The following is a 57,671-nucleotide window of genomic DNA, read 5'->3' on the forward strand; positions in this document are numbered from 1 at the left end:
GGCCCGCCGATGACGATCCGATCGCCATCGTGGCCATGAGCTGCCGGCTGCCGGGCGGGGTCCGCGGCCCCGAGGAGCTGTGGGAGCTGGTGGCGGACGGCCGCGATGTGATCTCGGCCTTCCCGGCCGACCGCGGCTGGAACGTCGAGGAGCTGTACGACCCCAACCCCGATACACCGGGCAGGAGTTACGCCAAGGAGGGCGGCTTCCTCTACGACGCCTACCACTTCGACCCCGAGTTCTTCGGGATCTCCCCACGCGAGGCGCTCGCCATGGACCCCCAGCAACGGCTGCTGCTGGAGACCTCCTGGGAGGCGCTGGAGCGCGCCGGGATCGACCCGCACACCACGCGGGGCAGCACCGCGGGTGTGTTCATCGGTTCCACCGGCCAGGACTACGCCTCGGGGCTCGGCGAGATCCCCGAGGACATGGAGGGGTATCTGCTGACCGGCAAGGCCGCCAGCGTGGTCTCCGGCCGTATCGCCTACTCCCTCGGCTGGGAGGGCCCGGCGCTCACCATCGACACCGCGTGCTCCTCCTCCCTGGTCGCCATCCACCAGGCGGCGCAGGCGCTGCGCCAGGGCGAATGCTCGATGGCACTTGCGGGTGGCACGACGATGATGTCCACGCCGAGCCTGTTCATCGAGTTCAGCCGGCAGCGCGGCCTGGCCCCTGACGGCAGGTCGAAGGCGTTCTCCTCCGACACCGACGGCACCAGCTGGGGCGAGGGCGTCAGCATGGTGCTCCTGGAGCGGCTGTCCGACGCGCGGGCCCACGGCCATGAGGTGCTGGCGCTGGTGCGCGGCTCGGCCGTCAACCAGGACGGCGCCAGCAACGGCCTCACCGCCCCCAACGGCCCGTCCCAGCAGCGGGTGATCCGGCAGGCGCTGGCGAACGCCGGGCTGTCGGCCGCCGAGGTGGACGCGGTCGAGGCCCACGGCACCGGCACCACGCTCGGTGACCCGATCGAGGCCCAGGCCATCCTCGCCACCTACGGCCAGGGCCGGGACGCCGAACGGTCGCTGTGGCTGGGCGCGCTGAAGTCCAACATCGGCCACACCCAGGGCGCGGCCGGTGGCGCCGGTGTCATCAAGATGGTCATGGCGATGCGCCACGGTCTGCTGCCCAGGACACTCCACGTCAAGGAGCCCACCCCGCATGTGGACTGGACGGCGGGAGCGGTCGAGCTGCTGACCGAGGCCAGGGATTGGCCGGCGGGCGAGCGGGTGCGCCGCGCCGGGGTGTCCGCCTTCGGCATCAGCGGCACCAACGCCCACCTCATCCTGGAGGAACCGCCCGCCGAGCCCGCCGCCGACCCGGAGCCGGAGCCGTCGGTGCGCACTGATGTGGTGCCGTGGCTGGTGTCCGGCCGTACCGAGGTGGCGTTGCGCGCCCAGGCGGATCGGCTGCGGTCGTACGTGGCGGCGCGGCCGGAGCTGGACCCGGTGGATGTGGGCTACTCGCTGGCCCTGGCCCGGTCTGCCTTCGGCCATCGGGCGGCGGTCGTCGGCCGCGGCCGGGAGGAGCTGCTGAGCGGACTGGACCAGCTCGCCACGGGCATCACCCCCGGCACGGTGGCCGGAGAGGAGGGCAGGACGGCGTTCCTGTTCACCGGGCAAGGTGCCCAGCGGTTGGGCATGGGGCGGGAACTGTACGGCGCGTTTCCGGTGTTCGCGGCGGCGTTCGACGCGGTGTGTGTGGAGTTGGGCCGTCATCTGGAGGGTTCGGTTCGGGAGGTGGTCTTCGGTGGGGACGGGGAGGCGCTGGACCGGACGGTGTTCACGCAGGCCGGGTTGTTCGCTGTGGAGGTGGCGCTTTTCCGGCTCGTCGAATCGTGGGGCCTCGCGCCGGATTTTGTGGTGGGGCATTCGGTGGGGGAGCTGGTGGCGGCGTATGTGGCGGGGGTGTTCTCGCTGGAGGACGCGTGTGTGTTGGTGGCCGCGCGCGGTCGGCTGATGCAGGCGCTGCCCGAGGGCGGGGCGATGGTGTCGTTGAAGGCCGCGGAGGCTGAGGTGTTGCCGTATCTGGCCGGTTATGAGGACCGGGTGAGTGTGGCCGCGGTCAACGGTCCGGCGGCGACTGTCATCTCCGGTGAGGAGTCGGCGGTGCTGGCGGTGGCGGAGGCGGTGGGGGTCAAGAGCAAGCGGTTGAGCGTCTCGCACGCCTTCCACTCGCCGCTGATGGAGGGGATGCTGGCCGAGTTCGCCGAGGTGGCGGCCGGGATCTCCTATGGCATGCCAGGCACCGCGATCGTCTCGAACGTCACGGGCGAGTTGGTGGGTGAGGAGGTGTGCTCGCCGGAGTACTGGGTGCGTCATGTGCGTCAGGCGGTGCGCTTCGGGGACGGCGTTGGGTTCCTCGAAGGGCAGGGTGTCACCCGGTATGTGGAGATCGGCCCGGCCGGTGTGCTCTCCGCTATGGGTCAGGAGTGCGTAACCGGCCCCGCCGCGTTCGTTCCCCTGTTGCGCAAGGACCGTGACGAGGTCGAGGCGCTGCTCGCCGGGGTCGCTCAGGTGCACGCTCACGGTGGCGAGGTGGACTGGGAGGGGGTGTTCGCCGGGCGCGGTGCGCACCGGGTGGAGCTGCCCACGTACGCCTTCCAGCGCCAGCGCTACTGGTTCGACCCCGCCACGCCTCGAACGCCGACCGCGGCCACCACGGACGCGTCCGCCGTGGAGGCACGCTTCTGGGAGGCGGTCGAGCGCGAGGACCTGGAGGCGCTGACCACCACCCTGGAGATCGACCAGCAGACGCGGCTCTGCGAACTGCTGCCCGCGCTCTCCTCCTGGCGCCGGGGCCAGAGCGACCGCGCCACCGTGGATTCCTGGCGCTACCGGATCACCTGGTCCCCGGTGTCCGTCGAGGAACGTACGGCGCCGCTGTCCGGCACCTGGCTGCTGGCCGTGCCCGAGGGGCGGGCCGACAGTGCGCGGGTCGCCGCCGTGGCGGCCGCCCTCGACCGGCGTGGCGCACACGTCGCTCGCCTCACCCTGTCCACGACCGGCCGTGGCACGCTCGCCGAGCGGCTGCGCCAGGCGGTGGCCACCGGGGGCACCCCGGCCGGTGTGCTCTCGCTGCTCGCCCTCGATGACGGCCCGCACCCCGAACACACCTCGCTCACCAGCGGTCTGGCCCTCAACGTCGGGCTGATCCAGGCGCTGGGCGACGCGGGGATCGCCGCACCGCTGTGGCTCGCCACCGCCGGGGCCGTGTCGGTGAACGGATCCGATCCGCTCGGCAGCCCCGCACAGGCCGCCACCTGGGGCCTCGGCCGGGTCGTGGCCCTGGAACACCCCCAGCGGTGGGGCGGTCTGGTCGATCTCCCCGCGGACCTCGACGAGCGGACGGCCGACCGGCTGTGCGCCGCGCTCTCCGGCATCGTCGGCGACAGCGGTCCGGAGGACCAGCTCGCCCTCCGCGACGCCGGGGTGTTCGTCCGGCGGCTCGTCCGGGCGCCGCTGCGCACACCGGGCCGCGAGAGCTGGAAGCCGCATGGCACCGTGCTGATCACCGGGGGCACCGGCGGGCTCGGCGCCCAGATCGCCCGCTGGCTGGCCCGCTCCGGCGCCGAACATCTCGTGCTCACCAGCCGCCGTGGCCTGACGGCACCCGGCGCCGCCGAACTGCGCGACGAGCTGACCGCCCTGGGCCAGGGCGGTGTGCGGGTGACGGTGGCGGCGTGCGATGTCCGCGACCGCGACGAGGTGGCGGCGCTGCTGCGCCGGACCACCGCCGGGGGCGACCCGGTGCACGCCGTCTTCCACGCCGCGGGCGTCGTGGAGTTCGCCCAGCTCGCCGACAGCACGGTGGCCGACTTCGCGGAGATGGCCGACGGCAAGGTCCTGGGCGCGGCCCATCTGGATGAGTTGCTGGACCAGGACCATCTCGAGGCGTTCGTGCTCTTCTCGTCGATCGCCGCCACCTGGGGCAGTGGCGGACAGAGCGCCTACGCCTCCGCCAACGCCTACTTGGACGCTCTCGCCGAGCACCGCGCGGCACGCGGCCTCCCCGCCACCTCCGTGGCCTGGGGCCCCTGGGCCGACCACGGCATGATCGAGCAGGGCGAGGTGGCGGAGCACCTCAGCCGCCGTGGACTGCCCGCGATGGCACCGCCGTTGGCGGTGGCCGCGCTCGGCGAGGCACTGCACACCGGCGAGACCTCCCTCGTCCTCGCCGATGTGCGCTGGGACCGCTTTGTCCCCGGCTTCACCGCGGCGCGACCCCGGCCGCTGATCGGCGAACTGCCGGAGGTGCGCGACGCCCGCGCCACCACGGCGCCCGCCCCCGGCGGCACCGGGCCGGACGGCGTGGCGGGCACCTTCCTGGAGAGCCTCGCGGGCCTGTCGGGCGAGGGCCTGGACCGGGCCCTGCGGGATCTGGTGCACGCCCAGGCGGCGGCCGTACTCGGCCACTCCTCGTCCGACGCGGTCGCCGGCGGCCGCCCGTTCAAGGAGCTGGGCTTCGACTCGCTCACCGCCGTCGAACTGCGCAACCGGCTGGCCACGGTCACCGGACTCGACCTGCCCGCCACTCTCGTCTTCGACTATCCGGCACCCGCGCCGCTGGCCGAGTACCTCCGCGGCGAGCTGCCGTCGGCCCGGCCGACCGACGCGCTCACCCTCCTCGACGACCTGGACCGGTGGGAGTCCGCACTGCCGGAACTGGTCGCCGACGACGGACTCCGGGAGCGGCTGACGGGGCGTCTCGGCGACCTCATGGCGAAGTTGGGCGGCACGCCCGTGGAGCACACCGGCAGCCCATCCCCCGACACCGAACTCCTTTCCGCTACCGCCGACGAGGTCTTCGACTTCATCGACAACGAATTCGGGGCTTCCTGATGGCGAACGAGAACGAAGAGAAACTCCTCACCTACCTCAAGCGGGTCTCCTCCGACCTCAAGCAGGCCCGCGCGCGGCTGGACCAGATCGAGGCCGACGAGCGGGAGCCGATCGCCATCGTCTCGATGGGCTGCCGCTTCCCCGGCGGTGTCCGCTCACCGGAGGACCTGTGGCGGCTGGTGGCCGAGGGCCGGGACGCGATCTCGGAATTCCCCGCCAATCGGGGCTGGGACATCGAGGGACTCTACGACCCGGATCCCGGCCGGTCGGGCACCTGCAACACCCGCGAAGGCGGATTCGTGCACGACGCCGACCAGTTCGACCCGGCGTTCTTCGGCATTTCGCCGCGTGAGGCACTGGCCATGGACCCGCAGCAGCGGCTGCTGCTCGAAGTGTCCTGGGAGGCGATCGAACGCGCGGGCATCGACCCGCTCTCGCTGAAGGGGAGCAGCGCCGGGGTCTATGTGGGACTCGCCTCGTTCCAGTACGGCGGAGACCCGCAGTACGCACCGCAGAGCGTCGAGGGCCACCTGCTGATCGGCAACGTCTCCAGCGTCGCCTCCGGCCGGATCTCCTACACCCTCGGCCTCGAAGGACCGGCCGTCACCCTGGACACCGCGTGCTCCTCATCGCTGGTGACCATGCATCTGGCGGCCCAGGCGCTGCGCCGCGGCGAATGCTCGCTGGCGCTGGCCGGAGGGGTGGCGGTCATGGCCACCCCCGGTGTCTTCGTCGAGTTCAGCCACCAGCGCGGACTGGCGGCCAACGGCCGCTGCAAGTCCTTCGCCGCGGGCGCCGACGGCACCGGCTGGGGCGAGGGCGCGGGCATGGTGCTGCTGGAGCGGCTGTCCGACGCCCGCCGCAACGGCCACCCGGTCCTCGCCGTCCTGCGCTCCAGCGCCATCAACCAGGACGGCGCCAGCAACGGCCTCGCCGCGCCCAACGGCCCGGCCCAGCGCCGGGTCATCGAGGCGGCGCTGACCGCCGCCGGGCTGACGGTGGACGACGTCGACGCCGTCGAGGCCCATGGCACGGGCACGGCGCTCGGCGACCCGATCGAGGCCGGCGCGCTGCTCGCCACCTACGGCAAGGGCCGCACCTCCGGCCATCCGCTGTGGCTCGGCTCGCTCAAGTCCAACATCGGCCACACCCAGGCGGCGGCCGGGGTCGGCGGGGTCATCAAGACGGTGATGGCGCTGCGCCACGGAACGCTGCCGAGGACACTCCACGTCGACCAGGCGTCCCCGGCCGTCAACTGGTCCTCCGGGGCGGTCGAGCTGCTGACCGAGGCCCAGGAGTGGCCGGAGCGTGGCCGTCCGCGCCGCGCCGGGGTGTCCGCGTTCGGCGTGAGCGGCACCAACGCCCACGTCATCCTCGAACAGGCCCCGGTCGCCGGGGAGGACGAAGAAGACGGCGCACCCGCACTCGACGGCACCGCGCTCGGCGGCTCCGCCGTCCCCTGGGTGCTCTCCGGCAGAAGCGAAGCGGCCCTGCGGGCGCAGGCGGAGCGGCTGTTGGCGCGGCTGAACGAGGGGCCCGGCCTGCCCCCGGCGGACGTCGGCCACGCGCTCGCCACCGGTCGGTCGGCCTTCGAATACCGCGCCGCGGTCGTGGGCACCGATCGCTCCCAACTACTGGGCCGTCTGGGGGAGTTGGCCTCCGGTGGGGTGTCCGCCGGGGTGGTGCGCGGCGAGGGTGCGGCGGTGGTGGAGGCCCGTCCGGTGTTCGTGTTTCCGGGGCAGGGGTCGCAGTGGGTGGGGATGGCGGTGGAGTCGCTGGATTCGTCGCCGGTGTTCGCGGGGCGGATCGCGGAGTGTGAGGTGGCGTTGTCGGGGTTCGTGGAGTGGTCGCTGGTCGAGGTGTTGCGGGGTGGGGGTCCGGGGTTGGGTCGGGTGGATGTGGTGCAGCCGGCGTTGTGGGCGGTGATGGTGTCGTTGGCGGAGGTGTGGCGGTCGTGTGGGGTGGTGCCTGCCGCGGTGGTGGGGCATTCCCAGGGTGAGATCGCGGCGGCGGTGGTGGCGGGTGGGTTGTCGTTGGAGGACGGGGCGCGGGTGGTGGCGTTGCGCTCGCAGGCCATCGCACGGGGCCTCGCCGGACACGGCGGCATGATGTCCGTTTCGCTTCCGGTCGAGGAGGTGCGGGAGCGCATCGCCGCGTGGGACGGCCGTATCTCCGTGGCGGCCGTCAATGGCCCCGGCGCGGTGGTGGTCTCGGGCGAACCGGAGGCGCTGCATGAGCTGCTGGCCCGCTGCGAGGCCGAGGACGTACGGGCGAAGCTGATCCCGGTGGACTACGCCTCGCACTCCGCCCAGGTGGAGCAGATCCACGGCGAGCTGCTGGACATCCTGGCCCCCATCCGTCCGCGCACCTCGCGGATCGTCTTCCACTCCACTGTCACCGGTGAACCCCTCGACACCGCCGGGCTCGACGCCGCCTACTGGGCCCGCAATCTGCGCGAGACCGTGCGGCTCGAAACGGCCACCCGGGCGCTGCTCATTAGCGGCCACCGGCTGTTCGTGGAGGTGAGCCCGCACCCTGTGCTGGCCGCCGCCATGGAGGCCACCGTCGAGGCCGCCGACGGAGGGGCCGCCGTCATCGGCACCCTGCGCCGCCAGGAGGGCGGCCCCGAGCGGATGCTTCTCTCGCTCGCCCAGGCCCATGTCCACGGCGCGGAGGTGGACTGGCGGGCGCTGTTCGCCGGCCGGGGAGCCGGCCGCGTCGACCTTCCCACGTACGCGTTCCAGCGCGCCCGTTACTGGGTCGAGCCCCAGACCGGGCCCGTAGCCGAGGCGGCCACCGGCCCGGCGGAGGCGGAGTTCTGGACCGCGGTCGAGAACGCCGACCTGGACACCCTGACGGCCACATTGGGCACCGGCGCCGACACGCCGCTCAGCGAGGTGCTTCCGCTGCTCTCCTCGTGGCGGTCCCGGCTGAGCGACCAGGCCGTGCTCGACTCATGGCGCTACCGCATCGGCTGGCAGCCGGTCGACGGACCGTCGACACCCGCGCTCACCGGCCGCTGGCTGGTGGTGGTGCCCGACAACACCGGGGCCACCAGCACCGAGGCCGCCGGAGCCGTCGACACGGATGCCATCACCGCCGGACTCACCGCGCTCGGCGCCGAGATCGTCCCCCTGCGGATCGGCACGGACGACACCGACCGCGCCCGGCTCGCCACCCGCATCACCGAGGCCCTCGGGGAAGCCGGGGCGCCCGGCGGTGTGGTGTCCCTGCTGGCCCTCGCCGAAGCACCGCACCCGGCACACCCCGACGTCCCCACCGGGTTCGCCACCACCCTCGCCCTGGTACGGGCACTGGGCGACGCGGGCCTCGACGCGCCCCTGTGGTGTGTCACCCGCGGCGCGGTCTCCGCGGGTGGCGCCGACCGTCTCGAAGCTCCCGCACAAGCCCTCGTCTGGGGCCTGGGCGGTGCGGTCGCCCTGGAACACCCCCAGCGCTGGGGTGGCCTGATCGATCTGCCCGCCAGGATCGACGAGGGCGCTCTCCGGGCACTCGCCCGCGCCCTGACCGGCCAGGACGGCGAGGACCAACTCGCCATCCGCTCCTCGGGCACCCTTGCCCGGCGGCTCAGGCGGGCCGGCGCCACCTCCTCCGCCGAGCGCTGGCAGCCCCACGGCACCGTCCTGATCACCGGTGGCACCGGCGGTGTCGGCGCCCAGATCGCCCGCGGACTGGTCCACGAGGGTGCCGAACACGTGGTGCTCGTCAGCCGCCGCGGGCCCCAGGCCCCGGGCGCGGCCGAGCTGAAGGCCGAACTGACCGAGCGCGGCGCCCAGGTGACCGTCGTCGCCTGCGATGTGGCCGACCGCGCGGCGCTGGCACACCTGCTGGACTCGGTCACCGGCGACGGCGCGGACCATTCGCTGACCGCCGTGGTGCACGCCGCGGGCGCGCTGGACGACGCCACCGTCGACGCGCTCACCCCCGAGCGGATCGAGGCCGTACTGCGCCCCAAGGCCGCGGGCGCGCGCCATCTGCACGAGCTCACCCGGGACCTGGACCTCGACGCGTTCGTCCTGCTCTCCTCGATCGCCGGCACCGTGGGCGCCGCCGGACAGGGCAACTACGCGGCGGCCAGCGCGTATCTCGACGCGCTCGCCCAACTGCGCCGCGCGGACGGCCTGCCCGCCACCTCGGTGGCCTGGAGCGCCTGGGCGGGCGGCGGAATGATCGACGGTGAGGTGGCGGACCAGCTGCGACGGCGCGGGGCGCCCCCCATCGACGGTGCGCGGGCCCTGGAACTGCTGCGGCAGACGGTCACGCACGGCGGCGGATTCCTCGTCGCCGCCGACATCGACTGGGGCCGTTTCGCACCCGCCCTGTCCACCACTCGGCCGCTGCCGCTGCTCGCCGACCTCCCCGAGGCGGGCGGCACCGGGCAGGACCCGGTTGGGGCGGAGCGGGAGGAGGCCGGTGGCGCCGCCGTGCTGCGCAAGCGGCTCGCGGAGCTGAGCGAGGCCGACCGCCACACCGCCCTGGTGGAGCTGGTCAGCGAGCAGGCGGCCGCGGCTCTCGGCTACGCCGACGCGGGCGCGGTCGAGACCGGACGGGCCTTCAAGGAGCTGGGCTTCGACTCGCTCACCGCGGTAGATCTGCGCAACCGGCTGAACGCCGCCACCGGGCTGCGGCTGCCGGTCACCCTTGTCTTCGACTACCCGACCGCCGACGACCTCGCCGGGCTGCTGCGGGAGGAACTCCTGCCGTCGGACGAGGAGTCCATGGACACCGCGTCGCTCGCGGAGCTAGACCGCGCCCAGTCCACCCTCGCCGCCCTGGAGCTGGACGACATCGAATCGGCCACGGACGACGAGATGTTCGAGCTGCTCGACGGGATGTTCGAGCTGCTGGGCCGGGATCTGACGGCCCGATGAACCCCCGTGCCACCGCCCCGGCCGCCACCGACGTTCCGGCCCTCTTGAGGAGCTGACGACCATGGACAACGAGAAGAAGCTGCGCGACTACCTCAAGCGGGCCACCGGCCACCTCCGCGCGGCACACGGCCGGATCCAGGAGCTGCAGACCCCCGAGCCCATCGCCATCGTGGCGATGAACTGCCGCTACGCGGGCGACATCCGGTCCCCCGAGGACCTGTGGCAGGCCGTCGCCGAAGGCCGCGACGGCATGGGCGACTTCCCGGCCGACCGGGGCTGGGACCTGCCGAACCTCTTCGACCCGGACCCCGACCGAGAGGGCCGTACCTATGCCCGCCAGGGCGGATTCCTCCATGACGTGGACCAGTTCGACCCGGCGTTCTTCGGCATCTCGCCGCGCGAGGCCCTCACCATGGACCCGCAGCAGCGGCTGCTGCTGGAAGTGGTCTGGGAGACCTTCGAACGGGCCGGAATCGACCCGGGCACCCTGCGCGGCAGCGACACCGGCATCTTCATGGGTGCCACCGACTTCGACTACGCCCGCGGTCTGACCGAGCTCCCCGAAGGGCTCGAAGGCCAGATGTCCATGGGCGCCTCGGGCGCCATCCTCTCCGGCCGCGTCGCCTACACCCTGGGCCTGGAGGGACCGGCCGTCACGGTCGACACCATGTGCTCGTCCTCGCTGGTGGCACTGCACATGGCCTGCCAGGCGCTGCGGCAGAGCGACTGCTCGATGGCACTCACCGGCGGCACCACCGTGATGTCCACGCCGAGCGGCTTCATCGAATTCAGCCGCCAGCGGGCGCTGTCCACCTCTTCCCGCTGCCAGGCGTTCTCCTCGACGGCGGATGGCACCGCCTGGGGCGAGGGTGTCGGAGTTCTGTTGCTGGAACGGCTCTCGGACGCCCGCCGCAACGGTCACACCGTGCTCGCGGTCGTCCGCGGCTCCGCCATCAACCAGGACGGTGCCAGCAACGGTCTCACCGCGCCCAACGGCCGTGCGCAGCAGCGGGTGATCCGCCAGGCGCTGGCCAACGCCACGCTGTCCGGGGCCGATGTCGACGTGGTCGAGGCGCACGGCACGGGGACGTCGCTGGGCGACCCCATCGAAGCCAACGCCCTGCTCGCCACGTACGGCAAGAAGCGCCCGGCCGACCGGCCGCTGTGGCTCGGCTCGCTGAAGTCCAACATCGGCCACACGGCTGCCGCCGCGGGGGTCGGCGGCGTGATCAAGATGGTGCAGGCCATCCGCCACGGTGTGCTGCCCAAGACCCTGCACGTCGAGGAGCCGTCGCCCAACGTGGACTGGTCCTCGGGCGCCGTCGAACTGCTCACCCAGGCCCGGCCGTGGCCGGAGACCGGGCGGATCCGCCGCGCCGGGGTGTCCGCCTTCGGCGCCAGCGGCACCAACGCTCACGCCATCATCGAGCAGGCCCCCGAGGAGGAGCCTTCGGGCACCTCGGCCGAGGGGGACGCCCCGGTGGGCGGGGGAGCGGTGCCCTGGGTGCTCTCGGCCAAGACCGAGCCGGGCCTGCGGGCGCAGGCGGAACGGCTGCTGGCACGCCTCTCGGAGGATCCGGAGCTGTCCCCGGCGGACGTGGGCCTCTCGCTGGCCACCACCCGCGCCCTCTTCGACCACCGCGCCGTGGTGGTCGGTGGCGGCGTCGAGGACTTCCGCAGTGGGCTGACGGCGCTCACCCGGGGCGAGCCCGGTGGCCTCGTGGCCCAGGGCGTGGCGGGCTCGGCCGGGAAGCCGGTGTTCGTGTTTCCGGGGCAGGGGTCGCAGTGGGTGGGGATGGCGGTGGAGTTGCTGGATTCGTCGCCGGTGTTCGCGGGGCGGATCGCGGAGTGTGAGGTGGCGTTGTCGGGGTTCGTGGAGTGGTCGCTGGTCGAGGTGTTGCGGGGTGGGGGTCCGGGGTTGGGTCGGGTGGATGTGGTGCAGCCGGCGTTGTGGGCGGTGATGGTGTCGTTGGCGGAGGTGTGGCGGTCGTGTGGGGTGGTGCCTGCCGCGGTGGTGGGGCATTCCCAGGGTGAGATCGCGGCGGCGGTGGTGGCGGGTGGGTTGTCGTTGGAGGACGGGGCGCGGGTGGTGGCGTTGCGCTCGCAGGCCATCGCACGGGGCCTCGCCGGACACGGCGGCATGATGTCCGTCGCCCAGAGCGCCGATCGGGTGCGCGAACGCATCACCGCCTGGGAGGACCGTATCTCCGTCGCCGCGGTCAACGGCCCCGGCTCGATCGTGGTGTCCGGTGACCCTGAGGCCCTGCGCGAGCTCCAGGCGGAGTGTGAGGCCGAAGGAGTACGGGCGAAGATCATCCCGGTGGACTACGCGTCCCACTCGGCCCATGTCGAGGAGCTGCGCGACGAACTCCTCGACCTCCTGGCCCCGATCCGCCCGCGCACCTCGGATATCACCTTCCACTCCACGGTCACCGGCGACACCCTCGATACCACCGGGCTCGACGCCGGGTACTGGTACACCAATCTGCGGGAGACGGTGGAGCTGGAGTCGGCGGTGCGGGCTCTGTCGGGGGCCGGGTTCGGGACGTTCCTCGAAATGAGCCCTCATCCGGTGCTGACGATGCCGTTGCAGGCGACCGTCGAGGACGCGGTGGTGGTGGGGTCGCTGCGGCGTGACGAGGGTGGTCCCGAGCGGTTCCTGGTCTCGCTGGGCGAGGCGTTCGTCCGTGGGGTGGCCGTCGACTGGGCCGCGGTGTTCGCCGGGCTGGGCGCGTCCGTGGTGCAGTTGCCGACGTACGCCTTCCAGCGACAGCGCTACTGGCTGGAGCAGCCCCCGGCACCGGCGGCCGCCACCGGAGGCGACCCGGTGGACGCCGAGTTCTGGGACGCCGTCGAGCGCGAGGACCTGGAAGCGCTGACCGCCGCGCTGGAAGTGGACGCCGACGAGGAACGGTCCTCGCTGCGGACCGTGCTCCCGGCGCTGTCCTCATGGCGTCGCGGCAGCAGGGAGCGGTCCGTGCTCGACTCCTGGCGCTACCACGTCACCTGGAACCGGGTGCCCGACCCGGCCTCGGCGGCCCTGACCGGCACCTGGCTGCTCGTGGTCCCGGCCGCGCCCCCCGGCACCGCCCTCATCGACGCCGTACGCGACGGTCTGGAGACCCACGGCGCCACGGTCGTCACCGTCGAGGCGGCCGAGGCCGACCGCGTCGCGGTCGCCGCGCAGCTCGCCGAGGCCACCGCCGGAGACACCCCGGCCGGGGTGCTCTCCCTGCTCGGGCTCGCCGACGCACCGCACCCCGGCCACGCGGGGGTGCCCATGGGCCTCGCACTCACCCTCGCGCTCGTCCAGGCCCTCGGCGACACCGGGGTTGCGGCCCCGCTGTGGCTGGCCACCCGTGGGGGCGTGTCCGTCGGCGGCACCGATGTGCTCGACAGCCCCGCCCAGGCGGCCGTATGGGGCCTGGGCCGGGTCGCCGCCCTCGAACACCCGCAGCGCTGGGGCGGCATGATCGACCTGCCGGGCACCGTCGACGGCCGGGTCACCACACGGCTGTGCGGTGCGCTCGCGGGCCGTTTCGGCGACGAGGATCAGCTGGCCCTGCGGCCCTCCGGTGCGCTCACCCGGCGGCTGGTACGGGCCGCCGGGCACCGGGGGAGCGGCGCATCCTGGAGCCCCGAGGGCACCGTGCTGCTCACCGGCGGCACGGGTGGCGTCGGAGCCCAGATCGCCCGCCGGCTGGCCCAGGCCGGTGCCGAACACCTGGTGCTCACCAGCCGCCGCGGCCCCGAGGCACCCGGCGCGGACAAGCTCAAGGCCGAACTGACCGAGCTGGGCGCCAAGGTCACCGTGGCGGCGTGCGATGTGGCCGACCGCGCCGCGCTGGAGGCGCTCGTACGGGAAGTGGAGGCCGAGGGCCCGCCGATCCGCTCCGTGCTGCACATCGCGGGTGCCGGTGTGCTCGTCCCGCTCGCCGACACCGATCTGGCGGAGTTCGCCGACACGGCGGAGGCCAAGGTCGCGGGCGCCGCCAACCTGGACGCCCTCTTCGACCGGGACACCCTCGACTCCTTCGTGCTCTTCTCCTCCATCTCGGCCGTCTGGGGCAGTGGCGAACATGGCGCGTACGCGGCCGCCAACGCCTATCTCGACGGGCTCGCCGAGAACCGCCGGGCCCGCGGCCTCGCCGCCACCTCGGTGGTGTGGGGCATCTGGAGCCCCGAGGAGGGCGGCATGGCTGCCAACCTCGCCGAGGAGCAACTGCGCGGCCGGGGCATCCCGTTCATGACTCCCCGGCTCGCCATCGACGCGTTCTGGCAGGTGATGGACGGGGATGAGACCGTGGTGGTGGTCGCCGACGTGGACTGGGAGCGGTTCGTCCCCGTCTTCACCTCGGCCCGGCCCAGCCCGCTCATCGGCCAGGTGCCCGATGTGGCGCGGATCCTCGCCGCCGACGCCGGCACGGGGACGGACACGGCCGGCGAGTCCTCCTCGCTGCGTGACCGGCTGGCCGACATGGCCCCGACGGACCGGCAGGCGGCCGTACTGTCGCTGGTGCGCTCCCAGATCGCTACCGTGCTCGGCTATCCCGGCCCGGAGGCCGTCGACGCCCAGCGTGCCTTCCGCGAGCTGGGCTTCGACTCCCTGAGCGCCGTCGACCTGCGCAACCGCCTGGGCGCCGCGACCGGACTCCGCTTCCCCGTCACCGTCGTCTTCGACTACCCGAGCGCGGAGGAACTCGCCGGACACATCGGGACCGAACTCTTCCCCGATGACACCGCGGGCACCGGCCTCGACCCCGAGGAGGCCGAGGTCCGCGCGGCGCTGACCTCCATCCCCCTGCTCCGGCTCCGCGAATCGGGGCTGCTGGACGAGTTGCTGCGGCTGGCCGGTTCCCACGACCCCGCCACCGGACCGATGGACGAGGAGCCCGCCGAGTCCATCGACGACCTGGACGTGGATGACCTCGTCCGCATGGCCTACGACAAGAACGACCTCTGACGAGACTCGACTGCGGAGCTGACAATGGCAAACCCAACCGACAAGATCGTTGGCGCGCTGCGGGAGTCTCTGAAGGAGACCGAACGGCTGCGCCGGGCCAATCAGCAACTCACCGCCGCGTCCCGCGAACCCATCGCCATCGTGGCGATGAGCTGCCGCTACCCGGGCGATGTGCGCGGCCCCGAGGACCTGTGGGAGCTGGTCACCGGCGAGCGCGACGCCATCTCCGGCTTCCCCGGCAACCGCGGCTGGGACCTGGAGAAACTGTACGACCCGGACCCCGACCGGCAGGGCACCGTCTACGCCACCGAGGGCGGATTCCTCCACGACGCCGACCAGTTCGACCCGGCGTTCTTCGGCATCTCGCCCCGCGAGGCCACCGTGATGGACCCGCAGCAGCGGCTGCTGCTGGAGACCTCCTGGGAGGCGTTCGAGCGCGCAGGCATCGATCCGGCGGGCCTGCGCGGCAGCAGAACCGGCATCTTCGTGGGCGCCGCCTACCAGGGCTACGTCCCCGACTGGCCCCATATGCCCGAAGGGCTGGAGGGCCACCTGGTCACGGGCATCTCCGCGAGCATCATGTCCGGCCGCATCGCCTACACCCTGGGCCTGGAGGGCCCGGCCGTCACCCTCGACACCGCCTGCTCCTCCTCACTGGTCGCCCTCCACCTGGCCTGCCAGTCGCTGCGCCAGGGCGACTGCTCCCTCGCCCTCGCGGGTGGCGCCGCCGTCATGGGCGCCCCGATGGGGCTCATCGGCTTCGCCCGGCAACGCGGACTGGCACAGGACGGCCGCTGCAAGGCGTTCGCCGAGGGCGCCGACGGCATGGGCCTCGGCGAGGGCGTCGGCATGCTGCTGCTGGAGCGACTTTCGGACGCCCGCCGCAACGGCCACGAGGTGCTGGCTCTGGTGCGCGGCTCCGCCGTCAACCAGGACGGTGCCAGCAACGGTCTCACCGCGCCCAACGGCCGCTCCCAGCAACGGGTGATCCGCCAGGCGCTCGCCAACGCCGCCCTGACGGCGGAGCAGATCGACGCGGTCGAGGCCCATGGCACCGGCACCCCGCTGGGCGACCCGATCGAGGCGGGCGCGCTGCTCGCCACGTACGGGAAGGACCGTGCGGCGGACCGTCCCGTACTGATCGGCTCGCTGAAGTCCAACATCGGCCATCCGCAGGCCGCCGGGGGTGTGGGCGGTGTCATCAAGATGGTGCAGGCCATGCGCCACGGCCTGCTGCCCAAGACGCTCCACGCCGAGCAGCGTTCCTCGCGGATCGACTGGCCGGCGGGGGCGGTGGAGCTGCTGACCGAGGCCAGGGAGTGGCCGCGCGGCGAGGAGCCCCGCCGGGCCGGTATCTCGGCCTTCGGGGCCAGTGGCACCAATGTCCACACCATCATCGAGGAGGCGCCTGAGGAGGAGCCCTCCGACAACGCGGCGGAGGGGACCGCCCCGGTGGGCGGGGGAGTGGTGCCGTGGGTGTTGTCGGCGAAGAGCGCGGCGGGCCTGCGGGCGCAGGCCGAGCGGCTGCTGACCCATGTGACCGCGCGCCCCGGCCTCTCCCCGGCCGACGTCGGCCACTCGCTCGCCACCACCCGCGGCCGCTTCGACCACCGTGCGCTGGTCCTGGGCGGCCACCGCGAGGAGCTGATCGACGCACTGGGCGCGCTGGCGTCGGGCGGCGAGTCCCCGCACGTGGTGCGCGGCGAGGGAGTGATGGCGACCGACGCCCGTCCGGTGTTCGTGTTTCCGGGGCAGGGGTCGCAGTGGGTGGGGATGGCGGTGGAGTTGCTGGATTCGTCGCCGGTGTTCGCGGGGCGGATCGCGGAGTGTGAGGCCGCGCTGGCGGAGTTCGTGGAGTGGTCGCTGGTCGAGGTGTTGCGGGGTGGGGGTCCGGGGTTGGGTCGGGTGGATGTGGTGCAGCCGGCGTTGTGGGCGGTGATGGTGTCGTTGGCGGAGGTGTGGCGGGCATGTGGTGTCACGCCTGCCGCGGTGGTGGGGCATTCGCAGGGTGAGATCGCGGCGGCGGTGGTGGCGGGTGCGCTGTCGCTGGAGGACGGCGCGCGGGTAGTCGCGTTGCGCTCGCAGGCCATCGGGCGCGGGCTGGCAGGCCGTGGCGGGATGATGTCCGTCGCCGAGAGTGCCGATCGGGTGCGTGAGCGGATCGCGGCTTGGGGTGGTCGTATCTCGGTGGCGGCCGTGAACGGCCCCGGCTCGATCGTGGTGTCCGGTGACCCTGAGGCCCTTCGCGAGCTCCAGGCGGAGTGTGAGGGCGAGGACGTTCGGGCGAAGATCATTCCGGTGGACTACGCGTCCCACTCGGCCCATGTGGAAGAGCTGCGCGACGAACTCCTCGACGTCCTGGCCCCGATCGCCCCGCGCCGCGCCGAGGTGCCGTTCTGCTCGACGGTCACCGGCGACACCCTCGACACCACCGGGCTCGACGCCGGGTACTGGTACACCAATCTGCGGGAGACGGTGGAGCTGGAGTCGGCGGTGCGGGCTCTGTCGGCGGCCGGGTTCGGGACGTTCCTCGAAATGAGCCCTCATCCGGTGCTGACGATGCCGTTGCAGGCGACCGTCGAGGACGCGGTGGTGGTGGGGTCGCTGCGGCGTGACGAGGGTGGTCCCGAGCGGTTCCTGGTCTCGCTGGGCGAGGCGTTCGTCCGTGGGGTGGCCGTCGACTGGGCCGTGCTGTTCGCCGGGGCGGGGGCGTCGGTCGTCGAACTGCCGACGTACGCCTTCCAGCGGCAGCGCTACTGGCTCGAGGGCTCCTCCGCTCCCGCCGCCGAAGGCGACGCGGTGGACGCCGAGTTCTGGGACGCCGTGGAGCGCGAGGACCTGGAAGCGCTGGCCACCGCGCTGGAGGTGGACACCGAGGAGGCGTCCCTGGCCATGATGGTCCCGGCGCTGGCCTCATGGCGCCGGGCGCGCCGCGAGCGGTCGGAACTCGACTCCTGGCGCTACCACATCACCTGGAAGCCCCTGGGCGACGCGCTCACCGCCCCGCACGACCGGTCGTCGGCCGGGGCCACCTGGCTGATCGCCGCGCCCACCGGAGCGCCGGAAGGCCCGCGCGTGGCGGAGGCGCTGCGGGAACGCGGCGCCGGGGTCCGGCTGGTGGAGCTGACCGAGGCGGACGCCGTACGCGAGGCGCTCGCCCGCAGGCTCGGCGAGGCGACGGCGGACGCGCCCCCGACCGCGGTGCTCTCGCTCCTCGCGCTCGCCGAGGAGCCGTACGCGGCGGGCACGGCGCAGCCGCTCGGCCTCGCCCTCAACCTCGCCCTGCTGCAGGCGCTCGGCGACACCGGCGCCGACGTCCCCATCTGGTACGCCACGCGCGGGGCGGTGTCCGTGGGCCGCGCGGACGTGCTGGACCATCCGTTGCAGGCGCTCACCTGGGGCCTGGGCCGGATCGCCGCCGCGGAGTACCCGCGGCGCCGGGGTGGTCTGGTCGATCTGCCCGGCACCCTCGACGACCGCGCCATCGCGCGGCTGTGCGGTGTGCTCGCGGGCCGGCTGACCGGCGAGGACCAGGTGGCGGTGCGTGCCTCCGGTGTCCACGGGCGCAGGCTGGTCAGGGCCTCTGCGGCGCTGACCGACGCCACCGCGCCGTGGCGGCCGCGCGGCACCGTGCTGGTGATCGGCGGCACCGGCGGCCTGGGCGCCCATGTGGCGCGCTGGCTGGCCCGGGGTGGAGCCGAACACCTGGTGCTCACCAGCCGCCGGGGCTCCGAGGCCCCCGGGGCGGACGAACTCGCCGATGAGCTGCGGGAGTCGGGGGTCCGGGTGACCGTGGCCGCGTGCGACGCCGCCGACCGCGACGCGCTGGCCGCACTTCTCGCCACGCTGGACGAGGACGAGGCCCCGCTCGACGCCGTCGTCCACACCGCGGGCGTCCTGGACGACGGGGTGCTCGACACCCTCACCCCCGAGCGCGCCGAGGGGGTGTTGCGCCCGAAGGTGGACGCGGCGCTCCATCTGCACGAACTCACCCGCGACCGCGAGCTGTCCGCCTTCGTGCTCTTCTCCTCCTTCGCGGGCACGCTCGGCGGCCCCGGCCAGGGCAGTTACGCGGCCGCCAACGCCTTCCTCGACGCGCTCGCCCACGCCCGCCGTGCCCAGGGGCTCCCCGCCACCTCCGTGGCCTGGGGCGCGTGGTCCGGCGGAGGGCTGGTCGACGAGGCGGTCGAGGCGCGGCTGCGGGCCACCGGTATGCCCGCGATGGCGCCCGACCCGGCGATCGGCGCCCTGCAGCGAGCCCTGGACGTGGGCGACACCCATGTGGCCGTGGCCGATATCGAGTGGGACCGGCTCATCGCCGCCACCCCCTCGCTGGACGGGGCCGCCGTGCTCGGCGAACTCCCCGACGCCCGGCGGACGGACACGGCGGACGCCACCACGGCCGACGCGGACACCCCGCTCGCCCAGCGGCTGGCCGGACTGTCGCCGCAGGAGGCCGAGGACGTGCTGGCCGACCTCGTCAGCACCGAAGTGGCCGCCGCGCTCGGCTATCCCGACACCACGGCGGTCGAGTCCGGGCGCGCCTTCCGCGAGCTGGGCTTCGACTCGCTCACCGCCGTCGATCTGCGCAACCGGCTGAACGCGGCCACCGGACTGCGGCTGCCGGTCACCCTCGTCTTCGACTACCCGACCGTCACCGCGCTGACCCGCTTCCTGCTGGTCGAGAGCGGTGCCGATGGCACCGATGCCACCGCCCCGGCGGGCCCGGTGCCCGCCACCGTCGCGGTCGACGACGACCCGATCGCCATCGTGGCCATGAGCTGCCGCCTGCCCGGCGGGGTGACCACCCCCGAGGAGCTGTGGCAGCTGCTGATGGACGGCCGTGACGCCGTCTCGGGCTTCCCCACCGACCGCGGCTGGGACATCGAGGGCCACTACGACCCCGACCCCGACAAGCCGGGCACCTTCTACGCCACCGGCGGCGGATTCCTGCACGAGGCCGACCACTTCGACCCGGAGTTCTTCGGGATCTCCCCGCGCGAGGCGCTCGCCATCGACCCGCAGCAGCGGCTGCTGCTCGAGACCAGCTGGGAGGCGTTCGAACGGGCCGGGATCGACCCGGCCTCGGTGAAAGGCACCCAGGCCGGAGTCTTCATCGGCGCCAGCTACAACGACTACGGCTCGCGCTTCGGCCGCGCGCCCGAGGAGTTCGAGGGCTATCTGGCCACCGGCAGCGCGAGCAGCGTGGCGTCCGGGCGCATCTCGTACACCTTCGGCCTCGAAGGCCCCGCGGTCACCGTCGACACCGCCTGCTCGTCCTCGCTGGTCGCCCTCCACCAGGCGGTCCAGGCGCTGCGCCAGGGGGAGTGCTCGCTGGCGCTGGCGGGCGGCGTCGTCGTGATGTCCACGCTGGACACCTTCATCGAGTTCAGCCGGCAGCGGGCCATGGCCCCCGACGGCCGCTGCAAGGCGTTCTCGGCGGACGCCGATGGCGCCGGGTGGGCCGAGGGCGTCGGCATGCTGCTGCTGGAGCGGCTCTCGGACGCGCGGGCGAACGGCCATGAGGTGCTGGCGCTGGTACGCGGCTCCGCCGTCAACCAGGACGGCGCCAGCAACGGACTCACCGCCCCCCACGGCCCCTCCCAGCAGCGGGTGATCCGCCAGGCGCTGGCCGGTGCGGGCCTGTCGGCCGCCGATGTGGACGCGGTCGAGGCCCATGGCACCGGCACCCGGCTCGGCGACCCGATCGAGGCACAGGCCTTGATGGCCACCTACGGCCAGGGCCGGGACGCGGACCGGCCGCTGTGGCTGGGCGCGCTGAAGTCCAACATCGGCCACACCCAGGCCGCTTCGGGTGTCGCCGGGATCATCAAGATGGTGCTGGCGCTGCGCCGCGGTGTGCTGCCGAAGACCCTCCACGCCGATGTGCTCTCGCCCGACGTGGACTGGTCGGCCGGTGCGGTGGAGCTGCTGACCGAGGCCCGGGAGTGGCCCGGGACGGGACGGCCGCGGCGCGCGGGCGTGTCCGCCTTCGGCGTCAGTGGCACGAATGTGCATGTGGTGTTGGAGCAGGGCCCCGAGCCCACCGCACCGGTGTCCGAGCGGTCGATCGACTGCGATGTGGTGCCCTGGGTGCTCTCCGGGCGCAGCGAGACGGCGCTGCGGGCGCAGGCCGGACGTCTGCGGGCCCAGCTGGAGGAGCGGCCGGAGCTGCGCCCGCTGGATGTCGGCTACGCCCTGGCGACGGGCCGCTCGGCCTTCGGCCACCGCGCCGTGGTCGTCGGCGCCGAGCGGCAGGAGCTGCTGCGGAGCCTGGCGGAGCTGGCCTCGGGGACGGCCCAGGAGACGGTGGCCGACACCGGCAAGACTGCCTTCCTGTTCACCGGACAGGGCGCCCAACGGCCGGGTATGGGAAGGGAGTTGTACGACGTCTTCCCGGTGTTCGCGGCGGCGTTCGACGCGGTGTGCGCGGAGCTGGACCCTCATCTGGACGGCTCGGTGCGGGAGGTGGTGTTCGGGGAGGACCCGGAGCCGCTGAACCGGACCGTGTTCACCCAGACCGGGCTGTTCGCCCTCGAAGTGGCGCTCTACCGGCTGGTCGAGTCCTGGGGCCTGCGCCCGGACTTCCTGGTCGGCCACTCGGTGGGCGAGCTGGCGGCGGCGCATGTGGCGGGCGTGTTCTCGCTGCGGGACGCCTGTGCGCTGGTGGCGGCCCGGGGCCGGCTGATGCAGGCGCTGCCCGAGGGCGGTGCGATGGTGTCGCTCCAGGCGGCCGAGGCCGAGGTGCTGCCGCATCTCGAAGGCCACGAGGGCCGGGTGAGCGTGGCGGCGGTCAACGGGCCGCGGGCGACCGTCATCTCCGGTGACGAGGAGACCGTCCTGCGGATCGCGGAGGCGACCGGGGCCAAGAGCAAGCGGCTCACGGTCTCCCACGCCTTCCACTCCCCGCTGATGGACGCCATGCTCGCCGAGTTCGGCACGGTGGCCGCCGGAATTGGCTACGCGGCGCCGCGGATCGCGGTGGTCTCCAACGTCACGGGTGAGGCGGCGGGCGAGGAGCTGTGCTCGCCGGAGTACTGGGTGCGCCACGTCCGCCGGGCGGTGCGTTTCGGGGACGGCATACGCTTCCTCGCCGAGCGGAAGGTGACCCGCTGCGTCGAGATCGGCCCCGCCGGTGTGCTCTCCGCCATGGGCCAGGAGTGCCTGGCCGAGGCCGGCACCGACACCGACCTCGCGTTCGTCCCGTTGCTGCGCAAGGACCGGAGTGAGGCCGAGTCGTTGCTGGCCGGGGTCGGCCGGGTGCATGCCCATGGTGGCGAGGTGGACTGGGAGAAGGTGTTCGCGGGCCGTGGCGCCCGCCGGGTGGAGCTGCCCACGTATGCCTTCCAGCGGCAGCGCTACTGGCTGGACGCGCCCGCCACGGTGGGCGATGTGGCCTCCGCGGGCCTCGGCGCCGCCGGGCATCCGCTGCTGGGCGCAGCCGTCGAACTCGCCGGCACCGACGGCCTGGTGCTCACCGGAAGGCTGTCCACCCGCGGCCAGCCCTGGCTGGCCGACCACGCGGTCCTGGACGCGGTCCTCTTCCCGGGCACCGCGTTCCTGGAGCTGGCGATCCAAGCCGGTGACCAGGTGGGCTGCGACCGGGTCGAGGAGCTGACCCTCCAGGCGCCGCTCATCCTCCCCGAGCGCGGAGCCGTCACCCTGCAACTGGTGGTGGACGCGCCCGACGAGGACGGCCACCGCACACTGAACGTCTACTCCCGCCCCGCGGACGCGCAGCGCGAGCTGCCGTGGACCCGGCACGCCACGGGTGTGCTGGCGGTCGGCGCCGCCGAGGGCTCCTACGACCTGGGCGGGGCGTGGCCGCCGCCGGGCGCCGAGCCGATCGAGGTCGAGGACCTGTACGAGCGGTTCGCGGCGGGCGGCTTCGGCTACGGCCCCTCGTTCCAGGGGCTGCGCGCGGCCTGGCTGCGCGGCGAGGAGGTGTTCGCCGAGGTACGGCTGCCCCAGGAGCAGCAGTCCGCCGCCACCGCCTACGGGCTGCACCCGGCCCTGCTGGACGCCGCGCTGCACACCATCGCGCTCGGCCCGACGTTCCAGGACGGCGAGGGCAGGCTGCCGTTCTCCTGGAGCGGGGTGTCGCTGCACGCCGCCGGGGCCGGTGAGGTACGGGTGCGGCTCACACCGGACGGCGCCGACACGGTGGCCCTGACCGTGGCGGACACCATCGGCCGGCCGGTGGCCACCGTCGAATCCCTCGTGCTGCGCAAGCGGCCCCAGCGGCTCGGCGACGCCACCACCGGCGGTGACGCGCTCTACCGGCTCGACTGGGTGGCCGCCGACACCTCCGCGGCGGCTCCCGAGCAACACCCCGCCGGGAGCTGGGGCCTGCTCGGCGACGACGACTTCAAGCTGGTCGGACTCGATGCGCACTCCTACCGCGACCTGGCGGCGCTGCCCGCCGACGCGGCCGCCATGCCCGCCACCGTGCTGGTGCCCTGCGCACCGGAGCCCCAGGGGGTGGCCGACGCCGTACGGACGGCGACCCACCGGGCGCTGGCGCTGGTCCGGGCCTGGCTGACCGAGGAGCGGTTCGCCGACTCCCGCCTGGTGTTCGTCACCCGGGGCGCGGTGGCCACCACGCCCGACGCGGATGTGCCCGATCTGGCCCACGCCGCCGTCTGGGGTCTGGTGCGCTCCGCGCAGTCGGAGAACCCCGACCGATTCGTCCTCGTCGACCTGGATGAGCACGAGGAGTCTGTGGGCGCCCTGCCGAGCGCGCTCGCCCTGGACGAGCCGCAACTGGCGGTGCGCCAGGGCGACATCACGGTGGCCAGGCTCGCCACCACCCCCGCCCCCGACACCGCCCCGCCCGCCTGGGACCCCGAGGGCACGGTGCTGGTCACCGGAGCCACCGGCACCATCGGCGGGGTCATCGCCCGCCATCTGGTGGCCGAGGGCGGTGTGCGGCATCTGCTGCTCGCCGGCCGCCGCGGCCCGGACGCCGAAGGCGCCGCCGAACTCCGTGCGGAGCTGACCGAGTTGGGCGCCGAGGTCACCCTCGCCGCCTGCGATGTGGCCGACCGGAAGGCGGTGGCGGCGCTGCTGGCCACCGTCCCCACCGCGCACCCCCTGACAGCCGTCGTGCACACGGCGGGCGTCCTGGACGACGGTGTGGTGTCCTCGCTCACCCCCGAGCGGATGGACCGCGTGCTGCGGCCCAAGGTCGACGCCGCGCTCACCCTGCACGAGCTCACCCGCGACCTGGACCTGTCCGCGTTCGTCCTCTTCTCCTCCATCGCCGGCACCTTCGGCGGGATGGGTCAGGGCAACTACTCGGCGGCCAACGCCTTCCTCGACGCCTTCGCCCAGCACTGCCGCGCCCAGGGCCGCCCCGTCCAGTCGCATGCGTGGGGGCTGTGGGCCCAGCGCAGCGACATGACCGGCAAGCTGGAGGGCGCCGATCTGAACCGGCTGGCGCGCGGTGGCATCGTCCCGTTCTCCTCGGAGGACGGCGCCGGGCTCTTCGACGCCGCACGCGCCGTGGACGCCGCCGTCGTGCTGCCGATGCGGCTCGACACCGCGGGGCTCGGGGCGCGCTCCGATGGCGTACCGGCGTTGCTGCGCGGGCTGGTGAAGGCCGCGCCCGCAAGGCCCGCCCGGCGGAGCGTGACGGGCGCGGGAGCCGGGGCCGCACCTGCCCGGCCCGAGGGCCTCAAGCAGCATCTCTCCAGCCTGCCGGAGTCCGAGCGCGGCCGGTTCCTGCTGGACCTGGTCCGCACGACCGTGGCCGGGGTGCTGGGCTTCGACTCGGTGGCGGCCGTCGAGGCGGAGTGGGGCCTGCTGGACCTCGGCTTCGACTCGCTCACCGCGGTCGAACTCCGCAACCAGCTCGGCAAGGCCACCGGCCGACGCCTGCCGGTCACCCTGCTCTTCGACTACCCCACCTCCACGGCGATCGCCGCCTACCTGGAAGCGGAGATCGCCCCGGAGACCTTCACCGCCGCGTCGATGGCCTTTCCGGAACTCGACGCCCTGGAAAGCAATCTGGCCCGGGTCGCCACCGACGAGGAGGCGCGCACCACGCTCGCCTCCCGTCTGCAGGACCTGCTGGTACGGCTCGGCCAGGGCCCCAAGGACGCGGAGGACGCGGTCGCCGGCCGCATCGACGCCGCCTCGGACGACGAGATGTTCGACTTCATCGAGAACGAACTCGGCCTGTCCTGAAGTACCCGGAGTTGGAAATCAAAGAGATGGACGGTACACGGTGAGCGAGGCAAAGCTCCGCGACTACCTCAAGCGAGTGACCACGGATCTGCACCGTACTCGCCAGCGCCTTCAGGAGGCCGAGGCCAAGGACCACGAGCCCATCGCCATCGTCGGGATGGCCTGCCGCTACCCCGGCGGTGTGGCATCGCCGGAGGACCTGTGGGAGCTGGTGGCGAACGGCCGTGACGCGGTCACCGAGTTCCCCGCCGACCGGGGCTGGGACCTGGAGGCCCTCTACGACCCGGACCCGGACAAGCCGGGGACCAGCTATGCGCGGGAGGGCGGCTTCGTCACCGACGCCGACCACTTCGACCCCGCGTTCTTCGGTATCTCCCCGCGCGAGGCGCTGGCCATGGACCCGCAGCAGCGGCTGCTGCTGGAGACCGGGTGGGAGGCCCTGGAGCGGGCCGGGATCGACCCGGCAACCCTGCGCGGCAGCCGCACCGGGGTCTTCGCGGGGGTGATGTACCAGGACTACGCGACCCGGCTGCGCCAGGTGCCCGACGATGTCGAGGGCTACGTCGGCAGCGGTGGCTCCGGCAGTATCGCCTCCGGCCGTATCGCCTACACCTTCGGCCTCGAAGGCCCCGCGGTCACCGTGGACACCGCCTGCTCGTCCTCGCTGGTGGCCCTGCACCTCGCCGCGCAGGCGCTGCGCCGCGGGGAGTGCGAACTCGCCCTCGTCGGCGGGTCGATGGTGATGTCCACACCGGTGGCCTTCGTGGACTTCAGCCGGCAGCGCGGGCTCGCCTCCGACGGCCGCTGCAAGGCGTTCGCCGCCTCCGCCGACGGCACCGGCTGGGGCGAGGGCGTGGGCATGCTGCTCGTGGAGCGGCTGTCCGACGCGCGGGAGAACGGCCATCGGGTGCTCGCGGTCGTCCGCGGCTCCGCCACCAACCAGGACGGCGCCAGCAGTGGGCTCACCGCCCCCAACGGCCCCTCCCAGCAGCGCGTCATCCGGCAGGCGCTGGCCGACGCCGGGCTGACCGCGGCCGACGTGGACGCGGTCGAGGCACACGGCACCGGCACCTCGCTCGGCGACCCCATCGAGGCGGGCGCCCTGCTCGCCACCTACGGCCAGGACCGCCCCGAGGACCGCCCGCTGTGGCTCGGCTCCTTGAAGTCCAACATCGGCCACACCCAGGCCGCCGCGGGCGTCGGCGGGATCATCAAGACGGTGCTGGCGCTGCGCCACGGGGTGCTGCCCAAGACGCTGCACGCCGAGGAGCCGACACCCAATGTCGACTGGGAGTCGGGCGCGGTACGGCTGCTGGCCGAGGCCAGACCGTGGCCCGAGCCGGACACCGAGCGGCCGCGCCGCGCCGCGGTGTCCGCCTTCGGATTCAGCGGCACCAACGCCCATGTGATCCTGGAGCAGGCCCCTGCCGAGGAGCCCGAGGACGAGGCCGGGACCGAGGCCCCCGCGGACACCGGACCCGCCGCCGGCGACCTGGTGCCGTGGCCGCTGTCCGGCCGGACCGAGGAGGCCCTGCGGGCCCAGGCCGCGCGACTGCGGGCGTACGTGGCGGGCGCGCCCGAGCCGTCCCCGGTGGACATCGGCTACTCGCTGGCGCTCACCCGCTCCGCCTTCACCCACCGCGCGGTGGTCGTGGGGTCGAACCGCGCCGAACTGCTCGGCGAACTCGACCAGCTGGCCTCCGGCGTCACGCCTGGCGCGGTGGCCGGTGCGGGCAAGACGGCGTTCCTGTTCACCGGGCAGGGCGCACAGCGGCTCGGCATGGGACGCGCCCTGCACACCGCCTTCCCGGTCTTCGCCGCCGCGTTCGACACCGTCTGCGCCGAACTCGACCGCCACCTGGACGGCCATGTCGAGCACGCGGTGCGTGACGTGGTCTTCGGCGAGGACACCGCGTTGCTCGATCGGACCCTCTACACCCAGACCGGCCTGTTCGCCGTCGAGGTGGCGCTGTACCGGCTGCTGGAGTCCTGGGGCGTGACCGCGGACTTCCTGGTCGGCCACTCGGTGGGCGAGCTGGCGGCGGCGCATGCGGCGGGCGTGTTCTCGCTGCCGGACGCCTGTGCGCTGGTCGCGGCCCGGGGCCGGCTGATGGACGCGCTGCCCGCCGGAGGCGCGATGGTCTCGCTGCAGACCGGCGAGGCCGAGGTGCTGCCCCATCTGGCGGGCCACGAGGACCAGGTGGCCCTGGGCGCCGTCAACGGCCCGGCCGCCACGGTGATCTCCGGTGACGAAAAGGCCGTCCTGCGGATCGCGGAAGCGGTGGGCGTCAAGAGCAAGCGGCTGCGGGTCGGCGTCGCCGCCCATTCGCCGCTGTTGGACCCCATGCTCGAAGAGTTCGCCAAGGTCGTCGGCGAGCTGTCCTACGCCACCCCCCGGATCGCGGTGGTGTCCAATGTGACCGGAGAGGCGGCGGCCGAGGAGCTGTGCACGCCCGACTACTGGGTGCGGCATGTGCGCCAGCCGGTGCGGTTCCAGGACGGCATGCGGTTCCTGGAGGACCAGGGCGTGACCCGATTCGTGGAGCTGGGCCCGGTAGGTGTGCTGTCCGTGATGGGCCAGGAGTGCCTGGCCGAGGCCGGCACCGACACCGACCTCGCGTTCGTCCCGCTGCTGCGCAAGGACCGGGGTGAGGCCGAGTCGTTGCTGGCCGGGGTCGGCCGGGTGCATGCCCATGGTGGCGAGGTGGACTGGGAGAAGGTGTTCGCGGGCCGTGGCGCCCGCCGGGTGGAGCTGCCCACGTATGCCTTCCAGCGGCAGCGCTACTGGCTGGACGCGCCCGCCACGATGGGCGATGTGGCCTCCGCGGGCCTCGGCGCCGCCGGGCATCCGCTGCTGGGCGCAGCCGTCGAACTCGCCGGCACCGACGGCCTGGTGCTCACCGGAAGGCTGTCCCTGGCCACCCAGCCCTGGCTGGCCGACCACGCCGTCTCCGGCACGGTCCTCTTTCCCGGCACCGCGTTCCTGGAACTCGCGATCCAGGCCGGTGACCAGGTCGGCTGCGACCAGGTCGAGGAGCTGACCCTCCAGGCGCCGCTCATCCTCCCCGCCCGTGGCGCACTCACCCTCCGGGTGACCGCCGGGGAACCCGACGAGAGCGGACGGCGCCCGCTGAACGTCCACTCCCGCCCCGAAGGCGCCGGGTTCGGCGAGCCGTGGACCCCGCACGCCACCGGCACGCTCACCACCGCCGCACCCGCCACCCCCGCGGAGCTGACCGCGTGGCCTCCGGCGGATGCCACCGAACTCGACGTCAGCGACATGTACGAGCGGTACGCGGCGGGCGGCTTCGGCTACGGCCCGGCCTTCCGGGGCCTGCGGGCCGCCTGGCTGCGCGGCGACGAGGTGTTCGCCGAGATACGGCTGGCCCAGGAGCAGCAGCCGTCCGCCGCCGCGTACGGGATCCACCCGGCCCTGCTCGACGCCTCCCTGCACGGCATCGCCCTCGGCACGCTCTTCGCCGGAGAGGACCTCGAGACGGCGCAGGGACGGCTGCCGTTCTCCTGGACCGGGGTGTCGCTGCACGCCGCCGGGGCCGATGAGGTGCGGGTGAGGATCTCCCCGGCCGGGGAGGACACCGTGGCGCTCGCGGTGGCCGACCCCACCGGCCGCCCGGTGGCCACCGTCGAGGGCCTGCTGCTGCGGAAGATGACCGGCGACCAGCTCAGCGGCGCCCGCGCCGCGAGCAACGAGGCGCTGTTCCAGCTCGACTGGCCCGCTCTCGCCGGCCCCGCCCCGGCCACCCCGCTTACCCGGGCCGCGCTGGTCGGCGACGACGGACTGGAGGTGACCGAGAGCCTCTTCGCGGCCGGGGTCCACCTGGAGTCGTATGTGGACCTGGAGTCGCTGGGCGCGGCCGTCGACGCCGGAACGGCCGCCCCCGCGGCGGTCCTGGTGTGCCACAAGGCCGGGCCCGGCGCACCGGCCGACGCGGCACGGGCCTCTCTGGGCAGCGCCCTGGAGCTGGCCCGGAACTGGTCGGCCGATGAGCGGTTCGCCGACTCCCGGCTGGTCTTCGTCACCCGCGGCGCCGTGGCCACCGCGCCCGGCGCGGACGTCACCGATCTGCCCGGCGCCGCCGTCTGGGGTCTGGTGCGCTCGGCGCAGTCGGAGAACCCCGACCGGTTCACCCTCGTCGACCTCGACGAGCACGAGGAGTCCGTACGGGCCCTCCCGGCGGTTCTCCCCTCCGGTGAGCCGCAACTCGCCCTGCGCGCCGGCCAGGCGCACACCCCGCGGCTCGCCCGCGCCCAGGGGGAGACCGGCGCCACGCGGGCGCTGGACCCCGAGGGCACCGTTCTGATCACCGGCGCCACCGGGACGCTCGGCGGGCTGCTCGCCCGCCATCTGGTGACCCGGCATGGCGTCCGCCATCTGCTGCTGACCAGCCGCCGGGGACCGGCCGCCGAAGGGGCCGGGCGGCTGCGGGACGAGCTGACCGCGCTCGGCGCCACCGTGACCGTGGCGGCGTGCGACACCGCCGACCGGGACGCCGTGGCCGCCCTGGTGGCCCAGGTGCCCCGCGACCACCCGCTGACCGGGGTGTTCCACACCGCCGGGGTACTGGACGACGGGGTGATCTCCTCGCTCACCCCCGAGCGGATGGACACGGTGCTGCGGCCCAAGGCCGACGCCGTACTCCACCTCCACGAGGCCACCCGGGAGCTGGACCTGGCCGCGTTCGTGCTCTTCTCCTCGGCCGCCGGTGTGCTCGGCGGCGCCGGGCAGGGCAACTACGCGGCCGCCAACGGCTTCCTCGACGCCTTCGCGCAGGCCCGCAGGGCGCAGGGGCTGCCCGCCCACTCCCTCGCCTGGGGGCTGTGGGCGCAGACCAGCACGATGACCGGAACGGCGGACACGGCCGGGGCCGCCCGCTCGGGCGTGGCCGCGCTCACCTCCGAACAGGGCATGGAACTGCTCGACACCGCCCTCGCCCTGGACACCCCGCTGCTCATCCCGATGCGGCTCGACCTCGCCGCGCTGCGCGCGAACGCCGGATCCGGCTCGGTGCCGCTGCTGCTGCGCGGACTGGTGCGGGCACCGGCGCGCCGGGCGGGCGCGACCACGCGCGCCGGCTCATCGGGCGGCGATTCCGCGCTGCGGGAACGGCTCGCCGGGCTGTCCGAGGCCGAACAGGACGCCGTACTGGTGGAGTTGGTGCGGGCGCAGGTGGCCACCGTGCTCGGCCACCCGGACCCGTCCGCCATCGGCGCCACCCACGAGTTCGTGGACTCCGGCTTCGACTCGCTCACCGCGGTCGAGCTGCGCAACCGGCTGAACGCGGCCACCGGGCTGAGGCTCCCCGCCACGCTCGTCTTCGACCACGAGACGCCCACCGATCTGGCCGCCCGGCTCCGCTCGGACCTGGCCGCGGCCCGGCAGTCGGGCCCCTCCGTGGAGACGCCCACGGGCCCGGCGGCCGCCGCCGCGGGTGAGTCCACCACGCTGAGCGCGCTCTACACCCAGGCGTTCGAGACCGGGAAGTGGAAAGAGATCTTTGACCTGCTGCACGCCACCGCGGCGCTGCGGCCCCGGTTCAGCGCCACCTCCGAGCTGGAGAAGCTGCCGACGCCGGTCAGGCTCAGCAAGGGCCCGGCCGAGCAGCACATGTTCTGCTTCTCCTCGTGCCTCGCGGTCGCGGGCATCCACCAGTACGCGCGGTTCGCGGCCTCACAGCGGGGCCGGCGCGATGTGTCGGCACTCGCGCTGCCGGGCTTCGGCCGCGGTGAGCCCCTTCCGGAGACGGCGGACGCGGTGGTCGCCGCCCAGGCCGAGGCGGTGGCGAAGGCCGCGGACGGGGCGCCGATCGTGCTCCTCGGCTCCTCGGCGGGCGGCTGGTTCGCCCATGCGGCGGCCGGACATCTGGAGCGGATGGGCATCCGGCCGACCGCGGTGGTGCTGGTGGACACCTACGTGCCCAAGAGCAGCATCCTCAACCAGTTCGGACTCTCGCTCATGGACGGGATGACCGAGCGCGAGGGCGTGTTCGTCACCATGGACGACGACCGGCTGTCGGCCATGGGCTGGTATCTCAACCTCTTCGGCGGCTGGGATCCCGAGCCGATCGCGACCCCCACCCTGCTCGTGCGCGCGATGGAGCCGCTGTCCACCGGTTCGCTGAAGCTGGAGGAGCTGCCCGACTGGCGGTCCTTCTGGGAGCTGCCGCACGACATCGTCGATGTGCGCGGCAACCACTTCACCATGATGGAGGACCACTCCCTCCCCACCGCCCAGGCCATCGAGGACTGGCTGGAGTCCCTGCCGCGCGACGGCGCCTGACCACACCCCGCCCCCGCTGTCGAGGCGCCCTCCCGCACCGCGAAAGGAACGACGACCATGGCGTTGCCCGTCACCGATGAGAGCCTGTGGTTCCGCAGGTTCCATCCGCGTCCGGAGGCCGAGGTCAGCCTGGTCTGCCTGCCGCACGCGGGAGGAGCCGCCAGCTTCTACTTCCCCATCTCCGAGCTGCTGCCGCCGACCGTGGAGGCGCTGGCCGTCCAGTACCCGGGACGGCAGGACCGCCGCCATGACACGCCCATCGAGAACATCCATGAGATGGCCCGCGAGATCTTCGAGGCGCTGACGCCACTGACGGCACACCGGCCGATCGCGCTGTTCGGCCACAGCATGGGCGCGAGCGTCGGGTTCGAGCTGGCCCGGCTGCTCGAAGGGGAACTGGGGAGCGTGCCCGTGGCGCTCTTCGCCTCGGGCCGGCCCGCGCCCTCCCACCACCGGAGCCTGGACATCCACCGGCGCGACGACGCCGGACTCATCGCCGAGCTCCAGCTGGTCAGCGGGACCGACTCGCGCATCCTCGGCGACGCCGAACTGCTGCGGCTGGCCCTGCCGGCCATCCGCAGCGACTACAAGGCGGCCGAGACCTATGAGTACCGGCCCGGCGCCAGGCTGCGCTGCGACATCGTGGGGCTCGCCGGTGACAGCGACATCCGCGTCAGGGCCCCGGAGATGGCGGGCTGGCGGGAGCACACCGCGGGCTCCTTCCGGCTGGAGGTCTTCTCCGGCGGCCACTTCTACCTGGGTGAACAGAAGGCAGCGGTGGCCGGAGTCATCACGGACACCCTGCGGGCGGCCACCGTCCGCCCCCGACGAACCATCGACTGAGAGAGAAACCGACGATGCGTATCCTTTTCGCGACGGTGTCCGAGAAATCGCACCTGTTCACCATGGTCCCGCTCGCCTGGTCGCTGGCCGCGGCCGGCCATGAGGTGCATGTCGCCAGCAACCCCGCGCTGACCGCGCACATCAAGAGCACCGGTCTGACGGCCGTCTCCGTCGGCACGGACCACAATCTCCACGAGATGCTGACGCAGAACCGCGACTCGCTGGAGAACCCGCTGTCCGACTGGTCCACTCCGGACCTCGATCAGCACTCCTGGGAACAGGTGCTGATGAAGTTCAAGGTCAGCGTGATGTTCGCGTACCAGACCTACAACGACTGCATGGTCCACGAGCTGGTGGCCTACGCCCGCGACTGGCAGCCGGACCTGGTCATCTGGGACCCGGTCACCTACGCGGGCCCGGTGGCCGCCCGGGTCGTGGGCGCCGCCCACGCCCGGCTGCTGTGGTGTATCGACATCTACTCCAAGATGCGCGAGGTGTTCCTGGCCCGCCTCGCGGAGCAGCCCGAGGAGCGCCGCGAGGACCCGATGGCCGACTGGCTCGGCGGCATTCTCGCCCGCTACGACCGCACCTTCGACGAGGAGATCGTGCTCGGCCAGTGGACCATCGACCAGGTCCCCACCAGCCTCCAGCTTCCGCTGTCGGTCCACCGGGTCCCGGTGCGCTATCTGCCCTACAACGGCCCCTGTGAGATCCCGGACTGGCTGCGCGAGGTCCCGGAGCGGCCGCGGGTCGTGCTGACGTCCGGCGTCTCCGCCCGGGCGGCCCTGGGCGGTACCTTCATGCCGGTCACCGACATCATCGACACCCTCGGGACCATGGACATCGAGGTGGTGGCCGCGCTGCCGCCCGAGGAGGTCGCGGCCCTGGAGAAGATCCCCGCCAACACCCGCATCGTCGACTTCGTGCCGCTGCACGCCCTGCTGCCCGGCGCCTCGGTCCTCATCCATCACGGCGGCTTCGGCTCCTGGGGTACCGCGCTGGTCAACGGCGTACCGCAGTTCATCCCCACCATCCGCTACGGCGACTGGTGGAACAAGGCGACCAGTCTGCACGAGGCCGGTGCCGGACTCGCCGTGCACGCCTCCGAGCTGACCGCCGAGGTGCTGCGGGAGAGCGTCGAACGGCTGCTGGGCGACGCCACGTACAAGGACACCGCCGAGCGGCTGCGCGAGGAGAACCTGCACACCCCCACCCCGCACGATGTGGTGCCGGTGCTGGAGAAGCTCACCATGGAGCATGGCCGATGAAGGTGCGCGAGCTGGCGGTCTCCGGTGCCTACGAGTTCAGCCCGGATGTCCACCGAGACGAGCGCGGCGCGTTCGTCGCCCACTACACCGAAGCGGCCTTCACCGCGGCCGTCGGCCATCCGCTGCGCCTGGGCCAGAACCACCACAGCGTCTCCCGGCGCGGCACCGTCCGCGGGGTGCACTACGCGGACGTACCCCCGGGCCAGGCCAAGATGGTGACCTGCACCAGCGGTGAACTCCTCGATGTGGTGGTGGACTTGCGGGTGGGCTCGCCCACCTTCGGCCACTGGGACAGTGTGCGCCTGGACCCCGGCTCGTACCGGGCGGTGTATCTGGAGGAGGGCCTCGGCCACGCCTTCATCGCGCTACGGGACGACACCGTGGCGGCCTATCTGAACTCGGCGGAGTACAACCCGGGCGCCGAACACGAGATCAACCCCTTCGACCCGGCGCTCGGCCTGCCCTGGCCCACGGACCTGGAGTATCTGGTCTCCCAGCGCGACCGGAACGCCCCCGGGCTCGCCGAGGCCGAACGGGCGGGCCTGCTGCCGTCCTATGAGGTCTGCCGGGCGCTGCACCCCCGGCGTGACTGACCCGGCCGTGGCGTACCCCCCTCCACCGATCGGTTGATGCGGCCGGTCAGCCGGTGGGTGGAGGGAGGATCAGCCCGCTGGGCAGCCGATGGGCCGATCCGCGGGGGACAGCCGCTTCCTACGGTGGAAGAGTGAAGGAACCGAGCGAGGAGGATCCGGGCCGATGCCGCTGATCGAGGTCAGTAACCTGCGGAAGGAATACCGCAATCACGTCGCGGTACAGGACGTGTCCTTCTCCGTGGAGGAGGGTGAGATCTTCGGCATCCTCGGCCCCAACGGCGCGGGCAAGACCACCGCCGTGGAGTGCGTCGAGGGGATGCGCAAACGGGACGGCGGTGAGGTCTCCGTGATGGGCCTGGACCCGCTGAAGGACCTCGCCGAGCTGCGTGAGTCCATCGGGATCCAGCTCCAGCAGAGCGAACTGCCGCCCAAGATGAAGGTGTGGGAGGCGCTCGAGCTCTACAGCACCTTCTACCGCGACCCCGTCGACTGGCGGGAGCTCATCAAGGACTGGGGCCTGTCCGGCAAGGCCGACACGGCCTACGGATCGCTGTCCGGCGGTCAGCAGCAGCGGCTGTCCATCGCGCTCGCCCTGGTCGGCAACCCCAGGATCGCCGTCTTCGACGAGCTGACCACCGCACTGGACCCGCACGCCCGGCGCGAGACCTGGAAGCTGATCGAGAAGGTCAGGGAGCAGGACGTGACCGTGCTGCTGGTCACCCACTTCATGGAGGAGGCCGAGCGGCTCTGCGACCGGATCGCCATCATCGAATCCGGCCGGGTCGTCGCCCTGGACACCCCCTCCGGACTGGTGTCCCGGGTCGACGAGCAGCAGATCATCCGGTTCAAGCCGTCCGTGCCGATGGACGACGAACTGCTGACCTCGCTGCCCGAGGTGAGCAGTGTGACCCGGTCCAAGTCGCAGGTGACGGTGGTCGGCAAGGGCAATGTCGTCTACGCGGTGATCTCCGTCCTGGCCCGCAATCAGATCGTGGCGAACGAACTCCGCCTGGAACAGGCGAGTCTCGATGACGCCTTCGTCGCCCTGACCGGCTCCCAGCCCGCCAACTGAACCGCCGAGGAGATCTCTGCCATGTCCGGGCGCACCAAGCTCACCTTCGTCGAGAGCAAGCTGTTCCTGCGCGATCCCACCGCGGTGTTCTTCGTCATCGCGCTGCCCATCATGCTGCTGGCCATCTTCCACTTCGTCACCACCAAGTCCAACGACGACGCCGCCACCAAGGAGTCGATGGCCGCGTTCGTCCCCGCGATGGCCATGTCGCTGTGTCTGACGATGCTGGCCCTCAACCTGCTGCCCACGACGCTGGCCACCTACCGGGAGAAGGGCATCCTGCGGCGCCTGGCCGCCAGCCCCGTCCACCCCGGGAATCTGCTGATCGCCCAGCTCTTCATCAACCTGGTCACCGCGGCGGTCTCCGCGGTGCTGGTGCTCATCGTCGGGAAGGCCGCCTTCGACACCAAGCTGCCCGGTGACGTCCCCGCCTTCCTGGTGAGCTTCGCCCTCGGCACCTGGGCGCTGTTCTCCATCGGCCTGGTGATCGCGGCCATCGCGCCGAGCAGCAAGTCGGCCACCGCGATGGGCCTTTCCCTGCTCTTCCCCAGCCTCTTCTTCGGCGGGGCGTTCCTCCCCAAGGAGGATCTGCCCGAGACCGTGTCCACCATCGGCGACTACACCCCGCTCGGCGCCGCGCTGCAGGCGCTGCGCGACTCCTGGGAGAACCAGTGGCCGCAGGCGCTGCACCTGACCGTCCTCGGGGTGATCGCGGTGGCCGCCACCGCCGCCGCGGCCAAGCTGTTCCGCTGGGAGTGAGGTGAGCGCGTCCAAGGACGACGGCGGACGGTGGGAGCGGCACTCCGACATCCTGTTCGGAGGGCTGCCCTACCTTCTGCTGTTTCTGTCCACGGCCCTGAGTCTGGTCCACGGCCCGCCGCCGGCCCGGCGGCTGCTCACCACGCTCGGCCTGGCGGCGCTGGCCGCCCTCTGGATCCTGGGCACCTACACCCTGCCGACCGGCCGCCGCAGCAGACAGCCGTACGGCATGGCGCGGACGGCTGTGTACTTCACCGGGCTGCTCGCGCTCTCCGCCGCGCTGATGGCGCGGGACCAGGTGTTCATGGTCTTCGCCGCCACCGGGTTCCTGCAGGCGCTGGTGCTGCTGCCGACGGTCTGGGCGCTGGTGTCCGTGGCGGCCACTTCGTTCGTCGTCAACACCGTGCCGGACGGCCTTCCGCGGCCCACGACCGGCGCCGTGGTCGGCTATATCGCCGCCATCGCCTTCCAGACCGTGGTGATCGGCTGGATCAATCTGCTGTCGAGCCGGCTGAACGAACAGCACCAGCGGCGCAAACGGACCGTGGCCGAACTCAGGTCGGCGCTCAACGAGAACGCCGGGCTCCACGCCCAGCTGATCACCCAGGCGCGTGAGGCCGGAGTGCTGGACGAGCGCCAGCGGATGGCGGGGGAGATCCATGACACCCTCGCCCAGGGGCTGGCCGGCATCATCCGGCAGCTGGAAGCCGCCGAACACGCCGAAGGCGACGGCGAGGTGTGGCGCCGCCATCTGGTCGCGGCCAAGGACCTGGCCCGCGACAGCCTGGCCGAGGCGCGCCGGTCGGTCCAGGCGCTCCGCCCCGAGCAATTGGAGTCCCGGACGCTGCCCGACGCCCTGGAGTGCCTGATCGAGGACTGGTCACGCGGGCGGGAGGCGAAGGTGGCGTTCGAGACGACCGGGACCCCCACCCCCGTCCACGCCGAACTGGAGGCCACCCTCTACCGGGTGGCGCAGGAGGCCCTCGCCAACATCGCCAAGCACGCCGAGGCGTCGAAGGTGGGCATCACCCTGTCGTACATGGACGACGTGGTGGTCCTCGATGTGCTCGACGACGGCGTCGGATTCGACCCCGCGGCCGCGGAGGCCGAGGCCGGCACCTCCGGTGACCACGGGCTGGGGCTTGTGGCGATGCGGCGCCGACTGGGCCGGGTCGCCGGTACGTTGGACATCGAAAGCGCCCGTGGCGAGGGCACCGCCATCAGCGCGGCCGTCCCCGTCATCCCCCAGGAAGCCGGTGCATGAGCGGAATCACCCCCAGCGGTAACAACACCCCCAACGGCGACGGCCCCGGCCACGGCGGCGGCGGGGCCCGCCGCGCCACCGGCGCGCCCATCCGCATCCTCATCGTGGACGACCACCCCGTGGTCCGCGACGGGCTGCGCGGGGTGCTGGAGCGGGACCCCGACTTCACGGTGATCGGCGAGGCCGCTGACGGTGCCGAGGCCGTCGAACTGTACGAGCGGCGGCCGGCCGATGTGGTCCTGATGGATCTGCGCATGCCCCGGATGGGCGGGGTCGAGGCCATCAAGCTGCTGCTGCGCGGCGACCCGGAGGCCCGGATCCTGGTCCTGACCACCTATGACACCGACAGCGACGTCATGGGCGCCCTGGCCGCCGGGGCGACCGGCTATCTCCTCAAGGACACCCCGCGCGAGGAGCTGACCCGCGCCGTGCGGTCCGCCTCCTCGGGCGAGTCCGTTCTCTCGCCCGCGGTCACCGGACGGGTTCTCGGGCAAGTCCGCAAACCCACTCAGGGGCCGCTGAGCGACCGGGAACTCCAAGTGCTCAGGCTCATCGCCGACGGGGCCACGAATCGACAGGCAGCGGCCGCGTTGTTCATCAGCCAGGCGACGGTGAAGACACATCTGTTGCATGTTTACGAGAAACTCGGGGTGAAGGATCGCGCGGCAGCCGTAAGCGAGGCTCATAAACGACATCTATTCCAATGACATCGCAGGTCGGAGCGGTGATAGGGGTAGCAGATAGGGGTGGGCGAGGGTAGGGGTTGTTCCGCCCGAAGCGGCGCCAATACGGTGGCGATATGGCCCACATGCGAGATCGTCAGGCCGTTGTGATCGGCGGCACCGGATTTATCGGGCGACATATCTGCAGGGCTCTCACCAAACGCGGATATGAAGTCCTGGCAATAGCGAGAAAACCCGCGGAACCCATTCCCGGAGTCGCATTTCTGGCCCTTGACGCGGTATCCGCGCCGAGCGACGACATCGCCCGGGCCGCGAAGTCCGCCGATCTCGTCGTCAACGCCGCGGGCGACAGCTGGGAGGGCGACGAGGAGAGCATGACGGCCTCGCACATCCCGCTCGTCGACCGGCTGGTGGACGCGGTGGCGACCCTCCCCAGGCGGCCGCGGCTGGTCCATCTGGGCTCGGTGCACGAGTACGGCCCCGTCCCCGACGGCACGGCCATCGCCGAGGACCACCCCACCGCCCCCCACACCCCCTACGCCCGCACCAAACTCATCGGCAGCCGGATCGTCCTGGGCGCGGCGGACGCCGGCCGCGTCGACGGCTGCGTCCTGCGCGTCACCAACGTCTGCGGACCGGGCACCCCCCGGGGCAGCTTCCTCGGCGGACTCGCCCACCGGCTGCGCCGGACCACCGAGGACGCTCCGCTCTCCCTCACCCTCGTCGACGACCGGCGCGACTTCATCGACGTCCGCGACGTCGCCGAGGCCGTGGCGCTGGCCGCGAGCGGCCCGGTGACCGGCCGGGCGATCAACATCGGGCAGGGCGACGCCTCCAGCATGCGCGAACTGGCCTGGCTGCTGATCTCCGCCTCCCAGGTACCCGCGGATCTGGTGCGCGAGGAGAACGGCACCGTGCACAGCAAGGGCGGAAGCTGGACCCAGGCCGACATCCGCCTGGCCCGGCGGCTGATGGGCTGGTCCCCGCAGGTGGCCCTGAAGGAATCCCTCCACGACCTGTGGGCCGCCTCCGCCACCTCGAGCCGACCGGCTGCCGAGGCGGCCCGTACCGAAGGACACTGATGGAGTACACCTATCTCGGACGTACCGGCCTCAAGGTGAGCCGGGTGTGCCTGGGCACCTTGAACCTCGGGGTCAGGGCCAGCGACGAGGAGAGCCACGCGATCCTGGACACCGCCCTGGACCGGGGGGTCAACTTCGTCGACACCGCCAACCAGTACGGCTGGCAGAAGCACAAGGGCTACACCGAGGAGTTCCTCGGCGGCTGGTTCGCCCAGGGCGGCGGCCGGCGCGAGAAGGTCGTGCTGGGCACCAAGGTGTTCAACCCGATGAGCGACCGGCCCAATGACTCGGGGCTCTCGGCCCGGCACATCATCGCCTCCTGCGAGGACTCGCTGCGCCGGATGGGCACCGACTGGATCGACCTGTTCCAGATGCACCACATCGACCGCCACGCCCCCTGGGAGGAGGTGTGGCAGGCGATGGAGACGCTGACCCGGCAGGGCAAGGTGCGCTACGTCGGCTCGTCCAACTTCGCCGGCTGGCACATCGCCGAGGCCCAGGAGGCCGCCGCCCGCCGCCACTTCCTCGGCATCGTCTCCGAACAGAGCGTCTACAACCTCGTCACCCGCCATATCGAACTGGAGCTGATCCCCGCCGCCCAGCGGTACGGGGTCGGGGTGCTCGCCTGGTCCCCGCTGCACGGCGGACTGCTCAGCGGGGCGCTGCGCAAGCTGGCCGAGGGCACCGCGATGAAGACCGCCCAGGGCCGCGCGGCCCAGGCGCTGGAGGTCCACCGGGACGCCGTCGCCGCGTACGAGAAGCTGTGCGACGGCCTCGGCGCCGACCCGGCCGAGGTGGGGCTGGCCTGGGTGATGGGACGCCCCGGCATCACCGCACCGGTCATCGGACCGCGCAGCCTGGACCAGCTCGAAGGGGCCTGCAGAGCCATGGAGCTGACGCTGCCGGACGAGGTGCTGACCGAACTGGACCGGCTGTTCCCGCCGATCGGCAACGGCGGCCCCGGACCGGAGGCGTGGGCGTGGTGAGCACGCTCCGGGAGCGGCTGGTCCGCTCGGCCGCCACCGTCGACAGCTCGGTGACCCTGCTCGCCGACTTCCAGCGCTGGTTCCGGGAGCGCGTCGACGCCGACGAGTCCCGGGTCGAGATCATTCCGTTCGAGGCGATGCGCGGCTGGGAGTTCGCGCCGGACACCCACGACCTCGTCCACGAGACCGGCCGGTTCTTCTCCGTCGAGGGCCTCCGGGTGCGGATGCCCGGGGCGCCGGTGGAGGAGTGGCGCCAGCCGATCCTCCACCAGCCGGAGATCGGCATCCTCGGCATCCTGGTCAAGGACTTCGACGGCGTACCGCACTTCCTGATGCAGGCCAAGATGGAGCCGGGCAACCATGGCGGACTGCAGCTCTCGCCCACCGTCCAGGCGACCCGCAGCAACTACACCGGCGTGCACAAGGGCCGTGCCGTGCCGTATGTGGAGTACTTCCAGCAGGCCGAACGGCACCGGGTGCTCGCCGACGTCCGCCAGTCGGAGCAGGGCAGCTGGTTCTTCCGCAAGCGCAACCGCAACATGCTGGTCGAGGTCGCACCGGAGGCGGACGTCGAGGTGCGCGACGGCTTCCGCTGGCTGACGCTGGGCCAGCTGCACCATCTGCTGGCCGTGGAGGACCTGGTGAACATGGACGCGCGCAGCGTCCTGGCCTGTCTGCCGCACTCCCCGCTGGACTCCGAGGAGACCCTCCCGGTCCCCGAGGCCCACAGCCGCCACCGCGACGCCGACATCCTGAGCTGGATCACCGGGCTGCGCACCGAGCGCGAGGTGTTCACCGAGCGGATACCGCTGCGGGAGACGACCGGCTGGCACCGCAGCGCCCACCGGATCTCCCATGAGAGCGGGCGCTTCTTCAGCGTGATGGCCGTGGACGTCACCGCGGGCGGCCGTGAGGTGCGCAGCTGGACCCAGCCCATGATCGAGCCCCATGGCCCGGGCGTGGCGGCCTTCTTGCTGGCCTACGCGGACAAGGTGCCGCATGTGCTGGTGCAGGCCCGCGCCGAGCCCGGCTACACGGATGTGGTGGAGCTGGCCCCCACCGTGCAGTGCACACCGCGCAACTACACCCATCTGCCCGAGGGGGCCACACCGCCGTTCCTCCGCGAGGTGGTGGAGGCGCCGGCCGACCGGGTGCGGTTCGACACCGTGCTCTCCGAAGAAGGCGGCCGTTTCTTCCACGCCTTCAATCGCTATCTCGTCGTGGAAACCGAGATGAGCGCCGTCCCCGAGGAGCCGTCGCACTACCGCTGGATGGCCGTGCGTCAGCTGCTCGACCTCATACGCCACAGCCATTACGTCAATGTCGAGGCCCGCACGCTCATCGCCTGCCTGCACTCTCTGGCGGTATAGGGGGGCGCCTAGGGGGGCCGGACCTGGGCGGACGTAGGGGTTATTCGGATCGTGGCCGCTGCCATAGCCTCCGGGACACAGGGTGCCCGGGGCGGTACATCGGAGGACATGTCATGCAGGACATCATCAGCACCGTGCTGGCAGAGGATGCGGTGGCCGCGGATTTCGCCGCCTTGCGCGTGCCCGAGTCCTATCGGGGCGCGGTGATCCTCAAAGAGGAATCCGAGATGTTCGAGGGCATGGCCACCAAGGACAAGGACCCCCAGAAGTCGCTCCACATCCGTGAGGTGCGAACGCCCGAACCGGGCCCGGGCGAGGCGGTGATCGCGGTCATGGCCAGCGCGATCAACTACAACACCGTGTGGAGCGCCATCTTCGAACCGCTGCCGACCTTCGGCTTCCTGGAGCGGTACGCACGGACCGACGACCCCGGAGCGGCCCGCCACGACCAGCCCTACCACGTGCTGGGCTCCGACCTGGCCGGTGTGGTGCTGCGCACCGGGCCGGGGGTGCGCCACTGGAAGCCCGGCGACCGGGTGGTGGCCCACTGCCTGTCCATCGAACTGCGCTCACCGGACGGCCACGACGACAGCATGCTCGACCCCGAGCAGCGCATCTGGGGCTTCGAGACCAACTTCGGCGGGCTCGCCGAGCTCTCGCTGGTCAAGGCCAACCAGCTCATGCCGATGCCCGCCCACCTCACCTGGGAGGAGGCCGCCTCCTCGGGCCTGGTCAACTCCACGGCGTACCGGCAGCTCGTCTCCCGCAATGGCGCCCAGATGAAACAGGGCGATGTGACCCTCATCTGGGGTGCGGCCGGTGGCCTCGGCTCGTACGCCACCCAGCTGGCCGTCAACGGCGGGTCCATCCCGGTGTGCGTGGTCTCCGGGCAGCGCAAGGCCGAACTCGTCCGCTCCATGGGGGCCGAGCTGGTCATCGACCGGGCCGAGGAGGGCTATCGGTTCTGGAAGGACGCGTCCACGCCCGACCCCAAGGAGTGGAAGCGCTTCGGGGCCCGGATCCGCGAACTGACCGGCGGCGAGGATCCGGACATCGTCCTGGAGCACCCCGGCCGCGAGACCTTCGGCGCCAGTGTGTACGTGGCGCGGCGCGGTGGAACCATCGTCACCTGCGCCTCGACGTCCGGCTACCGCCATGAGTACGACAACCGCTACTTGTGGATGGCGCTCAAGCGCATCATCGGCACCCACTTCGCCAACTACCGGGAGGCATGGGCGGCCAACCGGCTGATCGAGAAGGGGATGGTGCACCCCACGCTCTCCAAGGTCTATCCGCTCACGGCGGTAGGCACGGCCACCCAGGACGTCCACCGCAACCGCCACTCCGGGAAGGTCGGCGTCCTGTGCCTGGCCCCGGAGGAGGGACTGGGGGTACGCGATCCGGAGCTGCGGGAGCGGCATCTGCCGTCCATCAACCGCTTCCGCGGCCAGGACTGAACCTGAACCGGTCCACGGCCGCGGTCAGGACAGCGACGGCGCCACGGGCCGCCAGGGCGCGAACGGACTCGCCCCGCGGGGCAGCACTCCGGCCAGCTCCGGGCAGTGCCGCAGGATCACCGAGGTCATGCTGGACTTCTCCACCCAGTCCAGCCCCAGCGGGGTGTACACCTCCGGCCGGAAGTCCACGGTCAGGAGGCGATCGTCCTGAATCCGGCGGGTGGCCATGAGCAGCAGGACATGGAACGCCGTCTCGCTGAACGCCGACCCCTCGGGCGGGTTCTCCGCGAACAGCCCCACCATGGTGTCGATCTCGTTGACCGAGGCGTAGACCTCCTCGAGCCGCGCGACCGTGTCCTGATCGGGGGACAGCTCCTCGAAGGAGCGGATCCGCGCTCTGCCCAGCCGGGCCCGGAATTCGTTGTACCGCGGTACGCCCCGCCGCCGGGCCCGCATCAGCTCCGCCACCGGCAGATCGAGGAGTTCGCCGTCCCGCTCGAAACGCCGCAGTGCGCGCGGGTAGTTGCCCAGGGTGATCGCGCCCGGATGGGCGATGCCGAAGGAGTAGAGGGCGTCGGCGAGCCCGGTCTTGCGCATCACCGCCTCGGCCGCCGCGCCCCGCACCTCGTCGAAGCCGAGCGACCGCGACCGCCGCCCGAAGCGGTGGTCGCACAGCTCGATGTCGTCCGGGACCAGCGGATGCGTCCGGTAGACCGCCATGAACTCCTCGGCGAGGGCGAACGGCACCCCGGGATGGTCCGGCACGCCGCGGGGGCCGCCCGTCGACGCGCTCGCCTCGAACAGCCACAGGCCGAGCCGGGACAGCCAATGGGCGGGCGGGCCCTGCCAATTGGTCTTCGAGCCGAGGTCGAGCACCTCGGTGGCGAGGATCGCCGGAATCCACTCCACCGTATGGATCCTGGCGATAAGGGCGGAGACCACCAGCCGGGCCGTACGGTGCACCGACTCCCCGTCCATCGCCGGATGGGTGCGGCGCAGTGCCTCGCACACCGCCTCGTGCTCACGGGCGAAGAGCGTGTGCATCGCGCTGAGCCCCAGCCACCAGGCGCCGGGCGAGCCGATCGGCGGCACCCCGCCCGGGCCCAGCGGCAGATGGCCCTCCTCCAGGCGCGGGCCGCCGCCGCCGTACACCTGCGAGCCGTCCCACCGGTGGGAGGCGGCGTCGGCCCAGTCCGGGGACTGGAAGTGGGTCCAGGCGGCCGCCAGGACATTGAGCGAGGTGGCGGGCCGGAAGCGCTCCCGGTGCAGCAGCCGCTCACTGACCGTGGCGGGGTGGGGCACATGGATCAGATCGGGCCGGTGGACCGGTGACAGGCGACGGCCGGCGGCGGCCCCGGCCACGTCCCGCCGCGCCCCATCCGTCCGCGCGCCATCCCTCCGTGCCACCCGCGGCCGCTCCCCGGCCGGGGCGGGGGCCGGATCGGGGTGCGCCGGCGCCTCGGCCGGGGCCGCGTCGAGGAGGCCGAGCCGGCGCAGCGTCCGGCCCAGCGAGTCCGGGTTGAGCAGCCCCAGTGGGTCCGGCAGCCGATGCCAGGGCACATAGCGGTTGACCAGGCCGAAGGTCGCGCGCACCGGCAGGTCGAAGGCGGCGCGCACCGGACCGGGCAGCAGCGCGGTGGGGCGCGGTTCGGCGGTCGCGCCTGGCTCGGCGGTGGGGCCCGGTTCGGCGGTCGCGCCCGGCTCGGCGGTGGGGCCCGGCTCGGTGGCGGGGAGGCGCAGGCCGAGGCGATGTGCGGCGGCGACCTCGTACGCGGCCTTGCGCGCCCGGTTGAGATTGCCCAGCGGACGGAACTCCTCCGTGGTGTGCCAGGGGTTGAACGTCAGCGGCTCGACCCGGCGGGCCGCCGCCCGGGCCCGGGCGCTGTCCAGGTCCTGGCACGGCACGGTGAGCACCGCGACCGGGACGACCGGCGCGTCGCTCTCCGGCCACTCCACCGAGCCGTCCTCGACCGGGGTGCGGCGGTCGTCCAGATAACGCTGCACGCACAGCTCGAAGGCGATGTCGCCGGTGGACAGCCGCATCGCCAGCTCACGGTCGAGATAGTCGGGATCGCCGCGGTCGGGCGGGGGAGCGGCGGTGCCGCCGGGCGCCGGACGCAGCTGATACCGCACCGGACCGGCCGGGCCCCACAGGATCGCGCCCCGGCTCCAGAAGGTCTCGCGGGCCAGCGAGCCCACCGTATGGCGGGTGGCGATCCGCACATTGCGGCGCATCCGGTCGGCGGTGGCCCAGCCCACCGCCAGCGGCAGCCGGACGAAGAGCCCGAAGGCCTTCTCCACGGTGCTCCCCGCGCCCGCCGTGGCCTTGGCGAAGGCGACGAACTCGTGCACATCGGCGGCATGGGACACCGGGAAGCTGGTGGCCAGCAGATCGTGGGTCTCCTCCGGACCGGCCTGGACCCGCACCGCCATCCGGCGCAGATCGGGCGTGGTGTCGTGCCGCTCGGTGCCGCTCGCGCTGGACAGCCGCACCACGGCCGGGTACTCGGCGCCCGGCCGGGCGTATCCCACGCACAGCTCCGGCGGAAGGTCGTCACGGAACCGCAGCCGGGCGTTCTCCACACTCAGCGCCGCCTTGGCCCGGAAGGGGCGCAGCAGCTGCGGGGCGCCCGGGCTGTCCGCGCCGCCGGGACGTGTCCGCCGCGCCCGCATCAGCTCGCGCGTCAGCTTCTCGAAGCGCCGCCGCTCGGCCTCGGGGCTGCCGCCCTCGTACGCCTCATAGCCCTCGTACCTCGCGCCTCGCGTCCCGCCCGTCGCCTCGTGCCGTGCCACCTCGCCGACGCGTGCCACCTCACCGCCGCGTTCTGCCTCGCTTCGTACGGACTGCTGTCCGGTGTTGACCATGGGGAACACTCCGTACGGGGCAGGCTGGGACGAGAAGGGACAAAAGAGACGGTAAGGGAGCGCCTGCGAGGCCGCAGCCCGGAGCGGTGCGTCGGTGGTAACCCGCCCCCCTCCGGGGCGCCCGGGGTGATTCGCCTCCGCCCTGCGGCACACTGGTGGCATGCCGGAGCTGCCCGAGGTGGAGGCCCTCACCGCGATCCTGGCCGAGCGCGCCGCCGACCGGGAGATCGCCCGTGTCCTCCCCGTCGCGGTGAGCGTCCTGAAGACCTACGACCCGCCGCTGAGCGCCCTCGAAGGCCACACCGTCACGGCGGTGGCCCGCCACGGCAAGTTCCTCGACCTGGCCACCGACGGCCCCCATCTGGTCGTCCACCTCGCCAAGGCGGGCTGGCTGCGCTGGCGGGACGGGCTCCCCGAAGCCCTGCCGCGCCCCGGCAAGGGCCCGCTCGCGCTGCGGCTGCTGCTGGCCGGTCCGGAGCGCTCCGGCTTTGACCTCACCGAGGCCGGGACGCGCAAGGGGCTCGCGGTGTACGTGGTCCGCGACCCGCAGGAGGTCCCCGGCATCGCCCGGCTGGGCCCGGACCCGCTCGACGACTCCTTCACCCTGGAGGCGTTCGCCGGGCTGCTGCGCGGCGTACGCCACCGGATCAAGGGGGTGCTGCGCGACCAGAGCGTCATCGCCGGGATCGGCAACGCCTACTCGGACGAGATCCTGCACGCCGCCCGGATGTCGCCCTACCGGCTCGCCTCCGACCTCACCGAAGAGGAGATCGCCGGAGTGTACGAGGCGCTGGGCGCCACGCTGCGCTCCGCCGTCGAGCGCTCCCGCGGGCTGGCCGCCACCGACCTCAAGGGGGAGAAGCGCGGCGGCATGCGGGTGCACGGCCGCACCGGGCAGCCGTGCCCGGTGTGCGGGGACACCGTCCGCGAGGTGTCCTTCCGCGACTCCTCGTTGCAGTACTGCCCCACCTGCCAGACCGGCGGCAAGCCGCTCGCCGACCGGCGGCTGTCCCGACTGCTCAAGTAGCGGAGCCCCTCACGCAGCGCCGCTGCTCACGTAGCCGGACCGCTCACGTGGCAGGTTGCCGGAGCTGTCCCAAATGCCGCCCGCCATCGGGTAGTTGAAGTGGCGCTCTTGACCCGGGGGGCTCCGGTCCGCCATATGGTGCTGTCGCAACCCCACGACACGACACCCCACGCCACGTCACGGAGCACCATGACCACAGCCCTGATCATCGGTGGCGGCATCGCCGGCCCGGTGACCGCGATGGCCCTGCGGAAAGCCGGGATCGACGCGGTCGTCTACGAGACGTACCCCACGGACGCCACCGACGCGGGTGCGTTCCTCGTCGTCGCCGCCAACGGCCTGGAGGCATTGCGCACCATCGACGCCCATGAACCGGTGCTGAAGAACTCCTTCCCGGTCGGCCGCGTCGAGTTCATCAGCGACACCGGCAAACGGCTCGGCAACCGGCCCATGTCCGGATCGCAGGACGGTGGCCTCGGCTCGGTCACACTCAAACGCGCCACCCTGGCCCGGGTGCTGGGCGAGGAGGCGATGCGCCGCGGAGTGCGCATCGAGCACGGCAAGCGGCTGCTGGCCGCCCATACCAGCCCCGACGGCCGGATCGTCTGCTCGTTCGCCGACGGCGGGCGCGCCGTGGGCGATGTGCTGATCGGCGCCGACGGGATCCACTCGCTCGTCCGCAGGACCATCGACGCGGCAGCGCCCCGGCCCCGCTACACCGGACAGCACACCGTCTGCGGCTACACCCGCGACGCCGAGACACCCCCGGACCCGGACGCCTACACGATGATCTTCGGCAGGCAGGCGTTCTTCGGCTGCACCACCGCCCCGGACGGCGAGGTGTGGTGGTTCTGCAACGCCCCGGCCGAGGAGATGTCCAAGGGTGAGCTCGCCGCCGTCACCCCCGAGGAGTGGCGGGAGCGGCTGCTGAGGCTCTTCGCCGAGGACCACACCCCCGCCGCCGACCTGGTCCGCGCCACCGGCGACTCCATCGTGGCCACCGCCGCGTACGACATCATCTCCACCCCGACCTGGTCCGAGGAGGCCATGGTCATCGTCGGCGACGCCGCGCACGCCTGCGCGCCCAACGCCGCCCAGGGCGCGTCGATGGCCATCGAGGACGGTGTCGTGCTCGCCAAATGCCTGCGCGATCTGCACTCGCCCCAGTCGGCCTTCGCCGCGTACGAGGCGCTGCGCCGGGAGCGGGTCGAGAAGGTCGCCACGGCCAGCGCGGGCATGGCCCGCCGCACTGCGCCGGGACCCGTGGCGCGGGCCCTGCGCGATGCCACCATGCCGCGCAAGCTGGACCGGGCCGGCAACGGCGCCCCCGACTGGCTGACCGGCTACCGCATCGACTGGGACGAGCCGGTCGACGCGCAGACGGCCCGCCGGCGCAGCTGACCTACCCCGGCCCCGTGGCCGCTGACCTACCGCCGCCCCGCCCCCGCACCGCACCGGGACCCTCCGGAACGCGGTCCCGAGGGCGGGGCCGCCCGGGCCCGACGTTTGGCCCGGACTCTCACGGGCACTTGGTGCTCCCTGGCCCCGTATGCCCGGGAGATTCGTGTGAGCCCACTACGCATAGTGATCGTCGGTGCCGGTTTCGCCGGTTACCAGGCTGCCCGTGACCTCTCCCGCACCCTGCGGGGGGCGGTGGAGATCGTCCTGATCAACCCCAACGACTACTTCCTGTATCTGCCGCTGCTGCCCGAAGTGGCGGCCGGAGTCCTGGAGCCCCGACGGGTCTCGGTCTCCCTCACGGGCACCCTGCCGCATGTCCGGCTGGTGCTGGGCGAGGTCCACGGCGTTGACCTGGACGCCCGCCGGATCTCCTGGCGGGACCCGGACGGACGGTCCGCCGAGATGGCGTACGACCGCCTCATCCTCTCCGTGGGCAGCGTCAACAAGCTGCTGCCGATCCCCGGTGTGGCCGAGCACGCCCATGGTTTCCGCGGCATGCCGGAGGCGCTCTACCTGCGCGACCACGTCACCCGGCAGATCGAGATGTCCGGCACCAGCGAGGACCCGCGGGAGCGGGCCGCCCGCCGCACCTTCGTGGTGGTCGGCGCCGGCTACACCGGCACCGAGGTGGCCGCCTATGGGGTGCTCTTCACCGACTTGCTCGCCCGGAAGAACACCACGCTGCGCGACGCGCCGCCGCCCCGCTGGCTGCTGGTCGACATCGCCCCCCGGGTACTGCCGGAGCTGGACAGGAGGCTGTCCCGCACGGCCGACCGGGTGCTGCGCCAACGGGGCGTGGAGATCCGCACGGGCACCACGGTCAAGGAGGCCACCTCGGAGGGCGTGCGGCTGGACGACGGCGAGTTCATCGACACCCGGTCGCTGATCTGGTGCGTCGGGGTGCGCCCCGACCCGCTGGTGGACCAGCTCGGGCTGCCGACCGAACGCGGCCGGCTGAGGGTCGACCAATATCTGGCCGTGCCCGGCCATCCAGAGGTGCTGGCCTGTGGGGACGCCGCCGCGGTACCGGATCTGACCCGGCCGGGCCAGTTCACCCCGATGACCGCACAGCACGCCCACCGGCAGGGGAAGGTCGCGGCCCACAACGTCCTGGCCTCCCTCGGGCGCGGCGCCCCCAAACCGTACAAACACCATGACCTCGGGTTCACCGTCGGCCTCGGCGGGGCGCAGGCCGCCGCGAACCCGCTGCACATACCGCTCTCCGGGCCGATCGCGAACGCGGTCTCCCGCGGCTATCACCTGATGGCGATGCCGGGGAACCGGGTCCGGGTCGCCACCGACTGGCTGCTCGACACGGTGCTGCCCCGTCAGGCGGTGCAGCTCGGAATGGTCCCGCCCTGGGCGGTGCCGCTGGACACCGCATCGCCCGAGGTCGCGCAGACGGTACGGGCGGGTCGCGGCTGACCGTCGGCGAAACCTGGAAGGAGAACAATGCGACACGAACAACTCAGCGAGCTCGGGCAGCAGCTCCGTGTGGACTCGGTGCGTGCCGCCGATGCCGCCGGGTCCGGCCATCCCACGTCGTCGATGTCGGCGGCGGACCTGATGGCCGTCCTGATGGGAAACCATCTGCGCTATGACTTCGAGCAGCCCGAGCGTCCGGGCAATGACCACCTGATCTTCTCCAAGGGCCATGCCTCCCCGCTGCTCTACTCGGTCTACAAGGCGGCCGGGGCCCTCCGCGACGAGGAGTTCGTCACCTTCCGCAAGCGCGGCAGCAGGCTGGAGGGCCACCCCACCCCGCGGCTGCCGTGGGTGGACGTGGCCACCGGATCGCTCGGCCAGGGCCTGCCCTACGGCGTGGGCATGGCGCTGAGCGGCAAGCGGCTCGACCATGTGCCCTACCGCGTCTGGGTGCTGTGCGGTGACAGCGAGATGGCTGAGGGTTCGATGTGGGAGGCGTTCGAGCACGCGGGCTACGAGCGGCTGGACAACCTCATCGCCATCATCGATGTGAACCGGCTCGGCCAGCGCGGCCCCACCCGCCACGAATGGGACCTGGACGCCTACGCGCGGCGCATCCGCGCCTTCGACTGGCACACCATCGAGATCGACGGCCATGACATCGAGGCCATCGACCGCGCCTACGCCGAGGCGCTGTCCACCGTCGGCCGCCCCACCGCCATCATCGCCCGCACCATGAAGGGCCGCGGCGTCGCCTCGGTGGAGAACCGCGAGGGCATGCACGGAAAGCCGCTGAAGAACCCGGAGGAGGCCATCGCCGAGCTGGGCGGCGTACGCAACCTGGCCGTGCCGGTGCTCGGCCCGCCCTCGGTCGCTCCCACCCGGCCCTTCGCCGAGGGCCCACTGGTCCTGCCGCGCTACAACACCGGCGACTCGGTGCCCACCCGTGACGCGTTCGGCGAGGCGGTGGCCGCGGTCGGCACCGCCCGCGGCGATGTGGTGGCGCTCGACGGCGAGGTGGGCGACTCCACCCGGCTGGAGTACTTCCACAAGGAGCACCCCGAGCGGTACTTCGAGTTCTTCATCGCCGAGCAGCAACTGGTGGCCGCCGCCGTCGGCATGCAGGTCCGCGGCTGGAACCCGTACGTCTCCACCTTCGCGGCCTTCTTCACCCGCGCCTACGACTTCATCCGGATGGCCGCCATCAGCGACGCGGACCTGAACCTCATCGGCTCCCACGCCGGGGTCGCCATCGGTGAGGACGGCCCCTCGCAGATGGGCGTGGAGGACCTGGCGGCCATCCGGGCGGTGCACGGCAGCACGGTGCTCTACCCGTGCGACGCCAACCAGACCGCCCAGCTGACCGCGGCCATGGCGGCGGAGTCCGGCATCCGCTATCTGCGCACCACCCGCGGCGGAATGCCGGTCATCTACCCGCCCACCGAGAGCTTCCCCATCGGCGGCTCCAAGGTCGTCCGCGCCACCGACGACGACCAGGTCACCCTCATCGGCGCGGGGATCACCCTGCACGAGGCCATCGAGGCCGCCGACCGGCTCGCCCAGGAGGGCATCCCCGCCCGGGTCATCGACCTGTACTCGGTCAAGCCGGTGGACGCCGAGACGCTGCGCACCGCCGCCGAGGTGACGGGCCGGCTGATCACGGTGGAGGACCACCACCCCGAGGGCGGACTGGGCGACGCGGTCCTCGGGGCGTTCGGCGACGGCCGTCCGGTGCCCCGGACGATCCGGCTCGCGCTGCGCACGATGCCGGGCTCCTCGACCCCCGACGAGCAGCTGAGCGAGGCGGGAATCGACGCGGACGCGATCGTCGCGGCCGCGCGGGAGCTGGTCGGCCGGGACCGCTGAGGACCGGGACCGCTGAGGACCGGGACGGCCGAGACCGGAAGGAACAGGAACGGTCGAATACACGACGCGGCCGAAGGGAGCGGACACATGGGCATCAAGCAGGGCATGCGTGTGGTGGTGGTCGGGGCCACCGGCAACGCCGGTACGAGCGTCGTCCGCGCGCTCGGCGAGGCCCCGGACATCGAGTCGATCGTGGGCGTCGCCCGCAGGGTGCCCGACTGGTCGCCGCCGAAGACCACCTGGGTACGGGCGGACATCGGACGGGACAGCGGTGAGGAGGCCGATCTCGTACGGCACTTCGAGGGCGCCGACGCGGTCATCCACCTCGCCTGGCTGATCCAGCCCAGCCACCGGCCCGCCGTCACCTGGGACACCAATGTCCTCGGCAGTGTCCGGGTCTTCGAGGCGGTGGCGCGGGCCGAGGTGCCGGTACTGGTGTACGCCTCCTCGGTGGGCGCCTACTCGCCCGGCCCCGAGGACGGCCGCCCGGTGGACGAGTCCTGGCCCACCCACGGCTGGCCGGAGGCCGCGTACTGCCGTGAGAAGGCGTATGTGGAGCGGGTGCTCGACGCCTTCGAACGGGAGCATCCGCAGATCCGGGTGGTGCGGATGCGGCCGGGCTTCCTCTTCAAGGAGGAGGCGGCGGCCGAGCAGCGCCGGCTGTTCATGGGGCCGTTCCTGCCCCGGCGGCTGATCCGCTCCAGCTTCCTGCCCGCGGTCGTCGACCTGCCCGGGCTGCGCCTCCAGGTCCTGCACAGCGACGACGCCGCCGAGGCGTACCGCCTGGCGCTCGGCCGCCAGGTGCGCGGTGCCTTCAACCTCGCGGCCGAACCGCCGGTCGACGGCGAGACGCTGGCCGGACTCCTGGACGCACGGACGGTGCGGATCCCGCGCGTCGCCGCTCGCTCGGCCATGGCCACGGCCTGGCATCTGCGTCTGCTGCCTCCCTCGCCCCAGCTGCTCGACGCGGCCCTGCGGCTCCCGCTGATGGACACCACCCGTGCCCAGGAGGAACTGGGCTGGCGGCCCCGGCACACCGCCGTCGAGACGCTCCGGGAGTTCCTCACCGGGCTGCGGCGCGGTACCAGTATGGAACAGACCGCCCCGCTGGCCGCCAAGCTGCCCGGCGGGCGGCCGCGCGAGGCCGCGACGACCGGTGTGGGGGAGCGCCCCTGACCCGAGCAGCTGATCCGGACCGCGCCCGGGCCGGGGCGCGGTCCGGGTGGGAAACGGCCCCCAGCCGTGTGAGACGCGGCACATGAGACGGGCTCAGCGGCAGCACCGCCGCGGGGCCCGTCCCGCTGTGCCCGTTGCCCCTCGTAACCCGTGACGCGACTCCCGTACGCTTCTGCCCAGTTGGTCGGGATGTCGACGAGGGTGGGGACACATGGGCAGGGTGGGGACTTCGGTGCGCGGTCATGCCCGGCGCACGGGAACGGTGGCGGTCGCCGTGGCGGCCGCCGCACTGTGTCTGACGGCACCGGCGGAGGCCCGGCCGGCCGCCGCGGACGATCCGTCCTATTCCGCCACCACCTCGGTGGGGGTGCACAACGCCTACGAAAAGGCCAAGTACCCGTACTTCGCCGACGCGCTCGACTCCGGCGCCTCGCTCCTGGAACTCGACGTATGGACCAATGCGTTCGGAGCCGGCTGGCGGGTCTCGCACAGCAATCCGCTCGGCAACGACAACAACTGCGAGAACGCCACCGGCCCGGACCAGCTGCGCACCAAGCCGCGCGACCAGAGCCTGACCGGCTGCCTCGCCGATATGCGGGCCTGGCACGAGGCCCATCCCGGTCACCGTCCCGTCTTCATCAAGGTGGAGATGAAGGACGGCTTCTACGGCAAGAGCGGACGCGGCCCGGGCGACCTCGACACCCTCCTCGGCGCCACGCTGGGCGACGCGCTGCTGCGCCCGGCCGATGTGGTGGGCGGCCACGCCGACCTCGACGAGGCGGTGCGGGCGGACGGCTGGCCGTCCCGTTCCGCGCTCGCGGGCAAGTTCATCGTCGAGCTGATCCCGGGCACGGTCGAGGAGAACAACCCGCTGGACACGCTGTGGACCGACCGTGAGTACGCCACCCATCTGCGGGACCTGTCCGCCGCCGGGAAGCTCGGCCAGGCCGCCGCCTTCCCCGCCGTCCACGGCGCCGCCGCGGGCGACCCGCGCACCCGCTACACCGATGCCACCCTCCGGCCGTGGTTCGTGGTCTTCGACGGGGACGCGTCCACGTATGTCACCACTGGCGTGGACACCGCCTGGTACGACAACCGCCACTACCTGCTGATCATGACGGACGCGCACAACGTGGCGCCCGCGATCGACGGCACCAGCCCCACCGAGGACCAGGCGCGCACGCGGGTGTCCGAACTCGCCGCCCGGCACGCCAGCTTCGCGACCGCCGACTGGTATCCGCTGCCGTCCGTGCTCTCCACCGTCGTGCCCCGTGGCTGAGCACGCCACCGCCGGGGCCGTGCCCGCTGTGCGGGCCCGGCCGGGGTCAGTCGGGGTCCTCGAGCCGGAATCCGATCTTCAGCCCCACCTGGTAGTGCGCGATCCGGCCGTCCTCGATATGCCCGCGGACCTGACCGACCTCGAACCAATCGAGGTTGCGCAGCGTCTTGGAGGCACGGCCGATGGCGGTGCGGATCGCGTCGTCGACGCTCTCGGCGGACGAGCCGACGATCTCGGTCACCCGGTAGGTGTGGGCCATGGCAGTCTCCCCGGTCCATGGGGTGGTCCGTTCGTTTCTCCCACGGTGCCTCACCGCGCCGGGCTCCGCGAGCCGGCAGGGGCCCTACGGCACCACCGTGACCGGCCAGCGGCCCGCCTTCACCAGCCGTACGGCCACCGAGCCGATGAAGCGGTGCCCGGCCTGCTCGGACGCGCCCACCACCACGGCGTCGGCCTTCAGCTCATCGGCCGCCTGGGCCAGGCCGTTGTACGGATCGCCCCGGAAGGTGTGGAACTCCCAGCGCACGTCGAAGACCCCGCGCCGCCGCTCGGCGGCCTCCCGCATCTCCGTCATCAGCTCCTCGGCCACCTCGCCGGTGGTGTCGGCCACCGGGGCACCCAGCGCCGCCCCGGCGGCCAGCACCGGCTGGATGTAGACCACGACGAGCAGCGCCTTTTGGCGTCTGGCCAGTCCGGCCGCGTAGGCCGTGGCACGCCAGGAAGATTCGGAACCGTCCAGTCCGGCCACGATGACCTTGGGCCCGTCGGTTCCCCGTTCAAAAGACGGAGGGAGTTTGTCGACCACATCTGCGAGGCTAGCGCCAGGGACGGTCCGGTGATCACCCGGCCCGTCCCGCGGCGCGTGAGCACCGCGACCGCGTCATGACCGCCACCGTACGACAGGAGAGACAATGGGTGGCACCCACGGGGGCGAACTCCTCGCAATCAGCGACCTGCATGTGGCCTATTCGGAGAACCGGGCGATCGTGGAGCGGCTGCGGCCCGGCTCCGACGACGACTGGCTGATCGTCGCGGGGGACGTCGGCGAGGTCTTCTCCGAGATCGAGGAGGTCCTCGGCCTGCTGAGCGAGCGTTTCGCCAAAGTCATCTGGTCACCGGGAAACCACGAGCTGTGGACCCATCCCAAGGACCCCTTGGAAGTCCGGGGGGTGGCGCGCTACGAAGCACTGGTGGAGATGTGCCGGGCGAAGGGCATCGTCACCCCCGAGGACCCCTACCCCCTCTGGGAAGGCATCGGCGGGCCGCTGGTCATCGCCCCGCTGTTCCTGCTCTACGACTACACCTTCCGCCTCGACGGCATGGCCACCAAGGAGGCCGCCCTGGCCCATGCCCATGAGGTGGGCGTCGTCTGCACCGACGAGCACTTCCTGCACCCCGACCCCTACCCCACCCGCGACGCGTGGTGCCGGGCCCGGGTGGCCGAGACCGAGGCCCGGCTGGCGGCCGTCGATCCGGGGCTGCGGACCGTGCTCATCAACCACTGGCCGATGACCCGGCTGCCCACCCGGGTGCTGCGCTATCCCGACTTCGCGCTGTGGTGCGGCACCGAGCTGACCGCCGACTGGCATGTGCGGTTCCGGGCCGAGACCGTCGTCTACGGCCATCTGCACATCCCCCGGACCACGGTGGAGGACGGGGTGAAGTTCCAGGAGGTCTCCGTCGGCTACCCCCGGGAGTGGAAGGCCCACGGCCGGCTGCCGGAGGACCCGCTGCGCCGGATCCTCCCGGTGCCGGTGCCGTAGGGGCCGCGCGGCGTCCGACGGGCTCACGGTCTCCGGCGGGCCCGGGGCGTCCGGCGGGCCCGGGGCGTCCGATGGGCCCGGGGCGTCCGATGGGCCCGCGGGGTCCGGTGGGCTCGCGGGGTCCGATGGGGTCGAGGCGCCTGATGGGCTCAGGGTGTTTTGGGTGGGCTCAGGGGGTCGGTGGGCTCCGGGCGTCTTGACGGGCCCGGAGGGCGGCGCCGTACGGTCTCGGCTGTGAACCCTGTCGAGGCGTTCCTTCCCGAGACCTACACCGCCGGTGTCCCCTACGCGCTCTTCGCCGAACTGCGCACCACCCGCCCGGTCTGCCGGATCGAGGAGCCCGCGGTCGGGGCCTGGCCGGCCGGCCCCGGCTTCTGGGCGGTGTTCCGGCACGCCGACGTCAAACACGTCCTGCGTACCCCCGAGGTCTTCTCCTCCCACCTCGGGGCCACCCAGATCCGCGACCCCGACACCCCCGCCGATCTGGAGTTCGTGCGGGCGATGATGCTCAACCAGGACCCGCCCGACCACTCCCGCGGCCGCCGTATCGTCGCCGCGGCCTTCACCCCGCGCGCCGTACGGGAGCTGGAGGAGGTCATCGAAGAGCGCGCGGCGGCGCTCGTGGACTCCGTGGCCGGGCGCGGCGAGACCGACTTCGTCGAGCTCGCCGCCGATCTGCCGGTCTGGACCCTCGCCCATGTGATGGGCATCCCCGAGGGCGACCGGCGGCTGCTCTTCGACTGGGCCAGCAGGGTCATCGGCTACCAGGACGACGACTACGCCGGATCGTCCACCACGGCCCTCGAGGAGCTGAGCCCCATGGGGCGCGCCGCCCTCGCCCGCCGACCGGCCCCTGCGGCGCGACGTCCCGACGGCCGGCCGATGAACCCGCGCTCCCGCGAGGCCCTGGCCGATATGTTCGCCTACGCCCACGCGCTCGCCGAGCGGCCCCGTCCGGGCAGTGTGATGGCGCGGATGCGCGAGGGCGGGCTGAGCCGGGACGAGTTCGAGAACATGTTCTTCCTCTTCGCCGTGGCGGGCAACGAGACGCTGCGCAACGGCATCCCCGGCGGGCTGCTCACCCTGCTCGACCACCCCGAGAGCCTGCGGCTGCTGCGCGACCGGCCCGAGCTGACCGTCCCCGCGGTGGAGGAGATGCTGCGCTTCTGGCCGCCCGTCATCGACTTCCGGCGCACCGCCACCCGCGATGTGGAACTGGGCGGACAGCTCATCCGCCGCGGTGAGAAGGTCGTCGTCTTCCACGCATCGGCCAATCGCGACGAGACGGTCTTCACCGACCCCGACCGGTTCGACATCACCCGCGCCCCCAACGACCATCTGAGCTTCGGTTTCGGACCACATGTCTGCCTGGGCGCGCATCTGGCCCGCGTCCAGATGCGGGCCATGCTGCGCGCCGCCCTGGACCGGCTGCCGGGGCTGCGCCGGGCGGGTGACCCGGTGCGGCTCACCTCCAACTTCCAGAACGGGCTCAAGACCCTCCCCGTGCGCTGGGGAACAGATCGGTGAAGGCCGTGGTCGAGTCGCCGACCGACCGGCCGAAGGGCGCGTCGAAGTCCCAGACCAGGAAGAGCAGGAAGACGATGAGCGCGGTGAACATCACCGCGAGCATCAGCTCCCGGGGCGAGCGGCGGATCTGCAGGGTGAAGACCAGCCCGACCACCAGCGCCGCGCCCAGCACCAGGCCGAACCAGACCAGATGGGGCATCGTGGGTCCCGCGCTCTGCTGCCGGGCGTTCCGCGCGTCGTCCACGGCGGCCACCTGATCCACCATCGGCTGATACGCCTGCGACTGGAGATCGCTGTGCGGTGTCGCGAAGGTGACGTCGTGGCGCAGGGTCTTCAGCAGCTCGCCGCCCCGGTCGGTGAGCTCGCCCTTGTCGATCATCACCTTGAACTCCGTGTGCACCACATGGCGCACATACGCGTCCACATCGTCGCGGATGCGGTCGCGCACCGGGCCGGGGTAGACGTTCGCCCGCTCGACCACCTCGTGCAGTGCCTGCGCCTCCGTACGGACCCCGTCCTGCGCGGCGGAGCGTGCCTCCCAGACGCCGGCGATCGCCAGGCCCAGCACGATCGCGTAGACCACGCCGATCATCATGATCATGTAGTCGAGGACATCGGGGGTCTCGTCCGGATCGTCCTCGTCCCCGAGCCTGCGGGCGTTGAGGACCGCACCGGTGATCACGACCGCGCAGGTCCCGGCCATCACCAGGACCATAATCAGCCATT

Annotated in this window: 28 protein-coding genes (2 of these 28 running past the window's edge); 24 read left to right on the forward strand and 4 right to left on the reverse strand. The window is 72.6% G+C overall.

Annotated features, from left to right (window positions below):
- The 16 genes from AS97_RS48005 to ccrA all read left to right on the forward strand — a co-directional run.
- Positions 1–4,838, forward strand: partial view of a type I polyketide synthase gene (locus AS97_RS48005; RefSeq protein WP_247204644.1) — the 3' end only. Its footprint begins 8,260 nt before the window's first position; the window shows 4,838 of its 13,098 coding nt (coding positions 8,261–13,098); the start codon falls outside the window, past its left edge; it ends in the stop codon at positions 4,836–4,838.
- Positions 4,838–9,730, forward strand: a complete 4,893-nt coding sequence (locus AS97_RS40325) for a type I polyketide synthase (protein ID WP_210566620.1) — start codon at positions 4,838–4,840, stop codon at positions 9,728–9,730. The genes AS97_RS48005 and AS97_RS40325 overlap by 1 nt, the downstream gene beginning before the upstream one ends.
- 61 nt (positions 9,731–9,791) lie before the next feature.
- Positions 9,792–14,693, forward strand: a complete 4,902-nt coding sequence (locus AS97_RS40330) for a type I polyketide synthase (RefSeq protein ID WP_210566621.1) — start codon at positions 9,792–9,794, stop codon at positions 14,691–14,693.
- Between the two features lie 24 nt (positions 14,694–14,717).
- Positions 14,718–24,881, forward strand: coding sequence for a type I polyketide synthase (locus AS97_RS40335; protein WP_210566622.1), 10,164 nt, complete (start codon positions 14,718–14,720; stop codon positions 24,879–24,881).
- 40 nt (positions 24,882–24,921) lie between these two features.
- Positions 24,922–31,179: a type I polyketide synthase gene (locus AS97_RS40340; RefSeq protein WP_210566623.1), complete on the forward strand. Its 6,258-nt coding sequence runs from the start codon at positions 24,922–24,924 to the stop codon at positions 31,177–31,179.
- A gap of 57 nt (positions 31,180–31,236) precedes the next feature.
- Positions 31,237–32,022: an alpha/beta fold hydrolase gene (locus tag AS97_RS40345; protein WP_210566624.1), complete on the forward strand. Its 786-nt coding sequence runs from the start codon at positions 31,237–31,239 to the stop codon at positions 32,020–32,022.
- A gap of 35 nt (positions 32,023–32,057) precedes the next feature.
- Positions 32,058–33,290 carry an activator-dependent family glycosyltransferase gene (locus AS97_RS40350; protein ID WP_197049267.1) on the forward strand — a complete coding sequence of 411 codons (1,233 nt, stop codon included), beginning with the start codon at positions 32,058–32,060 and terminating at the stop codon, positions 33,288–33,290.
- A complete protein-coding gene (rfbC, locus tag AS97_RS40355) occupies positions 33,287–33,883 on the forward strand; it encodes a dTDP-4-dehydrorhamnose 3,5-epimerase (protein WP_210566625.1) in 597 nt (198 codons plus the stop codon). Before AS97_RS40350 ends, rfbC begins: the two co-directional genes overlap by 4 nt.
- Positions 33,884–34,046: 163 nt before the next feature.
- On the forward strand, positions 34,047–34,955 hold the full coding sequence (locus AS97_RS40360; protein WP_059148435.1) for an ABC transporter ATP-binding protein: 909 nt from the start codon (positions 34,047–34,049) through the stop codon (positions 34,953–34,955).
- A 21-nt stretch (positions 34,956–34,976) separates the two neighbouring features.
- Complete coding sequence (locus AS97_RS40365; protein ID WP_014056964.1) at positions 34,977–35,714, forward strand: ABC transporter permease; 738 nt, start codon at positions 34,977–34,979, stop codon at positions 35,712–35,714.
- 1 nt (position 35,715) lies between these two features.
- Positions 35,716–36,978, forward strand: coding sequence for a sensor histidine kinase (locus AS97_RS40370; protein ID WP_059148436.1), 1,263 nt, complete (start codon positions 35,716–35,718; stop codon positions 36,976–36,978).
- The gene (locus tag AS97_RS40375) at positions 36,975–37,685 is read left to right on the forward strand and encodes a response regulator transcription factor (protein WP_247204645.1); all 711 of its coding nucleotides are present in this window, start codon (positions 36,975–36,977) and stop codon (positions 37,683–37,685) included. Before AS97_RS40370 ends, AS97_RS40375 begins: the two co-directional genes overlap by 4 nt.
- Positions 37,686–37,777: 92 nt before the next feature.
- Complete coding sequence (locus tag AS97_RS40380) at positions 37,778–38,743, forward strand: NAD(P)-dependent oxidoreductase (protein WP_247204646.1); 966 nt, start codon at positions 37,778–37,780, stop codon at positions 38,741–38,743.
- The gene (locus tag AS97_RS40385) at positions 38,743–39,729 is read left to right on the forward strand and encodes an aldo/keto reductase (RefSeq protein ID WP_059148438.1); all 987 of its coding nucleotides are present in this window, start codon (positions 38,743–38,745) and stop codon (positions 39,727–39,729) included. Before AS97_RS40380 ends, AS97_RS40385 begins: the two co-directional genes overlap by 1 nt.
- Positions 39,723–41,099: an NDP-hexose 2,3-dehydratase family protein gene (locus AS97_RS40390; protein WP_059148453.1), complete on the forward strand. Its 1,377-nt coding sequence runs from the start codon at positions 39,723–39,725 to the stop codon at positions 41,097–41,099. The genes AS97_RS40385 and AS97_RS40390 overlap by 7 nt, the downstream gene beginning before the upstream one ends.
- A gap of 113 nt (positions 41,100–41,212) precedes the next feature.
- Positions 41,213–42,556 (forward strand): crotonyl-CoA carboxylase/reductase, encoded by a 1,344-nt coding sequence (gene ccrA / locus AS97_RS40395; protein WP_210566626.1) that lies wholly within the window; start codon positions 41,213–41,215, stop codon positions 42,554–42,556.
- Positions 42,557–42,580: 24 nt separating this feature from the next.
- Here ccrA and AS97_RS40400 read toward each other — a convergent pair whose 3' ends face one another.
- Positions 42,581–45,421 carry a peroxidase family protein gene (locus AS97_RS40400; protein ID WP_247204647.1) on the reverse strand — a complete coding sequence of 947 codons (2,841 nt, stop codon included), beginning with the start codon at positions 45,419–45,421 and terminating at the stop codon, positions 42,581–42,583.
- Positions 45,422–45,581: 160 nt separating this feature from the next.
- Here AS97_RS40400 and AS97_RS40405 point away from each other — a divergent pair, with 160 nt between their 5' ends.
- From AS97_RS40405 to AS97_RS40430, 6 genes are all read left to right on the forward strand, one after another.
- Positions 45,582–46,448 (forward strand): DNA-formamidopyrimidine glycosylase family protein, encoded by an 867-nt coding sequence (locus AS97_RS40405; RefSeq protein WP_125759698.1) that lies wholly within the window; start codon positions 45,582–45,584, stop codon positions 46,446–46,448.
- Positions 46,449–46,637: 189 nt separating this feature from the next.
- Complete coding sequence (locus tag AS97_RS40410; protein ID WP_210566627.1) at positions 46,638–47,849, forward strand: NAD(P)/FAD-dependent oxidoreductase; 1,212 nt, start codon at positions 46,638–46,640, stop codon at positions 47,847–47,849.
- Between the two features lie 165 nt (positions 47,850–48,014).
- Complete coding sequence (locus AS97_RS40415; protein ID WP_210566628.1) at positions 48,015–49,334, forward strand: NAD(P)/FAD-dependent oxidoreductase; 1,320 nt, start codon at positions 48,015–48,017, stop codon at positions 49,332–49,334.
- Positions 49,335–49,361: 27 nt separating this feature from the next.
- On the forward strand, positions 49,362–51,200 hold the full coding sequence (locus tag AS97_RS40420) for a transketolase (protein WP_059148443.1): 1,839 nt from the start codon (positions 49,362–49,364) through the stop codon (positions 51,198–51,200).
- An 87-nt stretch (positions 51,201–51,287) separates the two neighbouring features.
- Positions 51,288–52,376, forward strand: a complete 1,089-nt coding sequence (locus AS97_RS40425) for an NAD-dependent epimerase/dehydratase family protein (protein WP_059148444.1) — start codon at positions 51,288–51,290, stop codon at positions 52,374–52,376.
- A gap of 211 nt (positions 52,377–52,587) precedes the next feature.
- On the forward strand, positions 52,588–53,655 hold the full coding sequence (locus AS97_RS40430; protein ID WP_059148445.1) for a phosphatidylinositol-specific phospholipase C domain-containing protein: 1,068 nt from the start codon (positions 52,588–52,590) through the stop codon (positions 53,653–53,655).
- A 46-nt stretch (positions 53,656–53,701) separates the two neighbouring features.
- Here the strand turns inward: AS97_RS40430 and AS97_RS40435 are convergent, their stop codons facing one another.
- Entirely contained in the window at positions 53,702–53,914 is a 213-nt protein-coding gene (locus AS97_RS40435) for a dodecin (RefSeq protein ID WP_059148446.1), read from the reverse strand.
- Between the two features lie 84 nt (positions 53,915–53,998).
- Positions 53,999–54,460, reverse strand: coding sequence for a universal stress protein (locus AS97_RS40440; RefSeq protein ID WP_125759700.1), 462 nt, complete (start codon positions 54,458–54,460; stop codon positions 53,999–54,001).
- A 106-nt stretch (positions 54,461–54,566) separates the two neighbouring features.
- Between AS97_RS40440 and AS97_RS40445 the strand changes: the two genes are divergently transcribed.
- Complete coding sequence (locus AS97_RS40445; RefSeq protein ID WP_059148448.1) at positions 54,567–55,418, forward strand: metallophosphoesterase; 852 nt, start codon at positions 54,567–54,569, stop codon at positions 55,416–55,418.
- 234 nt (positions 55,419–55,652) lie between these two features.
- On the forward strand, positions 55,653–56,945 hold the full coding sequence (locus tag AS97_RS40450; RefSeq protein ID WP_125759701.1) for a cytochrome P450: 1,293 nt from the start codon (positions 55,653–55,655) through the stop codon (positions 56,943–56,945).
- Here the strand turns inward: AS97_RS40450 and AS97_RS40455 are convergent.
- Positions 56,908–57,671, reverse strand: partial view of a DUF4239 domain-containing protein gene (locus AS97_RS40455; RefSeq protein ID WP_086710937.1) — the 3' portion only. It continues 7 nt past the right edge of the window; only the last 764 of its 771 coding nucleotides appear in the window; its start codon lies off the right edge, out of view; its stop codon occupies positions 56,908–56,910. The two genes, AS97_RS40450 and AS97_RS40455, sit on opposite strands and share 38 nt — an antisense overlap.

This window comes from Streptomyces sp. AgN23 (genome assembly GCF_001598115.1).
In the GTDB taxonomy this organism is placed as follows: Bacteria; Actinomycetota; Actinomycetes; order Streptomycetales; family Streptomycetaceae; genus Streptomyces; species Streptomyces antimycoticus.

Bases quoted from the DNA above. Each gene is read 5' to 3' on its own strand.
- AS97_RS40385 (WP_059148438.1), top strand. From the start codon at position 38,743: ATGGAGTACACCTATCTCGGACGTACCGGCCTCAAGGTGAGCCGGGTG.
- AS97_RS40400 (WP_247204647.1), bottom strand. From the start codon at position 45,421: ATGGTCAACACCGGACAGCAGTCCGTACGAAGCGAGGCAGAACGCGGC.
- AS97_RS40380 (WP_247204646.1), top strand. From the start codon at position 37,778: ATGGCCCACATGCGAGATCGTCAGGCCGTTGTGATCGGCGGCACCGGA.
- AS97_RS40405 (WP_125759698.1), top strand. From the start codon at position 45,582: ATGCCGGAGCTGCCCGAGGTGGAGGCCCTCACCGCGATCCTGGCCGAG.
- AS97_RS40330 (WP_210566621.1), top strand. From the start codon at position 9,792: ATGGACAACGAGAAGAAGCTGCGCGACTACCTCAAGCGGGCCACCGGC.
- AS97_RS40345 (WP_210566624.1), top strand. From the start codon at position 31,237: ATGGCGTTGCCCGTCACCGATGAGAGCCTGTGGTTCCGCAGGTTCCAT.
- AS97_RS40375 (WP_247204645.1), top strand. From the start codon at position 36,975: ATGAGCGGAATCACCCCCAGCGGTAACAACACCCCCAACGGCGACGGC.
- AS97_RS40420 (WP_059148443.1), top strand. From the start codon at position 49,362: ATGCGACACGAACAACTCAGCGAGCTCGGGCAGCAGCTCCGTGTGGAC.
- AS97_RS40430 (WP_059148445.1), top strand. From the start codon at position 52,588: ATGGGCAGGGTGGGGACTTCGGTGCGCGGTCATGCCCGGCGCACGGGA.
- ccrA (WP_210566626.1), top strand. From the start codon at position 41,213: ATGCAGGACATCATCAGCACCGTGCTGGCAGAGGATGCGGTGGCCGCG.
- AS97_RS40335 (WP_210566622.1), top strand. From the start codon at position 14,718: ATGGCAAACCCAACCGACAAGATCGTTGGCGCGCTGCGGGAGTCTCTG.
- AS97_RS40365 (WP_014056964.1), top strand. From the start codon at position 34,977: ATGTCCGGGCGCACCAAGCTCACCTTCGTCGAGAGCAAGCTGTTCCTG.
- AS97_RS40445 (WP_059148448.1), top strand. From the start codon at position 54,567: ATGGGTGGCACCCACGGGGGCGAACTCCTCGCAATCAGCGACCTGCAT.
- AS97_RS40435 (WP_059148446.1), bottom strand. From the start codon at position 53,914: ATGGCCCACACCTACCGGGTGACCGAGATCGTCGGCTCGTCCGCCGAG.
- AS97_RS40360 (WP_059148435.1), top strand. From the start codon at position 34,047: ATGCCGCTGATCGAGGTCAGTAACCTGCGGAAGGAATACCGCAATCAC.
- AS97_RS40325 (WP_210566620.1), top strand. From the start codon at position 4,838: ATGGCGAACGAGAACGAAGAGAAACTCCTCACCTACCTCAAGCGGGTC.
- AS97_RS40425 (WP_059148444.1), top strand. From the start codon at position 51,288: ATGGGCATCAAGCAGGGCATGCGTGTGGTGGTGGTCGGGGCCACCGGC.
- rfbC (WP_210566625.1), top strand. From the start codon at position 33,287: ATGAAGGTGCGCGAGCTGGCGGTCTCCGGTGCCTACGAGTTCAGCCCG.
- AS97_RS40410 (WP_210566627.1), top strand. From the start codon at position 46,638: ATGACCACAGCCCTGATCATCGGTGGCGGCATCGCCGGCCCGGTGACC.